Here is a 43,484-nt window from a genome sequence, read left to right as displayed (position 1 = left end):
GGAGCCGGATTTGAACCGACGACCTTCGGGTTATGAGCCCGACGAGCTACCAGACTGCTCCATCCCGCGTCTGTGTGTCGGCATTCTACAGAGGATCGCCGGGCTGTCAACCTTCAATCTCGGTAAAATCTGTTCCTGTTCAATCGCTTAGGTGAAAACAGGGAGTGTGGATCGGGCTGAAACGCAGGCAGAGCAAGGCTTTTGGCTCTATCGGTAGGTGGCTTTCGATTGAGAAAATAAATTCCTTCGGTACTTTTCCTACCGCTTGAAAAGAAGATTCAGACTACTGGTGCTATATACAGGTGTCAGTGAGATACTGCCGGTACGACACGCCGATACTTCATTTCTTCGCCATGAACACCGCTTTTATATGACGCAGCGAAAAATCATCCACGTCGATTGTGACTGCTTCTACGCCGCCATCGAGATGCGTGACGACCCGCGCCTGGCTGGTAAGCCTTTGGCGGTGGGCGGCTCGGCGGATCGGCGTGGGGTGATTGCTACCTGTAACTATGAAGCGCGGGCGTATGGCGTGCGCTCGGCCATGTCTTCCGGACATGCCTTGAAACTGTGTCCGGACCTGACCATCGTCAAGCCGCGCATGGAAGCCTATAGAGAAGCATCGAAGGAAATTCATACGATCTTTCGCGATTACACCGACCTGATCGAGCCGCTGTCCCTGGACGAGGCGTATCTCGACGTGTCGGACAGTGCGCATTTTGGCGGCAGCGCCACGCGAATCGCCCAGGACATTCGTCGCCGGGTGTCCAATCAGTTGCACATCACCGTGTCGGCCGGCGTGGCGCCGAACAAGTTTCTTGCCAAGATCGCCAGCGACTGGAAGAAGCCCAATGGCTTGTTCGTGATCACGCCTGATCAGGTGGAAGACTTTGTCAGCGGCTTGCCGGTGAGCAAGTTGCACGGTGTTGGCAAAGTGACCGCTGACAAACTGGGCAAGCTCGGCATCGTCGATTGCGCGCAATTACGCGAGTGGAACAAATTGGCGTTGGTGCGTGAATTCGGCAGCTTCGGCGAGCGACTCTGGAGCCTGGCCCGTGGGATCGATGAGCGGTTGGTGCACAACGACAGTCGTCGGCAGTCGATCAGCGTTGAAAACACCTATGACGTGGACCTGCCGGATCTGGTGAGTTGCCTGGATAAGTTGCCCGAATTGCTGGAGTCCCTGAATGGCCGCATGGCGCGGATCGACAGCAGTTATCGTCCGGGCAAGCCGTTCGTCAAAGTGAAATTCCACGATTTTACCCAGACTACGTTGGAGCAGGCCGGGGCAGGGCGGGATCTGGGGAGTTATCAGCTGTTGCTGACCCAGGCCTTCAATCGCGGCGGGAAACCGGTGCGGTTGTTGGGGATTGGGGTGAGGCTGGAGGATTTGCGGGGCGGGTTTGAGCAGTTGGAGTTGTTTGAGCGGTAAGATTTAAAAGCAAAAGATCGCAGCCTTCGGCAGCTCCTACGCGCCTGTGGGCGCCGCCGAAGGCTGCGATCTTTTAATGGGGCTTAATTCGCCCCCGGATCCGCCACCAGTCGCCCGGCATCCTTGGTCAGTGACTTGAGGAACTCAGCCTGCAACTCGGGATCGTTGCGGGTCAGTTCGATCAGGCTCTGTTCCAGTTCGCTGGCTTCTTCTTCCAGGCCCAGTTCCGACAGACGTTTGACCCGGTGCACCCACTGGCTCACTTCGTCGTCTTCGAGGTCGTCGTAAATCAGCTCATGGGCTTCGAGCAGCTTGCCGCGCAAGTTGTTGCTGATCGCCAGGGACGAGTCGGTGTGCACATCGTCCTTGTTGTCCTCGACACTGATCTGCAGCTTGCCCAGATGATTGAGGTCATGTTCGGCGAACGGGCTGTCCAGCAGGTTCAGGCGCAACACACCGTTGCGGTCGGTGTTCAGCTCGAACGTGTCCTTGCCGGCCTTGACCTGCACCGGACGCTCGCTCCAGGGCAGGCTCGAGTATTCCGTGCGCTTGTCACGCTGGACTTCATCGATGCCCGCCAGGTTCTGCTGCGCGCGACCGTGAGACTGCACGTTCATGAACGGGTTGAGCCCGGCAAAACCATAGCTGAGCCAATCCTTCGTCACGCTGTCCGGCAGATTACCGAGGGCGAACACGTTGACCACGTTCGCACCGACGCCGGCCACCACGGCAACCGCTCCCAGCGGGATCTCATAGATCTCCCTCCAGGGTTGGTAAGGCGTGTAACGGTCATAGTGGCGTGTGACTTCGAATTCGGTGACTTCGAAGGTCTTCTGCTCGTGGATTTTCACCCGGCGTTGCGGCAGCTCCAGCACTTTGGGTTCGCCGACATCGATCTGCAGGCTGTGATCGAGCAACTTACGCTCGACCCGCTCCTCGTGTTCGCTGCGTTGTGACATGTGATTGGCACAGCCGCTGACCAGCAGGGTGCCGCACAAGGCGGCACCACCGAGGCCTAAGGTGTTTCGCTTGAACATGACGTCTCTATCTGGTGTCAGCGGCGGATACGGGCCTGGAGGAAAGACAGCACGTCAGCAACCGGCAGCGCTTGCGCCTCGGCTTCGGTACGGCTCTTGTATTCCAGATTGCCGTCGGCGAGGCCGCGGTCACTGACCACGATCCGGTGTGGAATGCCGATCAGCTCCATGTCCGCGAACTTGATGCCCGGGCTGGTTTTCTTGTCGCGGTCGTCCAGTAGCACGTCGAAGCCGGCAGCAGTCAGTTCTGCGTAGAGCTTGTCGGTGGCTTCGCGAACCTGTTCGGTTTCGTAGCGCAGCGGCACCAGAGCAACCTGGAACGGGGCCAGAGCGTCGCTCCAGATGATCCCGTTCTCGTCGTTGTTCTGTTCGATGGCGGCGGCCACCACGCGGGATACGCCAATGCCGTAGCAGCCCATTTCCAGGGTCACCGGTTTGCCGTTCTCGCCCAGCACTTCGCACTTCATCGCTTTGCTGTACTTGTTGCCCAGCTGGAAGATGTGCCCGACTTCGATGCCGCGCTTGATTTCCAGGGTGCCTTTGCCGTCAGGGCTCGGGTCGCCAGCGACAACGTTGCGCAGGTCGGCAACGGTCGGAACCGGCAGATCGCGCTCCCAGTTCACGCCAAAGTAGTGCTTGTCGTCGATGTTGGCACCAATGCCGAAGTCGCTCATCAGCTCGACGGAACGGTCGATGATGATCGGCAGCGGCAGGTTCAGCGGGCCGAGGGAACCGGCGCCGGCGCCAATGGCGTCGCGCAGTTCGGCTTCGGAAGCCATGACCAGCGGGCTGGCAACGCCAGGCTGGTTGGCGGCCTTGATTTCATTCAGTTCGTGGTCGCCACGGATGATCAGGGCAATCAGCTTGCCTTTCTCTTCAGCGTGCACCACCAGGGTCTTGATGGTTTTTTCGATCGGCAGGTCGAAGCCTTCGACCAGCTGCGCAATGGTCTTGGCGTTCGGCGTGTCGACCAGGCGCAGCTCTTCGGCAGGCAGCGGACGAGAGGTTTCCCGCGGTACGGCTTCGGCTTTCTCGATGTTCGCGGCGTAGTCGGAACCGTTGCTGAAGACGATGTCGTCTTCGCCGGATTCAGCCAGCACGTGGAACTCGTGGGAACCGGCGCCACCGATGGAGCCGTTGTCGGCTTCAACCGGACGGAATTTCAGGCCCAGGCGGGTGAACACGTTGCAGTACGCCTGGTGCATGCGGTCGTAGGTGACCTGCAGCGATGCCTGGTCGGCGTGGAACGAGTAGGCGTCCTTCATGATGAATTCGCGGCCACGCATCAAACCGAAGCGTGGGCGGATTTCGTCACGGAATTTGGTCTGGATCTGATACAGGTTGATCGGCAGCTGTTTGTAGCTGCTCAACTCGTTGCGCATCAGGTCGGTGATGACCTCTTCGTGAGTCGGGCCGGCGCAGAAGTCGCGACCGTGGCGATCCTTGAAGCGCAGCAATTCAGGGCCGTATTCTTCCCAGCGACCCGATTCCTGCCACAGCTCAGCCGGTTGAGTGCTCGGCATCAACACTTCGAGAGAACCGGCGGCGTTCATTTCTTCACGCACGATGGCTTCGACCTTGCGCATCACTCGCAAGCCCATCGGCAGCCAGGTGTACAGGCCCGAGGCGAGTTTGCGGATCATGCCGGCGCGCAGCATCAGCTGATGGCTGATGACGACCGCGTCGGAAGGCGTTTCTTTCTGTGTGGCGAGCAAAAATTGACTGGTGCGCATGGTTGGCCGTTGTCGGTTGCTGATAACGAGAAGTAATGGGGCATTGTACGGGCGAGATCTGCTGGCGTACAGGCGTGCGGCCGGCTGTGTGGCTGGAGGGCGAGAATCTGCTCGCCCTCTGCGACCTGTATCAAAGAGGCTGCGATTCTTCCGTGACCGGGGTCTGAGCCGGTTCAGGCGTCGGGGTCGGACCGGCACGGCGGTTTTCCTGGAACCAGTGCAAGGCGATCAACAGCAGCGTCGGAACGCCCAGCAGGGCAGTGATCAGGAAGAAGTTGTGGTAGCCGAATTTTTCCACCATGACCCCTGAATAGCCGCCGATCAGGCGCGGCAACAAGAGCATGATCGAGCTGAGCAGGGCGTACTGGGTCGCGGAGAATTTGAGGTTGGTCAGGCTCGACAGGTAAGCGACGAACGCCGAAGTCGCCAGGCCCGAGCTGAAGTTGTCCAGGGAAATGGTGACGATCAGCATCTGCAGATTGGCGCCCATGTCCGTGAGCATCAGGAACAGCAGGTTAGTGGCCGCCGATGCGGCACCGCCGATGAACAGAATGGGCAGAATGCCGAAGCGCACGATGAGCAGGCCGCCCATGCCGGCGCCGACCAGCGTCATGATCAGGCCGAAAATCTTGCTGACGCTGGCGATCTGATCCTTGGTGAACCCTTGGTCGATGTAGAACACGTTGGCCATCACACCCATGACCGTGTCGGACATCCGGTAGGTGGCGATCAGCCCGAGCAGCAACAGGGCTTGCCAGCGGTAACGCAGAATGAAGTCGTTGACCGGTGTCAGCACCGGCGCCAGGCCACGGCGGCCCATGGCCGACAAGCACAGGGCGGTGAGCGTGGTATAGAGGATTGCCCGCAGGAATGCGCGGTCTTCGAGCAACAGGTCGAGCAGGCTGACGCCGTTGAACAGTACGCTGGCGAAGTCAGTGTTGTAGAACTGGGTGAACATGGCCGGTACGGACACCAGCAGCACGATCAGCACGAACACCGACGCCAGCTGGTGCACGAAGCTGTAGCGTCCGGCCTGAAGCTGAGTGCGCAGTGGCACCGGCGGTTCGCGCATGAAGAGGGAGGTCAGTAGCGCCGGGATCATCAAGACGCCGAACAGCAGATAGGTGCCAGTCCACGCCGCATGTTTGTAGTTGAAACCGGTGGAGCCGAAGCCTTCGGCAAAAAACAGCGCGCCCGCCGTTGCCAGCAGGGCCGCGACCCGATAACCGGCCATGTAGCTGGCCGCCAGTGCAGCCTGGCGGGTATCGTCGACGATTTCCAGGCGATAGGCGTCGATGGCGATGTCTTGCGTTGCCGAAGCAAAGGCGACTACCACCGCGATGGCGATCAGCCAGGACAGGTGTTTTTGCGGGTCGCAGAAACCCATGCCGATCAGGCCGAGGATCACCAGTGCCTGGGCCAGCACCAGCCAGGAGCGTCGTCGGCCAAGTTTGCCGAGCAGGGGCAGGCGCCATTGGTCGAGCAGCGGGGACCAGACCCATTTAAAGGCGTAGGCCAGGCCGATCAGGCTTGCATAGCCGATGGTTTCGCGGGCAACACCGGCCTCGCGCAGCCAGACTGAAAGCGTCGAAAACACCAGCATGTAGGGCAGGCCGGCGGCGAAACCAAGCAGCAACAGCACGAGCGTCGAGGGGCTGGCATAGGCGGCGAGCGCGGCGCGCCAGGTTTTACGGGGCATGGGCTGGAGTCTGCCTCAAGAATTACGGAAACAAAGCGCGCACTCTAACCGCTGTGCTCTACCGGGCGCCAGCCATGGCGCTGAATATCCACACGATTGTTCAGAACACTGATGCCTTCCATGCGCAATCGGGCCCGCTGTTCATCTCCCGAAGGGCTGCCTGCGGGCAGACTGATCCGACCACCGGCACCCAGCACACGATGCCAGGGCAATTTAGTGTCACCGGGCAGTTGGCTCAATGTTCGCCCGACCCAGCGGGCGGCGCGACCCAGTCCCGCCAGCTCGGCGAGCTGACCGTAACTCACGACTTTGCCCTCGGGTACTTGTGCCAGGGTCAAGTAGAGCGCCGTGCGTCGGATTTGCGCCGCGCTTTCGGTTTCAGCAGTTGAGTCGGTCACGTCCGGGGTTCCTGAAAAAAATGCGCATTGACCGTCTGTAGAGTAAATCCTTGATTGTCAGTTGAGAAATGAACTCAATAGAAATAGTCGGGTCAGTCCTTGCCAGGGCCTTATTTCCAAGAATAATGCCGACTTTTTTTCGCAAAGTTGAGCCTTTGATTCGCTTATGTTGTCCAGAACCTTGCTGTGCCTCGCTGTCGTCAGTGCTTCCACTCCCTTGCTCGCCGATACGGTCTGGTTGAAGAACGGTGACAAGCTGAGCGGCAAGATCACCCTCTTCGATGGCGGCAAGCTGTTGATCCAGACCGCGTATGCCGGTGCGGTCCCGATTGACTGGAAAGAGGTCAAAACCCTGGAAAGCGATCAGCAATTGCTGGTCAAGCAGGATGCCTACACCGGCGAAAAGGCCAAGTCGCTGCACGCGGCAGAGGACGGCAAGGTCACGCTGGCCAATGGCGAGACGCCCAAGACCGTGGAACTGGCCAGTATTCAGCAGATCCTCAAGCCCAAACCGGTGGTCGAGGATTTGGTGTTTAAAGGTAACGTCGACCTGGCGCTGGATTATCAGCGTGCAGAAAAAGATACCGATGATTACGACGTCGGCTTCAAAACCACCGCGCGTCACGGTCGGTGGCGTCATACGGCGGAAGGTGAGTACAACCGCGAGTTTCAGGATGACGTGGTTACCACTGATAACTGGCGTGCCGAGTATTCTCTCGACCGCTTCCTCACCGAGAAGTGGTTCTGGCAGGGGCGTTTGAATTACAAGCGCGACAAGGTCGAAGAGCTCTCCCGTCAGCGCACCGTCGGTACCGGCCCTGGTTATCAATTCTGGGATGACGAACTGGGTGCCTTCTCCCTGGGCTCGCTCCTCAACCGTACGGACTACGAATTTTCCGATGGCGGAAAGCAAAACTTCTATTCCCTGGCCGTGAAGTGGGACTACAACCGCTACCTGATTGGCAAGAAGGTCGAGTTCTTCACCAAAGGCGAAGTGGGCAAGCCACTGTCGGGTGTCGCCGATTACGCACTCGATACTGAGGCCGGCCTGCGCTACAAAGTCACCGACTGGGCGTCGCTGGACCTGAAGGCCGAGAAAGACATCATCAGTGGTACTGACAATGCGGACCTGAACAAGACCCGATATACCGCAGGGTTTGGCGTGGCCTGGTAACACGCTGGAAGATCAAAAGATCGCAGTCTTTGGCAGCTCCGCACTTGTGGGCGCCGCCGAAGGCTGCGATTTTTTGTTGCCACACAAAACACACAGGCACAAAAAAGCCCCGCTTTTAAGGGCGGGGCCTTTTACTAAAGCAAGTACAAGTTAGATAACTTGAACTTCTTCAGCTTGCATGCCTTTCTGACCGCGGGTAGCGATGAAAGAAACCTGTTGGCCTTCTTTCAGGCTTTTGAAGCCGTCGGATTGGATAGCTTTGAAGTGAACGAACAGGTCGTCACCGGATTGTGGAGTGATGAAGCCGAAGCCTTTTTCATCGTTGAACCACTTAACGGTACCGGTTTGGCGATTAGACATGGTGTAACTCCTTGAACAAAGATAACTGCGACTCAGGAAGAACCCTGGCCGAGACTGAGTGCAAAGAGCAGGAAAAATTCTTGTAGATGGTTGGATCGAAATTCAACATATCGTGTAGAGATTCTCAGTGACACAAGCAGCACAGTGGCGCCACCTTAACCCTTTTTCCGGAACGTGCCAATGGTTCTTGCGAAGGTTTCTCTTTTTTAATGACTGACGGTTAATAACATGGCGGTGAGGCCCCGGAATTCACGGGGAAACGGCGAGAATTGTCTCCCGGACTTTGAACCCGAGCGACTGCCCGGTAAGATGCCGGACAGAATTTTTCCACCTCGCTATTCAGGACTCCCGCCATGAGCATCAAATCGGACAAGTGGATTCGCCGCATGGCGCAAGAGCACGGCATGATCGAGCCCTTCGTGGAGCGTCAGGTGCGCGGCAGTGACGACAGTCGTGTGATCTCCTATGGTGTGTCGAGCTACGGCTACGATGTGCGTTGCACCAATCATTTCAAGGTGTTCACCAACATCAATTCGGCCATCGTCGATCCGAAAAACTTCGACGCTGGCAGCTTCGTCGACATCCACAGCGACGTGTGCATCATCCCGCCAAACTCCTTCGCCCTGGCCAGTACCGTCGAATACTTCCGCATTCCGCGCAACGTATTGACCATCTGTCTGGGCAAGAGCACCTACGCCCGCTGCGGCATCATCGTCAACGTGACCCCGCTCGAGCCCGAGTGGGAAGGCCATGTGACCCTGGAGTTCTCGAACACCACCAACCTGCCGGCGAAGATCTATGCCAACGAAGGCGTGGCGCAGATGCTGTTCCTCGAGTCCGACGAGGAATGTGAAGTGTCCTACAAGGACCGTGGTGGCAAGTATCAGGGCCAGCGTGGCGTGACCCTGCCGCGTACCTGAGTCAACCGTCTGACAAACCGTTGGAATTCCTGGGCGGGCGTACACTCTATGGGGTGTACTGCTCCGATTCGCGCAAGGCGGATCGGGCCATCGCTCAGGAGTGCTTCATGAAGATCGATCCGCGAATAAGTGCCGAACTGGCAAGGCTTGAGCCCAATCAGGTTGGCGTGCTGGCCTGGTCCTTGTTGGCGCATCCGCCAGTCAGCATGGCAGGGGGCATCCCCCATCAGCCTGATCCCGACAGCCCCAATGAAGATCCGACAGAACCTGGAGAGCCCACCCTGCCGGATGAGCCACCTCCCGCGCCCGTGGTGTGATACCCGCTTTTGTGGGAGCGAGCGGTGCTCGCTTCTACGGGAAGGTGGCGTTTTACTTGAGATTGCCGCTCAAGAACTGCTTCAACCGCTCACTCTTCGGATTGCCCAGCACGTCTTCCGGCGCGCCTTCTTCTTCCACCAGCCCCTGATGCAGGAACAGCACCTGGCTCGACACTTTGCGGGCGAAGCTCATTTCATGGGTGACCATGATCATGGTCCGGCCTTCCTCGGCCAGGCCCTGAATTACCCTTAGTACTTCGCCTACCAGTTCCGGGTCGAGTGCCGAGGTTGGTTCGTCGAACAGCATGACTTCAGGTTCCATGGCCAGCGCGCGGGCAATGGCTACCCGTTGTTGCTGACCGCCCGACAGGAACGCCGGGTACTGATCCGCCACACGCGCCGCCAGGCCAACCTTGTCGAGGTAACGTCGGGCTCGGTCCTCGGCTTCTGCCTTGGTGCAACCGAGCACCCGTCGCGGGGCCATGGTGATGTTTTCCAGCACCGTCATGTGGCTCCAAAGGTTGAAGTGCTGGAACACCATGGCCAGGCGGGTGCGGATTCGTTGCAGTTCATCCGGGTCGGCCACATGGATGCCGTGACGGTCCTTGACCATGCGGATGTTCTGGCCGTCCAGGCTCATGGTGCCGTCGTTGGGTTGCTCTAGAAAGTTGATGCAGCGCAAAAAGGTGCTTTTACCCGAGCCGCTGGCGCCGATCAGGCTGATGACGTCGCCGGTTTTGGCCTTGAGCGAAACGCCTTTGAGCACCTGATGATCGCCATAGCTTTTATGCAGGCCTTCGATGGTCAGTTTGTACATGGGGCATGCATCCTCAAGGCGAAAGTAGGTAGCCGCTGCGATAGGCTTCGGTGCCCGCGACGTGGGCGATTACCATGCCGGCAGTGGCCATGCGCCGCAGCGAACGGGCGTACATCAGCCCGGCAACGGTGCAATGAACAGGGGTGACGCGATCATTGATCGGGTCGATGACTTCGGCGATCAGTTGCCCGGCCTCCAGGTATTCCCCGGGCAGGGCCGTAAACACCAGCAGTCCGCCCACGGGTGTCGCGACCGGTTCGACGCCGGCCAGCGGCGTGGCCGGGTAGGGCAGTTCCGGTAAGGGCGCCGGCTCACCGGCAATCGCGCCGAAGTGAATCAGATAATCGATCAGCGCTTGGCAATCGAGGCTGGCCAACGGGTGATTGACGTCGCCCTGGCCGCGTAACTCGACGGTGACCGAAAAGCTGCCCGGCGGAATATCGAAATGCTCGCCGAAGCGTTCTTTCAACTGCCACCAGAGCAGGGTGAAGCATTCATCGAACGACTGGCCACCAGAGTCGGTGGCCAGCAGGCTGGCTTCGGCACCGATGTAACGCGCCAGAGGCTCGACCTGAGGCCAGGCCTCGGGCGTGGTGTAGAGGTGCGCGACGGCTTCGAAATCGCAATGCAGGTCCAGCACCATGTCCGCATCGCAAGCCAGCCGTTGCAGGGTCAGGCGTTGGGATTGCAGTTGCGTGGCAGCGGTCTGGCGCGCCAATACGTCGCGCAGGCTGCTGCGGATCAGTTCGAGGTTGCGTTGTGGATCGTCGCCCAGCAGGCCTTCGATCTCATTGCCGACTTCTTCACTCAAGTCGACGAACCAGCGATTGAAGTTCTGCCCGCTTTCCAGCTCGTAACGGCCCAGTGGAACGTCCATCAATACTTGTTCCAGGCCGACCGGGTTGGCCACGGGCACCAGCACGATTTCGCTGCGCAGCCGGCCGGCGGCTTCCAGCTCCGCCAGACGCTGTTTGAGGTGCCAGGCCACCAGCATGCCGGGCAATTCATCGGCATGCAGGGAGGACTGGATGTAGATCTTGCCTTTGGCCGCCCGGGGGCCGAAGTGGAAGCTGTGGATCTGTCGCACGGTCCCCGGCAGTGGGGCCAGCAGGTCATGAATCTGGTGGCGCATGTACGAATTGTCCTAGTGAGTCGGCCCGAGGAAGGCCAGCCATCGGCGTTCGGCGAGGCGGAACAGGCCGACCAGCGCAAAGGTAACGGTCAGGTAGATCAGCGCGGCGATGCCGAACGACTGGAACGTCAGAAAGGTCGCAGAGTTCGCGTCGCGAGCAACTTTCAGGACATCCGGGATGGTCGCGGTGAACGCCACGGTGGTCGAGTGCAGCATCAGGATCACTTCGTTGCTGTAATAAGGCAACGAGCGACGCAGCGCCGACGGCATGATCACGTAGGCATAGAGCTTCCAGCCTGACAGACCGTAGGCCTTGGCCGCTTCGACTTCACCGTGAGCCAGGCTGCGAATCGCCCCGGCGAAGATTTCCGTGGTGTAGGCGCAGGTGTTCAGGGCGAAGGCCAGGATCGTGCAGTTCATCGCGTCGCGAAAAAACGCATCGAGAACCGGCTGGGCACGCACGGCCGCCAGACTGTAGATGCCGGTGTAGCAAATCAGCAGTTGGATGTAGAGCGGTGTACCCCGGAACAGGTAGACGTAAAACTGCACTGGCCAGCGGATGTAGAACCTGGACGAAACCCTGGCGATGGACAGCGGGATCGACACCAGAAAACCGATGCAGATCGACGCACTGAGCAGCCACATGGTCATGGCCAGGCCGGTGATGTTGTAGCCGTCGGTATAAAGGAAGGGTTTCCAGTATTCCTGCAAGAGTTCGATCATCGTACTGCCTCCCGGGCACCGGCGGCGTAGCGACGTTCGAGCCAGCGCAGGACAACGTTGGAGGCACTGGTGATCAGCAAGTAGATCAATGCGGCCAGCACCAGGAAGTAGAACAGTTGATAGGTGCTTTTACCGGCATCCTGCGCAGCCTTGACCAAGTCGGCGAGGCCGATGATCGAGACCAGCGCGGTGGCCTTGAGCATCACCATCCAATTGTTGCCGATGCCCGGCAGGGCGAAGCGCATCATTTGCGGGAACACCACGAATCGAAAACGCTGGCCGCGTTTGAGGCCATAGGCGGTGGCGGCTTCGACCTGGCCCCGTGGCACGGCAAGGATCGCCCCGCGGAACGTTTCGGTGAAGTACGCGCCATAAATGAAGCCCAGGGTGATGACCCCGGCGCTGAATGGGTTGATCTCGATGTATTCCCATTCCATGAAGTCGGTAAACGAGGTCAGCCAGGTTTGCAGGCTGTAGAAGATCAGCAGCATCAGCACCAGGTCCGGTACCCCGCGAATCAGCGTGGTGTAGCACTGGGCCGGTATCCGCAGCAGTTTGACTTTTGACAGCTTGGCACTGGCGCCCAGCAGGCCGAGCAACACGGCCACCAACAGCGACATCACCGATAATTTGATGGTCATCCAGGTGCCTTCCATCAGCAACGGACCGAAACCCTGAAGGCTGAAGGCAGAGAGCCCCAAGTGTTGTAATAGGTTTTCGAACATAAATCAGCAACCTGATCGGATGAAAAAAGCGCCCACCGCGAGATGGGCGCCGGGCATTATTTGCCGCTGTACAGATTCAGATCGCCAAAGTGTTTCTTCTGAATGGTGGCGTAGGTGCCATCGTCGTGTAACGCTTTGATACCTTTATCCAGAAGTGCTTTCAGCTCTTTGTTACCTTTCGAGATACCGACTGCTGTTTTGGCCGGCAGCAATTCGCTGTCGACGGGCTTGCTGACTTCGTAATCGGCGCCTTTTGGCGATTTGATGAAGCCAAGTTCAGCTTGCAGCATGTCCTGGATCGCGGCGTCGAGACGACCGGAAGTCAGGTCGGAATACACCTGATCCTGGTTGGCGTAGGCCTGGGTTTTCACGCCGGCCTTGTCCAGCACGGCTTTGGCATAGGCTTCCTGAATGGTGCCTTGCTCATAACCGACGGTTTTGCCCTTCAATGAGGCGACGTCTGCGCTCAGGCCGGAGCCTTTCTTGAACACGTAGGCGGTAGGGCCGGAGAACAGCTCGCTGGAGAAGTCGATGACTTTTTCGCGGGCAGGAGTAACGGTCATCGAAGAGATCACACCGTCGAATTTATTGGCTTTGAGGCCCGGAATCATGCCGTCGAAATCGCTTTCGACCCATTTGCACTTGACCTTCAGCTCGGCACAGATTGCATTGCCCAGGTCGATGTCGAAGCCCACCAGGCTGCCGTCGGCTGCTTTGGACTCGAACGGCGCGTAGGAAGGGTCAACGCCAAAACGCAATTCTTTGTATTCCTTTGCCAGCGCGGAGCCGGCAGCCATGCACAACGCCAGTGCAGAAAGGGTCAGCAATGCTTTTTTCATTATTCAATCCCTAAGAACCAATATGAGCGCTTGTGGCGCAGAAGTACTGTTACTGAAAAGCGTAAGACCTATTAAAAGTAGCAATTTCCGAACCAGAGTCCCGAACAAGCGTTTTAAAAGGTGATACAAGAAATGGCAAAGTTCGATTTGTGCACGAAAACGGGCATTGCCAGATTCTTGCGTCTGGATGGTGCGCAGGGAGCTGATACCCGTTAAATCTTGATGCTATTTATGTAGCAGCTGTCGAGCCTGCGAGGCTGCGTTCGGCTGCGCTGCAGTCGAAAAATCAGAACTTGCGGTGAGTCAGGCGGACTGCATCAGCTGGATTCACGACTGCTGCGCAGCCGAACGCAGGCTTCGCCAGCTGCTACAAAGGCAGGGCCACAAGAGTCGGGTCAAGCCAGTAAATCCTGCAACGTCGCCAGGCTGTCAGCTTCTTCCACCGACTTGTCCTGCCGCCAGCGCAATATCCGCGGAAACCGCACCGCAATCCCGCTCGGGTGTCGTTTCGACGGGGCAATGCTCTCGAATCCCAGCTCAAACACCAGGCTCGGTTGCACACGGATCACCGGTCCGGATTTTTCAACCGTGGTCTTGCGTACGATGCTGTCGATCTGGCGGATTTCTTCGTTGGTCAACCCGGAGTAGGCCTTGGCGAAAGGCACCAGTGTCCGCTCGCGGGCATAGGGTGGGCCGTCCCACACGGCGAAAGTGTAATCAGTGTAGAGACTGGCCTGGCGGCCATGACCCTGCTGGGCATGGATCAGCACTGCATCGACACTGAACGGGTCGACTTTCCATTTCCACCACACGCCCGTGTCTTTATTCCGCCCGACGCCATACTGCGCATCGCGGGCCTTGAGCATCATGCCTTCGACCCCCAGTTTGCGAGACGCTTCTCGTTGGCGGGCGAGGTCGAACCAGTCTTCGCCGATCAACATGGGCGAGGCACGTAACACCGGGTTTGCGCAGGCGGTGACGAGGTGTTCCAACTGAGCGCGGCGCACGGCCTGAGTCTGGTTGCGCAAATCCTGGCCCTGCCATTCCAGCAGGTCAAAGGCCTGGAGGACCACGGGCACCTCATGGAGGATTTTCTTGTCCAGCGTGTTACGGCTGCTGCGTTTTTGTAGCAGGGCGAAAGGCGCCACCGCCAGCGATGTTGGCGATTGCCGGTCAGAAGCGTTCCCAGAGCCCGAGGGCGCGGTTTTCCAGGCGACGATTTCACCGTCGAGCACCGTGCCGTCGGGCAAGTCGTGAACCAGGCTGCCCAGTTCGGGGAACCGTTCGGTTACCAGTTCTTCGCCTCGCGACCAGACCCACAAGCACCCATCGCGCTTGACCACCTGGGCGCGGATGCCGTCCCATTTCCACTCCGCTTGCCATTGGCCGGCCGGGCCGAGCAGGACTTCGAACTGCTCAACCGGTTGCGACAACGCATGGGCAAGGAAAAACGGGTAGGGCTGGCCATCCCGTTGGGCGTGTTCATCGGGTGCTTCGGGGGCAATCAGCTTCAGGTAACTGGCGGCGTTCGGGCGGTGCGACGGGGCGGTGTAACCCACCAGCCGCTGGGCCACGTGTTTGCCGTCGAGCCCGGCCATAGCTGCCACGGCGCGGGTGACCAGCGATTTGGAGACACCGACACGGAAACTGCCGGTGATCAGTTTGATGCACAGCATCAGGCCCTGGCGATCCAGTTGCGCCCACAGCGCGGGCAGGCGTTCGGCGAGGACCCGCGGGGGCGCGCTACGCAGCGGCAACAGTTTGTCTTCAATCCACACCGTCAGTCTGTCGGTAGACGTGTGAGGCGTTTCGGGCAGCACCAGCGAAATGGTTTCCGCCAGATCACCCACCGCCTGGTAGCTTTCCTCGAACAACCAGGGCGAGAGCCCGGAACACGCGATTGCCATGTCGCGCAGCACCCGTACCGGCACCCATTGCCGAGACCTCCCGCCGGCCAGCAAATACACCGCCCAGGCGGCATCTTCGGGCGTGGCCTGGGCGAAGTAATGCTGCATCGCCGCCAGTTTGGCGTTGCTTGAGGTGGTGGCATCGAGTTCGGCATACAGCTCGGCGAAGGCTTTCATGCCTGCACCTCGGCGCTCTCGGGTTCGAAGGCTGCATTGTTCTCATCGTCGCCGTATTCGGTGCGCAATCCCATGGCATCGAGGCCCTGTTCACGCAGATGCCGCACCAGCACTCCGATCGATCCATGGGTGACCTTCACCTGCTCGGCTCCGGACTGTTCGATGGCCCAGAGCAGGCCGGGCCAATCGGCGTGATCGGACAGCACGAAACCACGATCCACGCCATGCCGCCGCTGCGTGCCGCGCAAACGCATCCAACCGCTGGCGAGGGCATCGCTGTAGTCGCCGAAGCGCCGTACCCAATTGCTGGTACCCGTTGCAGGCGGCGCGAGGACCAGAGCTTTGCGCATCATCGGATCCTGCTTTTTTACTTCGCTGGCATAAATCGTTGGCGGTAAATGAATGCCGCTCTGACGATAAAACTGATTGATCGGTTCAACCGCGCCATGCACCAGGATCGGACCCAGGCTGGTATCGAGGCCATGAAGAATCCGCTGAGCCTTGCCGAAGGCATGGCAGAGCAGCACGCTGGTTTTATCGACTGCGGCGTTGGCCCGCCACCACTGATTGATCTCGGCAAGGATCTGCGCCTGGGGTTGCCAGCGGTAAATCGGCAGGCCGAACGTCGATTCTGTGATGAAGGTGTGACAGCGCACCGGTTCGAACGGTGTACAGGTGCCGTCGGGCTCTGTTTTGTAATCACCGGAGGCGACCCAGACCTCACCGCCGCATTCCAGCCGCACCTGGGCTGAGCCGAGCATGTGGCCTGCGGGGTGAAAACTCAGTTTTACGCCATGGTGCAGCAATTGCTCGCCATAGGGCAGCGTTTGCAGGTTGATGCGCTGGCCCAGCTGCGCGCGCAGAATGCCCGCACCCGGGGCCGCCGCCAGATAGTGTTGATTGCCACGGCGAGCATGGTCGCTATGAGCGTGGGTGATGACTGAACGCTCGACGGGGCGCCACGGGTCGATATAGAAATCCCCGGGCGGGCAGTACAAACCTTCAGGACGTGCGATAACAAGGTCCATATTGTTACCAGAATGGAGAGGCCTGTTAGCTAGGAGGTTTGCCCGAAACGAGAAGTTCTATTTATTTTTACAGAGATTAAAAACAAAAGATCGCAGCCTGCGGCAGCGCTTACAGATGGGGGCGAATCCCCTGTAGGCGCTGCCGCAGGCTGCGATCTTTGTTACTTGCCAGGCGTCAGCGTCAACCGCGTCTTGCCATACACCTTGTCAAAGTTCTGCGGCTGCATCGGCAAGCTCATGTATTGACCCTTGAGCCATGGATCGACGCTGTCGAGATAGTGCGGGCTGGCCGGGTTGCCGGATTGGCCAGTAGCGTTCTGACCCATCAGCGGTTCGGCCTGGCCGAAATCGACAATAAAGCGCATGGCCGGGGCCTGCGTGGTGTTGAAGTCCTGACCCCAGGCGAACGAGGCGGTGTTGAGCGTGGTGTGATCGCCGCCGGCCGCCAGCGGGCCGCGCACGGTCTGGCCGCTGGCGTTTTTCCACTCGTAGCGGTGCAGTTTGCCCCACTGCCAGGCTTTGTGATCACCGCCCAACTGACTGTCACCCGCGCTGATCGCGGCCGCGAGGCTACGAGCGAGGATCGCCGGTTTGTCTTCTTTCTGCGCAGTGTGCACGTCATCCCAGAACGGACTGTCCTCACGTCCAAGCAGGTGATCGGCCTGAGCCGCGTAGGATAATTTGCCGTTGGCGATAAAGGCTTTCCACGCCGGGCTGCTTTCCGGGCCCAGTTCGTCGAGGAAAATCTGTTTGGTGCTTTCCTGCAGGAACAACTCGTAAATCGCCGCGTCGGCGGAGGTCGGGCTGAGTTTGCCGTCGAAAGCCATCAAGCGGGTATACGCCTCGCGAGCCTTGCCGCGATCGGCCGCCGGCAACGCTTCGATGGCCTGTTTGAGCGGCTGGGACATGCCCGGCGCTTCAAACATCTTCTTCAGTTTGGCGGCGAAAGTGGTGGTCTGATCGTATTGCATGGCGATCAGGCTGCGGGTGTCGTGTTTGCCCACGCCCGCCAGTTCGGCCATGCGTTCGCCACGCTCCGGTGCCGCCCAGGAATTGGACAGCTGCATGCCGTAGCCATGGGGAATGACCCGCTGGTTGGCGGTGCCGAGCCAGCCCTGCGCCGGGTCCTGATCATACGGATGGAGCATCGGGTCGGCGTAACCGTCCCAGTCGTAGCGACCTTCCCAGCCCGGCGACGGCAGCAAGCCTTCGCCTTCGCGACGATTCGGGTAGCGACCGGTGACTTGCCAGCCGATATTGCTGGCATCGGCAAACACCAGATTCAGGGCGATGGCGCGGATTTCACGGCTGGCGTCCGATGCTCTCTCGGTGCTTTGTGCCCGGGACAGGTCGAAAAACGCATCCAGGGTTTTGTCGTCGGTGAAGTCCGGCGCCTGCAGGGCCAGGCCGAAACCATTCGCCAGTGCCGTGCCCTGGGCGCTGTTGAGCAGTGGCCCATGGCGAGTTTCGTACACCGCTTCGCGAATCGGTCGCTGGCCTTTGACGAAATAGGTTTCGTTGCGCACGATCGCCGGCTGCCATTTGCCGCCCACTTCGTAGGAAAGGCCATTGCCCTGGCGTTTGATTTTTTCCAGGAACACGTCTTGGTTGTCGCCCATGACCGTGGTCATGCTCCACGCCACTTTGCCGTTGAAACCAGCGAGCACCATCGGTAACCCGGCAATGGTTACGCCGGAGGCCTGGTATTTCGGTGCGCGAATCTGCACGTAACTGAACAACGAAGGGACGCCCAGCGGTCCATGGCTGTCGCTGGCCAGCAGGCTCTTACCGCTGCGGCTGCGTTGCGGGGCGATCGCCCAGTTGTTCGAGGAGGTAGCGCCCAGCAGATTCAGATCCGACAGTTGACCAGTGGCTTTGCTGATTTCGCTCAGCCCCGGGATTTGCCCGGTGAGTTTGATTCCCTGAAGTTTTTCAGCTTCGGCCACCGGCAGTTTTTCGTCGGGAGCGGACGGGGTCAGCCACGCCAGTTTGTCGGTGCTGACGGTCTGGGCCAGCATCAGCGAGGAAATTTCTTCCGGCAGGTTCGCCGACTGGCTGAAGTTCAGCAGGCAGAACATCAGCGCCGAATCTTCCGGTTTCCAGTACTCAGGCTTGTAGCCGGTGGCCGCGAGGTCCGCCGGCAGCTTGTCGCGGTAGCGGAACAGGTAGGCGTTGACCCCGCGGGCATAGACTTCGAAGAAACGCTTGAGGCGTGGCGACGAGGCCTTATACAGCTCATCCGCGCTTTTCTTCAGGTTGACCGCACGCATGTAGCGGTCGGCATCGAGCAGGTCCGCGCCGGACATCTCCGCCAGACGGCCCTGGGCCAGCAGGCGCAGAGTGACCATTTGGCTGATGCGGTCGCTGGCGTGCACGTAGCCGAGGGTGAACAGCGCATCGTGGAAGCTGTTGCTCTCGATCAGCGGCATGCCCATGGCATTGCGGCGGACCGAAACGTTTTGCGCCAGGCCTTTCAGCGCTTGCACGCCAGAGGTGGGCGGGAGGGTGTCCTGGGCGTTCCAGGTCTGACAACCGGTCAGGCTCAAAACACCGGCCACTGCTGCGGCAACGCCGAACCGGGGAAGAAAATGTGTAAGGGCTGGCGAGGCCATGGCAAAGCTCCTGCGGGGGTAGTGACGCGACAAAGGCGCTACGTTAGTGAGCAGGAGGTGGCCGCGCAAGCGGGGTATGGGGTTATTTCAGAAAATGTCTGATAAACCACAAATCCAAAGGCGATGAGGGCCTTTGTGGCGAGGGAGCTTGCTCCCGCTCGGCTGCGAAGCGGTCGCAAACCAGCCACTCGGTTTCCGATGTGTCGGGGTCGGGAGCGCTGCGCACTCCAGCGGGAGCAAGCTCCCTCGCCACAGGCTTTGTGAATACCTGAGAGTTTGTGTTTGCTCAGGATTTCGGCGGGTTGACCTTGGCCACCAGCGCGTACGCCTTCACCGTCGCCGGGCGGTCCTGGATGTGGTTGAACCAGCGCAGCACGTTAGGGAAGTCTTCCAGGTTCTGGCTTTGCCACTTGTGAGAAACGATCCACGGGTAGATCGCCATGTCGGCAATGCTGTATTCGCTGCCGGCGACAAAGTCATGGTTCGCCAGTTGCTTGTCGAGCACCCCATAGAGGCGGGCGGTTTCGTCGATGTAGCGCTTGATCGCGTAAGGGATTTTCTCCGGCGCGAACCGGCTGAAGTGATGATTCTGCCCGGCCATCGGCCCCAGGCCGCCCATCTGCCAGAACAGCCATTGCAGCGCTTGCTGGCGCCCGCGCAGGTCCTTGGGCAAAAACTTGCCGGTTTTCTCCGCCAGGTACTGAAGAATCGCCCCCGACTCAAACAGCGACAACGGTGCACCGCCATCGGCCGGCTCATGATCGACGATGGCCGGGATTTTGTTGTTTGGCGAGATTTTCAGGAAGTCGGGTTTGAACTGCTCGTTCTGGCTGATATTGATCGGGTAAACGTTGTAGGGCAGGCCGGCTTCTTCCAGGAATAGCGAAATCTTGTGGCCGTTGGGGGTGGTCCAGTAATACAGGTCGATCATGAAGTACTCCAAATCAAGAGACATCGTCAGGTTCGGACAGCGACCGCCGGCATTAGGTCGTCCTGTTTGCGTTTGATGGCTTGCCAGTAGGAGGAGGTGATGCTGAAGTGCGGGAAATTCAATGACCTCGCATGAGAAAAGTCGGCATGGAGCTTAAGACAAACGCGGCGCTGATCATCATCGATCAACAAAAAGGCATCCTGCATCCCAAATTGGGCCGGCGAAACAACCCTCAGGCCGAAGAGCGCATCCTGGAGTTATTGGGGCATTGGCGTCGCACCGGGCGGCCGGTGATTCATGTGCAGCACCTGTCCCGCTCTGTGGATTCGGTGTTCTGGCCGCAGCAATCGGGGGTGGAGTTTCAGGAGCGCTTCCAGCCATCGATCGGTGAGTGGCTGATACAGAAACAAGTGCCGGATGCGTTTTGCTCGACAGGGCTGGAAGCGAGTTTGCGCGGGGCGGGGATCGATCAGTTGATCATCGTTGGCGTGGCGACGCACAACTCGGTGGAATCCACGGCGCGAACGGCTGGGAATCTGGGGTTTGAGGCGTGGGTTGTGGAGGATGCGTGCTTTACCTTCGACAAGGCGGACTTTTTCGGTAATGCCCATTCAGCTGAAGAAGTGCATGCGATGTCGCTGGGGAATCTGCATGGGGAATATGCGACGGTCGTCAGCGCCGCGAACATTCTCATGATCGACTGAAAACTTGTAGGAGCGAGCGGTGCTCGCTCCTACAAGGATTGGCGATTCAACAGGCGAAGAAGTTATCCGCCCGAAGCCTCAAGCCCCGTGGCACTTCTTGAATTTCTTGCCGTTGCCGCAGGGGCAAGGGTCGTTGCGGCCGACGTCTTTTAGAGCGTTGCGCACCGGTTCCTGGTGGGCGTGGCCGCAGTTTGGGCCGTGGACATGGCCATGGTCGTGATCATGGTGGTCGTGATGGTCATGATCGTGGTTGCAGTCAGGGCCATGGACGTGGGGTTGCTGGGTCATCGGGGTCACTCCGGAATTAAATCGGCGGCGATTATCACGCCATTGCGCGCCAGGTGCACGTAGTGCGCGATGAATAAACCGGTTTCAAGCGTTCCTTCCAGACGATAGGGAATCGGTTGCTCGGGTTTTTTCAGCAGTTTCACCACGTCCCGAACCCTGGGCCACAGGTTGGTGCGGATCGGCACCTTGAAGTAGGCGCTGTGCTTGGGGCCGACGGTGAACCAATGTTCGTGCTCGCCTTCGGTCAACAGGATGTCCCCCAGGTGAATGCGATATTCCAGGGCACGCACCGTCAGGTCTTCGTCATTGGGGTTGTCGACGCGAAAATGCAGCAGGAATTTCTGCTCCAGCAACTTGGCCCGGACCACCTCGACCTTGACCAGATGCACTTGTGGGTCTGGCAAGTCGTTGCTGAACCATGAAGCGCAGCCGCTGAGTCCTGAAAACAGAAGCAGCAAGAACAGATAGAGCGCGAGTCGTCCGGTGATCATGGTCGTGTTTCTCCCTTTGTAGCAGCTGCCGAGCCTGCGTTCGCTGTAGCAGCTGTAGCAGCTGTCGAGCCCTGGCGAGGCTGCGTTCGGCGCCGCCGCCGTCGTGAATCCGGCTGACGCGGTGTGCCTGAGGCACCGCAAGTTCTGGTTTGACGACTGCTGCGCAGTCGAACGCAGCCTCGCAGGCTCGACAGCTGCTACGGCCGAACGCAGCTTTTGGCAGCTGCTACAGGGGGCACCTCAAGCGCCGAAATAACTCGCGCAGCACTTCTTGAACTTCTGCCCGCTGGCGCACGGGCACGCATCGTTGCGCCCGGCCTTGAGCGGCACCGTAGGGTCGATGAAGTACCAGTGGCCGGCGTTCTGCACGAATGACGAACGTTCGCGGTGGCTGTGTTCGCCGCTGCCGTCGTGCCAGCGAGCGGTGAAGGTGACGAAGGCGTGCTCCGGCTGGCCGCCGAAGACCTCGGCGCCTTCCACTTCCAGGCCCAGCCAGGTGCTTTGGGCGCTCCAGTCGCTGATCGACTGGCGATCCAGGCCGGCCTGTTGCGCGGGCAGGGTGGTAGCCACCAGATAGTCGACCAGCCCCAGCACATAGGCGCTGTAGCGCGAACGCATCAGGACTTCGGCGCTGGGGGCCGGATGGCCGGCATGGTAATGACCGCAGCAGGCATCGAGCAGCGTGCCGCTGCCGCAAGGGCAAATGGATGTACTCATTGCATTACCACCAGTATTTCCCGAAGTTTTCCGGATTGGCCCAGAAGCGTGAGTTGAGCCAGTCGGGCACCTGTTTGTAGTCAAGCAGATCGTAGGTAAACAACGTCAACACTTGATCGTCGCGCTGGAAGCGTTCGCTGGCTTGCAGGGCCAGGGAGAAAAAATCCGTCTCCTGCCAACCGCTGGCGGGCAAGTCGGCAAGCACCGCAATGCGACTGGCATTGAGGTTGCGGATCCCGCCGAGCAGATTCAGGCCGTCGCGCTTGGGCAAGTGTTCGAGGCAATCGACCACCAGCGCCAGATCAAACCGCTGCGCCGCCAGTTCGGCCGGCAATGCTCCGGGTGCGGCAAAAGCCACGATGCTGTCCGGGTGCGCGAGTTTGAATGCCTCGAGCGCGGGGAACTCACTGGCGCCAATCAGCAACAGACGCGTCGGGGCGTAACGATCAAGCAAAGCGGCCAACGCCTGCTGGGGCGTGCGCGAAGAAATACTTGCAGTCATCGAAGATCCTCAATCAGAACGCCAAGATTAACGTGTCTTGTCGAGCGTGTTTAAGCAAAAAAGCGCCGATCTTCCGTGAACACAAGGCAAAACAGCAATGGCCTATTGCTGGCGGAGATTAAAAGTCCGGTCTTTACTCCTTGAAATCGGTTATTAGCCGATCCCTCAGGAGAAAACTAGATGAGCATAGTTCGGACAGCATTACCTTTGGTTCTGCTAACCAGTGTGTTGACTGGTTGCGCAGGTTTGCAGAAAACCGACTGGCCGACCTGTGCTGCGGTCGGTGGTGTCGTCGGTGCAGGGCTCGGTGCGACAGAGAGCTCTTCATGGGCGGGGTATGGCGCACTGCTGGTCGGCGGCACGGCAGCGGCTTATTGCTGGGTGCATGGCGATGGCGACGAAGACGGCGATGGCGTGCCGGATAGCCGCGACAAGTGCCCGCACACACCGAGAGGCGTGCGAGTCGATGCCGACGGCTGCCCTCCACCCGCGCCTGCGCCGGTGGTCGAAGAGAAGGCGGTGGTCAAGGAAGAAGTCATCGTTATCCGTGATGTTCACTTCCAGTTCGACTCGTCCAAGCTCACCCCTTCCGATAAAGAGGTACTCAACACCGTCGCCACGCGTCTGAAACAGGAATCCGCCAGCGCCCGGTTGACCGTGACCGGTCATACCGACAGCGTCGGCAGCGATAAATACAACCAGAAACTGTCGGACAAACGCGCCCATTCGGTGGTGGAGTACCTGATTTCCCAAGGCGTGCCACGCAGCAGTTTCGTGTCTGTGACCGGTGCAGGTGAAAGCCAGCCTGTGGCCGATAACAAAACCGCTGAAGGCCGTGCGCTGAATCGGCGTACGGAAATCAAAATCGACCGCTAACCCCCTTGTATTCCGCGGCTTGTGCAGTCGCGGATGCGGGTCTTTACTCCTGTGTGACCGGTATGGGCCGGTGACACAGGAGCATTCACAATGAGCGTTCTCACAAGGACCGTCTTGCCGGTTCTACTGCTTGGCAGTCTTCTGACCGGCTGCGCGACTCACAGCGATGGCACCGCCCCCTTGAATCAACGTACCTGGCCGATCTGCAGTGTCATTGGCGGACTGGTTGGCGGCGGTCTGGGCGCGATCGAAAGTGGCGGTTGGGCGGCAGGTGGAGCGGCGCTCGGTATCTTGACCGGTGGCTTGGTCTGTTACGCCCAGGATGGCGACGAGGACGGTGACGGTGTTTTCGATCGGCGCGATCGTTGCCCCGATACGCCTGCCAATACACCTGTCGATCATCGCGGTTGCCCGCTACCGCAATATCCGGCCAGCGTAAAACCTGCTGAACCGCCGGTATCCGAAGTCATCACGCTGAGCAGTAATGTGTTGTTCGCGTACAACAAATCCGACCTGACGCCCGAGGCACGCAGCGAGCTGGATTCGTTGATGCCCAAATTGCAGAGTGCCGATGTGGTGAGCGTCAAGGTCGTCGGCCATACCGACAGTCAGGGTTCGGACGCCTATAACCAGAAACTGTCGGAACGTCGTGCCAGCAGCGTGGCGGCCTACCTGTTGAGCCGGGGGCTGGCGCCGAACAAACTCACCAGCGAAGGACGGGGTGAAACCCAGCCGGTGGCTGACAATGATACGGAAGAAGGGCGGGCAAAAAACCGTCGTGTGGAGTTGCACATCAATCGCTAGGCTCCGTGATCAAGAGGCCCGTGATAGAGCCGTCGGATGATCGTCAAGGTTGATCCGGCGGCCATTCGATGCCTTTCGGAAGAATTTTCCGTTGCCCTCTGGCTTATCCCGCGTGTAAGCCGTTACTGTGCGTGCAAATAATAATTCTCGACGGGGGAGCGTATGAAGGTGTTTTGGGGGCTGGGGAAGTTGTTGACCCTGCTGTTCTGGTTGGTGGTGCTGGTCAATCTGCTCATACCGTTTGTTCGTCCACTGCACCTGTTGGTCGATCTGGCTGGCAGCCTGTTGGCGCTGGCTCATCTTCTGGAGCTGGTGTTCTGCAATCGCAGCCTCAAAGGTCGAGCCCACCCCTGGCGTGATCGCCTGAAAATTGTCTTTTTCGGCGTTTTCCACCTGCAAACCATTCCGGCCCCGGCCACTGCGAAGGCTTCCCATGCGTAAACTCTGTCTGCTCGCCGCACTCATCAGCCCATTGGCCTGCGCTCAGGTGGTGAGTGTTGAAACCAACTCGCTGATGCGTTTGCCCAACACCGCCAGTTCCCTGCAACTGGAACGACTGGAAGTCGCCGATTACGGCACCTTGCTGATTCCCTCGAACGTGACCGAAGTGACGGTCGGCGAGCTGCACCTGGGACGCGAAGCGCGGATCGCCATTGTGCCGAGCGAACAGGCTCTGGCGTTGAAGGTCAGCCGGGCCGAATTGGCTGAAGGCAGCCAGATCACCGCGCGGGGCGCCCCCGGGACTTATCTCAAGGCTGCCCGCTCCGGGCGCAATCTGAATTTGCAGATCAAAGCGCTGAAAGCGCCGCAATTGTTGGTAGACGCTCGCGGTGGCGCGGGTGCCCCGGGTTTTGTCGGCCTCGACGGGGCCAACGGTCAAGCACCGGGTTGCACCTGGGGTCAGGCCGGTCACGGTTTTGATGGCAGTGACGGCAGCGACGGCCAGCCTGGTGCACCGGGGGCGCTGGTTCGGCTGGAAGTGCCGCGTGAGTATCCGGCGGAGCAGATCAAGGTCGAGGTGGCGGGCGGAGTCGGTGGCGCGGCCGGACCGGGTGGCAAACCGGGGGCGGGCGGCAAGGCCAAGGGCTGCATTGTCTATAAAGCCGATGGCGGCAAGAACGGTCGCCCCGGTGTCGACGGCCAGCCAGGGCCTGCTGGAGCGGCAGGTTCGGTGAGCATTCAGCGGTTGTAAGAACGCACAAATTATTCTGTGGTGTTGGAGCTTCTGTGGCGAGGGGGCTTGCCCCCGTTGGGTCGCAAAGCGGCCCCAAAACCAGTTCAAAAATGAACGCAGTGACTGGTTTACGACTGCTTCGCAGCCGAACGGGGGCAAGCCCCCTCGCCACGGACAAGCCATTCTCACAGGCAAGCCCGTCACCACGATTCGCCTTAGAACATCGGCCGAGCCGCAGCAATCGCCACCAGCGCCAACCCGACCATCAGGTTAATCCCCACCAACCGGCGAATCTTGCCCAGCGTCGCCGCGCCCGTCGGCCAATCCTGAGCCGTTACCGCCGTGCGCAGTTCCGGCAGCAGCAACGCCTGAATCCGGATAAACAACGCGGTCATCACCACATACAATCCCATCATCACCTGCACATACCGCGGCGCCGCTTCGAACCCGGCGAACTGCAAATGAATCATGCCCACACCGCTGATCGGCAAAAGCACCACCGCGACCCAGACCCAGCGGAAAAAACCTTGAAACACTTCTACCCACAGCTTCAACCGGGCAGGGCCTTCCAGCGCCTTCATCGCCGCGGGGCGCAGGACCATCCAGGCGAAAAACATGCCGCCGACCCATACCAGGGCGGACAGGACATGCAGGGTATAAACGATGCCAAAAGGTGTCATTGGGGTACTCCGTTCTGCGCGGGATTAATTAGCGGGGTATGATAGCGGCCGATCCCAACTACTGAAAATTTATCCAGCGTTTTTGCGCCCGACAATCCATGATCAGCACCGAACTAAAAACCACGATCCAGGGCGCCTACTCGCGTTTTCTCGAAGCCAAGAGCCTCAAGCCGCGCTACGGCCAACGCCTGATGATCGCCGAAATCGCCAAAGTCCTCGGTGACATCGACACCGACGACGAAGGCCGGCGCAGTGGCGACCCCGCGATTGTCGCGGTGGAAGCCGGCACCGGTACCGGCAAAACCGTGGCCTACAGCCTGGCGGCGATCCCCGCTGCCAAGGCCGCCGGCAAGCGTCTAGTGATCGCCACGGCCACGGTGGCCCTGCAAGAGCAGATCGTCTACAAGGATTTGCCCGACCTGATGCGCAACAGCGGGTTGAATTTCAGCTTCGCCCTGGCCAAGGGCCGGGGGCGCTACATGTGCCTGTCCAAGCTCGACATGTTGCTCCAGGAAGGTCATGCGCAAACCGCCACCGCGCAGCTGTTCGAAGAAGAAGGCTTCAAGATCGAGGTCGATGAGGCCAGTCAGAAGCTGTTCACCAGCATGATCGAGAAGCTCGCCGGCAATAAGTGGGACGGCGACCGCGACAGTTGGTCCACCGCGCTCGAAGACGCCGACTGGGCGCGCCTGACCACTGATCACAGCCAGTGCACCAACCGTCATTGCCCGAACTTCGGCCAGTGTGCCTTCTACAAGGCCCGCGAAGGCATGGGCAAGGTCGATGTGATCGTCACCAACCACGATATGGTCCTGGCCGACCTGGCCCTGGGCGGCGGCGCGGTTCTGCCGGACCCGCGCGATACGATCTACGTGTTCGACGAAGGCCATCACCTGCCGGACAAGGCCATCGGCCACTTCGCCCATTACACACGTCTGCGCTCCACCGCCGACTGGCTGGAGAGCACCGCCAAGAACCTCACCAAATTGCTCGCCCAACACCCGCTGCCGGGGGATCTGGGCAAGTTGATCGAGCAAGTGCCGGAACTGGCCCGGGAGATCAAGACCCAGCAGCAGTTCATGTTCAGTGCCTGTGAGCAGGTTGCCGACTTCAAGCCTGGCGAAGACGTCGAAGGTCGCGAGCGACCGCGTCACCGCTTCGTCGGCGGGGTGATTCCCGAACACATGCGCGAAATGGGCATCGAGCTGAAAAAGGGCTTCTCCCGGCTGACCGATCTGTTCACCCGGCTCACCGAACTGCTCAAGGAAGGCATGGATGGCGAGGTCAACATCGGCATCGCCAGTAACCAGGCCGAAGAGTGGTATCCACTGTTCGGTAGCCTGCTGTCGCGTTCTTCGGGCAACTGGGAGTTGTGGACCGCCTTCACCGTCGAAGACCCGGAAGACAACCCGCCCATGGCCCGTTGGCTGACGCTGGCCGAAAGCGGTTCGCTGTTCGACATCGAGGTCAATGCCAGCCCGATCCTCGCGGCGGAAATGCTCCGGCGCAACTTGTGGAACGTGGCTTACGGGGCGCTGGTGACCTCGGCGACCCTGACCGCTCTTGGCACCTTCGATCGTTTCCGCATGCGCGCCGGCCTGCCGAAAACCGCCGTGACCGCCGTGGTCCCGAGCCCGTTCCATCATGCCGACGCTGGTGTGCTGCGGGTGCCGGACCTGAAAGCCGACCCGCGCGATGCGCCGGCTCACACGGCGGCGATCATTCGCGACTTGCCGGAACTGGTCGAGGGCTCCCGTGGCACCCTGGTGCTGTTCTCCTCGCGCAAACAGATGCAGGATGTGTTCGACGGGCTGGATCGCGACTGGCGCAAGCAAGTGTTCATTCAAGGCAACCTGTCGAAGCAGGAAACCCTGAACAAGCACAAGGCGCGGGTCGATGGCGGGGATTCCAGCGTGCTGTTCGGCCTGGCGAGTTTTGCCGAAGGTGTGGATTTGCCCGGCGCCTACTGCGAACACGTGGTGATCGCCAAGATTCCATTCTCGGTGCCTGACGATCCGGTCGAAGCCGCGCTGGCTGAGTGGATCGAGGCTCGTGGCGGCAATCCGTTCATGGAAATCTCCGTGCCGGATGCCTCGCTGAAACTGGTCCAGGCCTGCGGTCGCCTGCTGCGAACCGAAGAAGACCGCGGCACCATCACCTTGCTTGACCGTCGTTTGGTCACGCAGCGCTACGGCAAAGCTATTCTCAATGCGTTGCCGCCATTTCGTCGTGAAATTTCCTGATGCGCCGGTGGGCAAATTTGCCCACCGCGTTGTCTACCTCACTGCCACTGCCTTTCCACTGGCCCATTGATGGTCGTTAGGGAGAACCACGTTCTTATGATTCGCCGTTCGTTGCCCGCTGTTTTTGCCTTGATGTTCGCAGCCCCTTTGCTGGCGGCCCCTGCCGGCCAGCAGACGCTGTTCAACTTTGTGCGTCCCGCCGACGTGGTTCAGGTGGCGACCCAGGACGCCAGCCTGCCGCAATCCAATGCGGAGCAAACGGCCGAAGGCGAAGTGTTGCGTCGCGTGACCTTCAACCCGACTGCCCAGCCTACCTTGCGCCTGACACCACAGACCGGTGCCTGGGATTGGTCGCAGTCGGGCGTCATGAGCCTGCGGATCCAGAGCGCGATGAACTGGGCCGTGACCTTGTACGTGAAAATCCAGAGTAACGACGGCAAGACGCTGGTCAGCCGTGTCGACCTGCCGGCCGGCCCGGCGCAGACCTTGTTGGTACCGCTGCAGCCGAGTTCACCGCTGAGCCAGGGCATGAAAGCCGGCCCACCGATGCCGATCAATTTCGAAGGGCAGCGTGTATTGCTGGCCAGCAGTACCGGTGAGCTGGACCGCAGCCAGGTGGTGTCGGTGACCTTGTCGATGGATCAGCCGAAAGTTGCGCAAAGCATTCTGCTCGAGCGCTTCGGCGTGCAGGACGGCGAGGCCGTGACCAAAGCCGCTTATGGCGGTCTGGTGGACGCTTACGGTCAATCGATCCGGGCCAAATGGCCGGAGAAGATCAGCAGCGACGAACAACTGAAATCCGCCGCTGGCAAAGAGCAGCAACAACTGAAAACCTGGCTGGCGGAGCGCGAGAAGGCGCCTCTGGACAAGTTCGGCGGCTTGAACAAAGGTCCGGTGTTCAAGGCCAGCGGCTTTTTCCGCACCGAAAAGCGTGATGGTCGCTGGTACCTGGTGACTCCGGAGGGGCATCCGTTCTATTCCCTCGGCGTCAACACCGTGACCCCGAGCGTCAACCAGACTTACGTCGCCGGGCGCGAGTGGATGTTCGAGTCCCTGCCCAAACCCGACGAAGCCTTGGCCAGCCACTATGGCGAAGGCGACAACCGTGGCGGCAATGGTGTTGATCAGGGCCGAGCCTACAACGCCGGTCGTTGGTACGATTTCTATGGCGCCAACCTGCAACGTCTGTATGGCGACCCTTGCGCGCCGGGCAGCGACACCAAGGCCGGTGTTGCCGAAGCAGCCAAGGTCGAGGCGGTTGAGGCGACGGTCGATAAGGCCACTGTCGAACCCTGCAAAGTGACTTTCAACGAACAACGCTGGGCCAGTCATACCCTCGATCGCCTGCAAGCCTGGGGTTTCAACACCCTAGGCAACTGGAGCGCACCGGTGTTGGGTAACGCTGACCGTGTGCCGTACACCTTGCCGCTGTCGATCGTCGGTGATTACGCCAGCATCAGCACTGGCACCGATTGGTGGGGCGGTATGCCCGACCCGTTCGATCCACGTTTCGCCATGGCCACCGAACGCGCCGTGGCCATCGCCGCCCGCGACCATCGCGATGATCCGTGGTTGATCGGTTACTTCGCCGACAACGAACTGGCCTGGGCCGGTCCCGGCGACGACCCGAAGGCCCGCTATGCGCTGGCCTACGGCACCTTGAAAATGACCACCGACGTGCCGGCCAAACGCGCCTTCCTCAAGCAACTGCGCGACAAGTACCGCAACCAGGCGGGGTTGTCGAAAGCCTGGGGCATTGATCTGCCGGCCTGGGAATTGATGGAAGACCCGGGCTTCGTGCCGCCGGAGCCGAACGCCGAACACCCGGAAATCGAAGCCGACTTCAAATACTTCCAGAAGGTCTTCGCCGACACCTACTTCAAGACCGTTTCCGACTCGCTCAAATGGCACGCGCCGAACCAGTTGCTGCTGGGTGGCCGCTTTGCCATCAGCACCCCCGAAGCGGTCGAGTCCTGCGCGCAATACTGCGACGTGTTGAGCTTCAACATGTACACCCTGCAACCCCAGGACGGTTACGACTTCGCCAAACTGCACAGCCTGGACAAACCCGTGCTGATCACCGAATTCAATTTCGGCTCGGCAGATCGCGGCCCGTTCTGGGGCGGCGTGACGCAACTGGCGAAGGAAGAAGATCGTGGCCCGGCTTATGCCCACTTCCTCAAACAGGCGATGAGCGAACCGTCGATTGTCGGGGTGCACTGGTTCCAGTACCTCGATCAACCGGTGACCGGTCGTCTGCTGGATGGCGAGAACGGGCACTTCGGTCTGGTGGGCATTACCGATTTGCCGTTCCAGGGCTTTGTCGACAGTGTGCGTAAAAGCAATGTGCAGATCATCGATCAGCTTGGCAAAGAGGCGGAGAAGGCCAGCGCTGAGGCGGATAAAGCCAGTCACGATGTCGAGGGCGGCAGGAAAGGCGAGGCAGGCAAAGGCCCGGGCAAGGGCGCTGGGCATGCGGGTGGGCATTCTGCTAATGGCCATTGATTCCTGATCGACCTGTGGCGAGGGGGCTTGCCCCCGTTGGGCCGCGAAGCGGCCCCCATGCTTACAGATGCACCGCGAATACAGGTTTTTGCGACCGCTTCGCAGTCGAACGGGGGCAAGCCCCCTCGCCACGGGGATTGCATTGTTGATGTCTGTGGCATTTCCATAACCGGGCGACCACCCGGCCCAACCCTGTTCCCAAATCCCTCAAGGGCTGGAACAATGCGGGCCACTTTGTAGAGCGTTTATCCGGGAGAGTTGCGGGTGCAGATTCAGGGTCATTACGAGCTTAAGTTCGAAGCGGTGCGTGAAGCGTTTGCAGCGCTGTTCGACGATCCTCAGGAACGCGGCGCGGCGTTGTGCATCCGGATCGGTGGTGAAACCGTCCTCGACCTTTGGGCCGGTACCGCCGACAAGGACGGCCATGAGGCCTGGCACAGCGATACCATCGCCAACCTGTTCTCCTGCACCAAAACCTTCACCGCCGTGACGGCGCTGCAATTGGTGGCTGAAGGCAAGCTGCAACTCGATGCCCCGGTCGCCCGCTACTGGCCTGAGTTTGCCGCCGCCGGTAAAGAATCCGTGACGCTGCGCCACTTGCTCTGCCATCAGGCCGGACTGCCGGCCCTGCGCGAGTTGCTGCCCCCCGAAGCGCTTTACGACTGGCAGACCATGGTCGATGCCCTGGCCGCCGAAGCGCCGTGGTGGACGCCGGGCGAAGGTCACGGTTATGCGGCGATCACCTATGGCTGGCTGGTCGGTGAATTGCTGCGTCGTGCCGACGGTCGTGGGCCGGGCGAGTCCATCGTGGCGCGGGTCGCCAAGCCTTTGGGGCTGGATTTCCACGTCGGCCTTGCCGACAAAGAGTTCCATCGTGTGGCGCACATTGCCCGTGGTAAAGGCAACGTCGGCGATGCCGCGGCCCAGCGCTTGCTGCAGGTGACCATGCGCGAACCGACGGCCATGACCACTCGGGCCTTCACCAACCCGCCGTCGATCATGACCAGCACCAACAAGCCGGAATGGCGGCGCATGCAGCAGCCGGCCGCCAATGGCCACGGCAACGCCCGCAGCCTGGCCGGTTTCTACGCCGGACTGCTTGATGGCAGCCTGCTGGAAAGCGAAATGCTCGACGAGCTGACCCGCGAACACAGCGTTGGCGAAGACAAGACTTTATTGACCCGGACCCGCTTCGGCCTGGGTTGCATGCTCGATCAACCGGACGTCCCCAACGCCACCTATGGCCTCGGCCCTCGCGCGTTCGGTCACCCGGGCGCTGGTGGCTCCATCGGTTTTGCTGATCCGGAGCATGATGTGGCCTTCGGCTTTGTGACAAATACCCTGGGGCCGTACGTCTTGATGGATCCACGAGCCCAAAAACTTGTGCGCGTACTGGCCACTTGTCTGTAAATCACGCTTAAGGGGGCCAGGGCCGGAACCCGAAAGCTTTTGTGGTTTCAAAGCGTCAGTTTTGGCCGGGGTCAACCCGGTCTGACTTTTAATTACCTCATTTTGTGGATACCCAATGTCGTCCAATAAAACCCTCGCCCTGGCCCTGTGCTTCGCTATCACCGGTTGTGCACAAACCCCACAAAATGATGCCGCAGGTGGCAGCAGTTGGTGGCCGTTCGGCTCTTCCGACAAGGTCGCGACTAAAGAACCCGCCCCGGCCCCGGCGCCCCTGAAACCTGCTGCCGCAGCACCCGTCGCCAAGGCTGAAGCCGATACCGGTGGCAAATGGTGGTGGCCGTTCGGCGGCAAGGAGCAGAGCACCAGCACCGCCAAAGCAGCCGTGCCGATGCCCGATCCGAAAGTTACCCAAGCCTGGCTCGACGACTACGAACCGCGCCTGCGCGAGGCGGTCAAGGGCAGCAACCTGCAACTCGAGCGCCGTGAAAACGTGCTGGTCGTCACAGCTCCGGTAGAAGGCTCGTTCAACCCTGACCGCCCGGCCATGCTGCTGCCGGTGACCCTCGCTCCGTTCACCCGTGTGGCGAAAATCCTCGAAGCCGATCCAAAGACTGCCGTGCTGGTACTCGGTCACAGTGATACGTCGGGTGCCGCACCGGCCAACGTGAAACTGAGCCAGGAGCGCGCCCAGGCGGTGGCAGCGATTTTCCGTCTCAGCGGTCTGCAGCGTGATCGCCTGATGCTGCGCGGCATGGGCGGTGAGGCACCGCGTGCCGCCAACGACAGTGCTGAAGGTCGTGCCTTGAACCGTCGCGTCGAGCTGTTGTTGACGCCGCAAAACACCATGGCCGCGCTGCTGAGCAAGTACAATATGCCGGCTCCGGCACCGGTAACCAAAGTCGTCGCGCAAGACGTCAAGCCAGTGGCCAAGCCTGTGACCACGGAACCGGCTGCGAAAAAAACGGCTGCCTCGTCGAAGAAAAAGGCACCGGCCAAGAAGGTGGCAGCCAAGGCTCCAGCCAAAAAGGCACCCGCGAAAAAGACCGCGCCAGCCAAAGCCGCTGTCGATTCGAAGAGCGCCACCGCCACCGATGCCACAAAGAAGTGATTCGTTAACCAAAAGGAATGCGCCATGACCCGGCCCTTGGCAGATATGCGTCGCGACTACACCCGAGATGGCCTGACCGAGGCGCAAGCCCCGGCCGAGCCGTTTGCGCTGTTTCATCAGTGGTTCGCCGATGCGGTGAAAACCGAGCAGGTGCCGGTGGAGGCGAATGCCATGACGCTGGCCACCGTCGACCAGGACGGTCGGCCGCATTGCCGCATTCTGCTGCTCAAGGGCCTGGACGAGCAGGGCTTTACGTTCTTCACCAACTACGAGAGCGACAAGGGTCAGCAATTGGCAGCCAATCCATTTGCGGCCATGACGTTCTTCTGGCCGGCCCTGGAGCGCCAGGTGCGCATCGAGGGGCGGGTGGTGAAGGTCACGCCTGAAGAGTCCGACGCCTACTATCAGGTTCGTCCTCTGGGCAGTCGTCTCGGTGCCTGGGCGTCGCCCCAGAGCCGGGTGATCGCCGATCGCGCCGAACTGGAAGCGCTGCTCAAGGACACCGAGCAGCGTTTCAGCGACACTCAGCCTCACTGTCCTGAACACTGGGGCGGTTATCGCTTGCTACCGGAGCGCATCGAATTCTGGCAGGGCCGTCCGAGCCGTCTGCACGATCGCCTCAACTACCGATTGCAGGGCGCCGACTGGGTGCGTGAGCGCCTGGCCCCGTAAACGGTCTACCGATCGGGATACCCTGCCGCAGCGGCCTCAAGCCACTGTGGCAGGTCCCGACGCTTGATCTTCTGCGCTTGAGCGTTCGCCAATTGCTGGAGCATGAAGGCTCTTTTTTGTTGGTCTTTACCCGCCAGTGACAACGCTAGATCGCGGTCCACCCAGCGTTTTATCCGCACGTACAACCACCAATGGAAATACAAACCGGCGATGGTCGTGACGACAATGATGAAGTAATCCATGATAATCCTTGGGTCAGCGGCGCAGATTTTGTAATTTGACGCTACTGTGGTGAGTTCGAAAAGTGCCTGTACCAGGCCTGAATGAAACCAATTTTATCCGGGCGATGCCGTGACAGGCGTCAAGCTGCGGGTTTTAATGGATACCTGTCCTATGGAGTTTGATGCTATGCGTAAGTCTGTTTTGCTGGTTGCTTCCTTTTCCACGATGGCGATGTTGCTCTCCGGTTGCCAATCGAGCCTGACCGGTGACTCCTACTCCCGTGACGAAGCGCGTCGCGTGCAGACGATTCGCATGGGCACCATCGAAGCCTTGCGTCCGGTGAAAATCGAAGGCACAAAAACCCCAATCGGCAGCGCTGCCGGCGCAGTCGTGGGTGGTGTCGGCGGTAGCGCCGTCGGCGGCGGTCGCGGCAGCATCGTTGCAGCGGTCATCGGCGCTGTAGCGGGTGGCCTGGTGGGCTCGGCTGCCGAAGAAGGCCTGACCCGTACTCAAGGCGTTGAAATCACCGTGCGCGAAGACGATGGCAGCATGCGCGCCTACGTGCAGGAAGTTCAGCCAAACGAAGTGTTCCGTGTGGGTGAGCGTGTGCGGATTTCCACTGTGGGTGGGACCAGCCGCGTTTCGCACTAAGCGGGAATGTAGGGTTAAAGAAAACCCCGATCAGGTGAGCTGGTCGGGGTTTTCTTTTTGGCTGTGGAGTTGAACCAGAGCATTTACTTGCTTGCATAACAACCGAGCTGAAAATCGTATTGTGGATCGTAAAATGATCGACCGACTAATGTTTCCAGTTTTGTTATCTGCTGGGAATCAAGGTCATAGCCATAGATTTCTTCTTCAGCCTCAGTCCAACTCATTATCGCCCTCAGCTGTGCAATGCCGTCTGCCGGGACAGGCACTTCGAATATCAGCGCTTCTGTTTCTTTATCAAAAGCATAAATTACGTGGTTCACGGTTCTATCCTTCTTTTCGGATCCGCCGGCTTGTTTTGATTACCTGTTTCAGCGTCAAACTCACCCAGATGGCGACCTCGTTTGTCATACATTTCTACTGCTCCATGCTGATAATCCCATTCTAGAATTCGCCCTTCAGCCGTCCTCCAGCGCATTCGGGTGCCTCTACCTTTGACCCGAGTCTTCTGTTTTGCCGGTGTGGCATCAGGAAAAGCGGTAAGCCCGTTTGGCGCCGGATGATATTTGTGGTCCGCAACACTCACCACAATATAAACCGGCAACACCCCCGAATCCGCCGGAAACACAAGAATGAAATCCTTGTACTCAGGTGGATAAACCGGGTTCACGATGATGCTGTCAGCTGCCTTCGTCGGCGGGTAAACCCAGATGTGCGGCGCTTGTGGCGCAGCTTCCAAAGCGGGGATGCCGAGGGTGCTTGAGCCGTCCTCGGCCGGCGTCCAGATCAGCTCAACGCCGTCCCCGAGATCAGCCACTTGCTGACTGCCGCGCAAGCTGAATTGCACGACATCAACCATTTCCCAATCGCGGTTTTTGCCAGTGTAAAAACCGTATCCCTTGAGACTGCCATCAGCCTGTTGCTCGACCCGCAGACGCACGCGAGTGCGGGCCTGTTTGAGGGATCGCAGTTGTTCTTCGGTGTAGAGCGAGCTGTCGCCAAGGCTTGACGGTATGACCAGGGCCACCAGGCCTGCCAAGGTAGCCGCAGCGGTGCTGGCGGCGACGGTGGGTAATGCGGCGAACGCTGAGCCACCCAGGGCGAAGCTGCCGAAACCTGCAGGGATGGCGGTGCCACTGATTTTCTTCAGCGGCACCACACCGGTTTCATCGGCCTCACGAGCGCCGAGTAGAATCAGTTCGCCGTAGTCTTTCAGGCTGTCGGTCGGAACAACGCCGGAGGTGTTCGTGTAGTCGATGATTGCATCGGGCAGTTTGCAGGACTTGGCGAACACGCATCCCGCGCGGACAACGTTGTCCTTTCTCGCTGCGACTTGAAGGTTGTCTTCGAAGGCTTGCTGCCTTGCGAGCATGGCGTCGTAGGCGGTTTGTCTGGCATCACGCTCGGCCAGTTCGGTGGCCGTCATGAATCGGTGAGTGACGTGATGCCCGTCACCTGACGGTGGGTTTTGCACCCGTGGGATGTCCTTGTTGCCAGCCACTGATTGTCCTTTTGCTCGTCCATCGGCAACCCCTGATAGAGGGGCTGCACGACGTTAACGAACGCGACTAATCGTGGCTGTAGGACGAATCCTGAAGATTACAGGGATTGTTCTCTGGGTTTCAGGGCCGGCAGTGCAGCGCTCTTGCGACTCGCCGCCGCCGTCACTGCATAACCGATCAATGCCGCCAGGATCGAGCCGGTCAGAATACCCATGCGGTCCATCCCGGCATATTCACTGGCGCCGGGCACGAAGGCCAGGGAGCCGACAAACAAACTCATGGTGAAGCCGATACCGCAGAGGATCGCCACCCCCATGATCTGGCCCCAGTTGGCGCCTTGGGGCAGGGCGGCGATGCCGATTTTTACCGCCAGCCAGGTCAGGCCGAAAACACCGACCGTCTTGCCCAGCAGCAGGCCGACGGCGATGCCCATCGGCACATGGTGGGTGAAGCTTTCGACGGTCACACCGCTCAGGGACAAGCCAGCGTTGGCGAAGGCGAACAGCGGCAGGATGCCGTAGGCCACCCACGGATGCAGGGCATGCTCCAGGGTCAGCAGCGGCGAAGGCTCGGCGTTTTTCGTGCGCAGTGGAATGCAGAAGGCCAGGGTCACACCCGCCAGCGTCGCATGCACGCCGCTCTTGAGTACGCAGACCCAAAGGATCAGCCCGATGATCATGTACGGCCCGAGTTTCACCACACCAAGTCGGTTCATTCCGATCAAGGCCGCGATGCAGGCCGCGGCCAGCGCCAGGGACAGGGTCGACAGAGCGCCGGAATAGAAGATCGCAATGATGATGATTGCGCCAAGGTCATCGATGATCGCCAGGGTCATCAGGAACAGTTTCAGCGACACCGGCACGCGTTTACCCAGCAGGGCCAGTACGCCGAGGGCGAAGGCAATGTCGGTGGCCGTCGGGATGGCCCAGCCACTCAGTGCGGTCGGGTTGTCGCGGTTGAGGAACCAGTAGATCAGCGCCGGCACCACCATGCCGCCAATCGCCGCTGCGCCCGGCAGGACGATTTGCGAGGGTTTCGACAGTTGGCCGTCGAGGACTTCGCGCTTCACTTCCAGGCCGATCAACAGGAAGAACAGGGCCATCAGGCCGTCGTTGATCCACAGCAGCAGCGGCTTGGCGATCTTCAGCGCGCCGATCTGCGCCACCACGGGGGTGTCCAGCAGACCGCTATAGAGCCACGACAGCGATGAGTTGTTGATGATCAGGGCGAGGACAGCCGCGGCGATCAATAACAGACCGCTGGCAGCTTCCAACTGAAAGAAACGCGTGAACGTGCTACGCAGAGGCAAGGTCGCTCTCCATCGATGAATTCAAAAGGTGACACACCCTAACCCGTACTGTTAGTTGTTAAAACAAAAGTTATATTCTTTTTTGTTATATGTCGTTACAACGTGGGCGGTCAGCAAAGGCCTGAGCCTAGCAGTTGCCGGACGTATTGGACCTCAGCTGTATCTGTGCGTGGTGTAGGTTTTTTCCTAAGCTTGTGGGCTGAGCCTTGCGACAAGGCCAACTCTTGCCTGATTCAACGAGAAAACCACCATGAGCGACAACCGACAGTGGTCCCGCGAAGCCATCCGGATCATCGAAGCCGACTTCCAGCGCAGCGCCGACACCCACCTGATCCCCTTGCAGCTGCCGGGGTTGCCGGGCATCGAGTTGTACTTCAAGGATGAGTCGAGTCATCCCACCGGCAGCCTGAAACATCGGCTGGCGCGCTCGTTGTTCCTCTATGCGCTGTGTAATGGCTGGCTCAAACCCGGTGCGCCGGTGATCGAAGCCTCCAGCGGTTCGACGGCTATTTCCGAGGCGTACTTCGCCCGTTTGCTGGGTTTGCCGTTCATTGCGGTGATGCCTGCGAGCACGTCCAAGGAAAAGATCGCGCAAATCGCTTTCTACGGTGGCAAGAGCCATCTGGTGGACGATCCGACGCAGATTTACGCTGAGTCCGAACGCCTGGCTCACGAACACGATGGGCATTTCATCGACCAGTTCACCTACGCCGAACGCGCCACCGACTGGCGAGCGAACAACAACATCGCCGAATCGATCTTCCATCAGATGCGCTTCGAGCAGCACCCGGAGCCGAGCTGGCTGATTTCCAGCCCTGGCACCGGCGGCACCACCGCGACGCTGGGCCGTTACGTGCGCTATCGCCAGCATTGCACCCGTGTGCTGTGCGCCGATGCCGAGCGTTCGGTATTTTTCGATTACTACAAGACCGGCGACGCCAGTCTGCGCCTCGATCATGGTTCACGGATTGAAGGCATTGGCCGGCCGCGGGTGGAAGCGTCGTTCTTGCCCAAAGTCATCGATGCAATGGTCAAGGTGCCGGACGCGTTGTCGCTGGCGGCCATGCATTATCTGGCGCAACGTTTGGGGCGACGGGTTGGCGGATCGAGCGGGACCAACCTGATCGGCGCCTTGATGGCGGCCCAGCAGATGGCGACGGCGGGGGAGTCTGGGTCGATCGTGGCGATTCTGTGCGATGGCGGCGAGCGCTATGCCGACACCTATTACGATCAGGCCTGGCTCAAGGCCCAGGGGTATGAGTTGAGTGATTTGATGGATGCCGTGGCGGCCAGCGTTGAGCGCGGAGAGCCGCTGCCGGCCAGCGTGTTGCGCGACAATATCTGAGGAAAGCTAAAAGATCGCAGCCTTCGGCAGCTCCTACGTGGGATGGTGAACTCCCTGTAGGAGCTGCCGAAGGCTGCGATCTTTTGATGTTAAGGCTTAAGCCTCAAGCCCAAGAATGTCTCGGGCCACTGCTTCGGCAATCCGAATACCATCGACGCCCGCCGACAGAATCCCGCCCGCATAACCCGCGCCTTCACCCGCCGGGAACAAACCCTTCACGTTAAGGCTCTGCATCGACTCGTTACGGGTAATCCGCAGCGGCGAAGAGGTGCGCGTTTCGATCCCGGTCAACACGGCGTCGTGCAACGAGTAGCCACGAATCTGCTTCTCGAACGCCGGCAAGGCTTCGCGAATCGCTTCGATGGCGAACGCCGGCAGGGCCAGGGCCAAATCGCCCAAGGCAACGCCCGGTTTGTAAGACGGCTCGACGCTGCCCAATTCGGTGGAGGGCTTGCCGGCAATGAAGTCGCCGACCAGTTGCGCTGGTGCTTCGTAGTTGCTGCCGCCCAGCACAAAGGCGTGGGATTCCAGGCGTTCCTGCAACTCGATGCCGGCCAGCGGGCCGCCCGGATAATCGACTTCCGGGGTGATGCCGACGACGATCCCGGAGTTGGCGTTGCGTTCGTTACGCGAGTATTGGCTCATGCCATTGGTGACCACGCGATTCGGCTCGGAGGTCGCTGCCACCACGGTGCCGCCCGGGCACATGCAGAAGCTGTAGACCGAACGACCGTTCTTGGCGTGGTGCACCAGTTTGTAATCGGCAGCGCCGAGTTTCGGGTGGCCGGCGTATTTGCCCAGGCGCGCGCGGTCGATCAGCGACTGCGGGTGCTCAATGCGGAAACCCACCGAGAACGGCTTGGCTTCCATGTACACGCCACGGCCGTGAAGCATGCGGAAGGTGTCCCGGGCGCTGTGGCCGAGGGCCAGAATCACGTGCTTCGAATGGATCTGTTCGCCGCCATGGAGTTCGACGCCCACCAGTTGGCCGTCGTCGATCAGCACATCGGTAACCCGCTGCTGGAAGCGCACTTCGCCACCCAGGGCGCGAATCTGCTCACGCATGTTTTCCACCACACCGGTCAGACGGAACGTCCCGATGTGCGGCTTGCTGACATAGAGGATTTCTTCCGGAGCGCCAGCCTTGACGAACTCGTGCAGCACCTTGCGACCGAGGAATTTCGGGTCCTTGATCTGGCTGTAGAGCTTGCCGTCGGAGAACGTCCCCGCGCCGCCTTCACCGAATTGCACATTGGATTCGGGGTTGAGCACACTTTTGCGCCACAGGCCCCAAGTGTCCTTGGTGCGCTGGCGCACTTCGGTGCCGCGTTCGAGGATGATCGGCTTGAAACCCATCTGCGCCAGCACCAGGCCGGCGAAGATCCCGCACGGGCCGAAGCCGACCACGATCGGACGCTGGCTCAGGTCCGCCGGCGCCTGGCCGACCACTTTGTAGCTGACATCCGGTGCCACGTTGACGTTACGGTCATCGGCGAATGTACGCAGCACCGCCGCCTCATCGCGAACGTTGAGGTCGATGGTGTAGATGAAGCACAGTTCGGAGGACTTTTTGCGCGCATCGTAGCTGCGCTTGAACAAGGTGAAATCGAGCAGGTCATCACTGGCGATGCCCAGGCGCTGCACGATGGCAGGGCGCAGGTCTTCTTCGGGATGGTCGATCGGCAACTTGAGTTCGGTGATTCGTAACATGGCGGGATCCGGTTCGCGGGGCGCACAACTGCGCCAAGGCGTTTGAAGCCCGCGATTATAAGCCTCAAAGGATGATTCCCGTGAGGCTAAAACGATCAGTCGTTACGCGATCCGCCGAAATACCCGCAGCCGCGTTGCACCTGGCCGTCGATACGCAACTCGGCGCTCATGTGCTGCACGCTGCCGGTGCTGCTGTCGACGCAACGTTGCGGCGCGACCCAGAGCTCGATGCGCTGATTATTGGCTTCGGTGCTGAGGTTGAAGCGGCCATCGCCCAGTTGTTCTTCAACGTACGGCAGGGCCAGGGGCGGCTGACCAGCGCGGTCGATGATCATGCCCTTGCCACTGACCTTGACGTTCCACTCCGGGCCGTGGCCGGCGGCGCGCAGGATCAGCTGCTTGAAATTGGGATCGTCGCACGCCGTGCCCGAGCGCTCGACGCGGTACAGCTGCGTAAGGTCGAGTTGGCTGTCAGCACCACTGGCAACGATCCGGCCGCGCACATCGGCGAACAGCTTGCCCTGATCATCGGCCAGGGTCGCGGCCTCTTGCAGGATGCTGGTGCCACCGATGTCATTGACCACGAAACTGCGCTGCTCATTACACGGCTGGAACAGCAGCTTGCCGTCGGCCGCCGTCAATTGGCCCTGCATGCGGGTCTGGCCCACATGGGAAGCGCTTTGCCGTGGGCCATCGAGCAATTGGCAAGCGGCGAACAACGGAAGCAGGGCAACAAGTACCAGGGAACGGGCAACACGCATCTTTGAGTCTCCAGACAAGTGTCGCCACGTTACTCAGCCTGACCGTTCATCACAACCCTGCGTTGTTCTCGCTTTCCTGTGGGCGAGTCTGGTTTACCCGACGCGGTAGGTCTGGCCGGTCTGCAGGCCTTCCACGCTTTTGGCGTAGGCCAATGCCACGTCGGCGGCGGGAACCGGTTTGAAACCACGGAAGTACGGCGCATAGCTGCCCATGGCTTCGACCAGCACGTTCGGGCTGACCGAGTTGATGCGCAGACCGCGTGGCAGTTCGATCGCCGCCGCACGAACAAAGGCGTCGAGGGCACCGTTGACCAGGGACGCGGAGCTGCCGGTACGAATCGGATCGTGGCTGAGGATGCCGGTGGTGAAGGTGAATGACGCACCGTCATTGGCGAATTCCCGGCCGATCAGCAGCAGGTTGACCTGGCCCATCAGCTTGTCGCGCAAGCCGAGTTCGAAGTCTTGTTCGGTCATGGTGGCCAGCGGCACGAAGTTGACACTGCCGGCAGCGCAGATCAGCGCATCGAAGTTGCCGGTCTGTTCGAACAGTTTGCGGATCGAGGCGCTGTCACTGATGTCGACCTGGAAATCACCGCTTTTACGGCCGATACGAATGATTTTGTGGCGCTGGGACAGTTCATGGTCAATGGCCGAACCGACGGTGCCAGAGGCGCCAATCAACAGAATTTTCATCGTGCTGTTCCTTAAATGGGTTGGATTTAAAGTTAAGTCTAGTGTGGTTTTTTTTATTAATAAGCGTGCTAATGGGCAACCTTTGGTTTTCAAAAGGAAACAATTCATGAGCGAAATGGATGACCTGGCGGCGTTCGCGGTATTGATTGAGGCGGGCAGTTTCACCCTGGCCGCCCAGCAACTGGGTTGCAGCAAAGGGCAACTTTCCAAGCGCATCAGCCTGTTGGAAACACGCTTTGGCGTGGTGTTGCTGCAACGAACCACTCGCCGCTTGAGCCTGACGGCGGCGGGTGCGGCGCTATTGCCGCAAGCCCAGGCACTGGTGGTGCAAGTGGAGCGTGCGCGTCAGGCCTTGGCGCGGCTGAAAGACGACATGGCTGGCCCTGTGCGGATGACGGTGCCGGTTTCATTGGGGGAAACGTTCTTTGACGGCGCACTGCTGGAATTTTCCCGGCAGTACCCCGAAGTGCAGATCGAGCTGGAGCTCAACAACCACTACCGCGACTTGTCCCGGGACGGGTTTGACTTGGCGATCCGCTCGGAAGTGGCCAACGACGAACGCCTGGTCGCCCGACCGCTGCTGGCCTGGCACGAAATGACCTGTGCCAGCCCCGCGTATCTTGAGCGATTCGGTGAGCCGCTGACGCCTCAGGCACTGGCCGAACACCGCTGCCTGCTCAACAGCCATTACAGCGGTCGCGAAGAATGGCTCTACCACCAACAGCACGAATTAACGCGGGTGCGAGTGTCGGGTCCGTTCGCCAGCAACCATTACAACCTCTTGAAGAAAGCTGCACTGACCGGTGCGGGCATTGCGCGTTTGCCGTCCTATCTGTTGCAAGAGGAATTGGCTGATGGACGTTTACGCTGGCTCCTGCGTGATTATCAAACCCGCAGCATGCCGATGTATCTGGTGCATCCGTATCAGGGCGGTTTGCCCAAGCGCACCCAAGTATTGGCCGATTATTTGATCGGTTGGTTCAAGCGCAGTGGGGAGGCATTGGATCGGTTGTAGGGTTAACCGTGATTGGTGCAATTGGCTTGGCTGACGGTAATCGGCGTAGGGGCATGCCCCCGGCGGGGGAATTTTTTTATTTTTTTTTAACGGGCCCCCAAAAAACAAAAAAAAAAAAAAAACCCCAAAGGCCCCACCAACAAA

At 59.9% G+C, this 43,484-nt stretch carries 43 protein-coding genes; 17 read left to right on the top strand and 26 right to left on the bottom strand.

Going from position 1 to position 43,484, the window contains the following annotated elements:
• Positions 1-370: 370 nt before the first annotated feature.
• On the top strand, positions 371-1,432 hold the full coding sequence (dinB, locus tag ACCC96_RS26000) for a DNA polymerase IV (RefSeq protein WP_413697302.1): 1,062 nt from the start codon (positions 371-373) through the stop codon (positions 1,430-1,432).
• Positions 1,433-1,515: 83 nt separating this feature from the next.
• On the opposite strand, the gene ACCC96_RS25995 is transcribed toward dinB, so the two are convergent.
• From ACCC96_RS25995 to ACCC96_RS25980, 4 genes are all read right to left on the bottom strand, one after another.
• Positions 1,516-2,469: a hypothetical protein gene (locus ACCC96_RS25995; protein ID WP_019647858.1), complete on the bottom strand. Its 954-nt coding sequence runs from the start codon at positions 2,467-2,469 to the stop codon at positions 1,516-1,518.
• Between the two features lie 17 nt (positions 2,470-2,486).
• Positions 2,487-4,202, bottom strand: a complete 1,716-nt coding sequence (locus ACCC96_RS25990) for a proline--tRNA ligase (protein WP_019647859.1) — start codon at positions 4,200-4,202, stop codon at positions 2,487-2,489.
• A gap of 130 nt (positions 4,203-4,332) precedes the next feature.
• Entirely contained in the window at positions 4,333-5,901 is a 1,569-nt protein-coding gene (locus ACCC96_RS25985) for an AmpG family muropeptide MFS transporter (protein WP_019647860.1), read from the bottom strand.
• Between the two features lie 44 nt (positions 5,902-5,945).
• Positions 5,946-6,299, bottom strand: coding sequence for an MGMT family protein (locus tag ACCC96_RS25980; protein ID WP_018926938.1), 354 nt, complete (start codon positions 6,297-6,299; stop codon positions 5,946-5,948).
• 166 nt (positions 6,300-6,465) lie between these two features.
• On the opposite strand from ACCC96_RS25980, the gene ACCC96_RS25975 reads away from it, so the two are divergent.
• Positions 6,466-7,473, top strand: coding sequence for a DUF481 domain-containing protein (locus tag ACCC96_RS25975; protein WP_413697301.1), 1,008 nt, complete (start codon positions 6,466-6,468; stop codon positions 7,471-7,473).
• 150 nt (positions 7,474-7,623) lie between these two features.
• Here ACCC96_RS25975 and ACCC96_RS25970 read toward each other — a convergent pair whose 3' ends face one another.
• A complete protein-coding gene (locus ACCC96_RS25970; RefSeq protein ID WP_002554837.1) occupies positions 7,624-7,833 on the bottom strand; it encodes a cold-shock protein in 210 nt (69 codons plus the stop codon).
• A gap of 353 nt (positions 7,834-8,186) precedes the next feature.
• Here ACCC96_RS25970 and dcd point away from each other — a divergent pair, with 353 nt between their 5' ends.
• The gene (gene dcd, locus ACCC96_RS25965; RefSeq protein WP_007904652.1) at positions 8,187-8,753 is read left to right on the top strand and encodes a dCTP deaminase; all 567 of its coding nucleotides are present in this window, start codon (positions 8,187-8,189) and stop codon (positions 8,751-8,753) included.
• A 107-nt stretch (positions 8,754-8,860) separates the two neighbouring features.
• Complete coding sequence (locus tag ACCC96_RS25960; RefSeq protein ID WP_019647862.1) at positions 8,861-9,070, top strand: hypothetical protein; 210 nt, start codon at positions 8,861-8,863, stop codon at positions 9,068-9,070.
• Positions 9,071-9,122: 52 nt separating this feature from the next.
• On the opposite strand, the gene ACCC96_RS25955 is transcribed toward ACCC96_RS25960, so the two are convergent.
• The 9 genes from ACCC96_RS25955 to ACCC96_RS25915 form a co-directional block, all read right to left on the bottom strand.
• Positions 9,123-9,887, bottom strand: a complete 765-nt coding sequence (locus tag ACCC96_RS25955; RefSeq protein ID WP_413697300.1) for an ABC transporter ATP-binding protein — start codon at positions 9,885-9,887, stop codon at positions 9,123-9,125.
• 13 nt (positions 9,888-9,900) lie between these two features.
• Positions 9,901-11,019, bottom strand: a complete 1,119-nt coding sequence (locus tag ACCC96_RS25950; RefSeq protein ID WP_413697299.1) for a succinylglutamate desuccinylase/aspartoacylase family protein — start codon at positions 11,017-11,019, stop codon at positions 9,901-9,903.
• Positions 11,020-11,031: 12 nt separating this feature from the next.
• Positions 11,032-11,742 (bottom strand): ABC transporter permease, encoded by a 711-nt coding sequence (locus tag ACCC96_RS25945; RefSeq protein WP_258671012.1) that lies wholly within the window; start codon positions 11,740-11,742, stop codon positions 11,032-11,034.
• On the bottom strand, positions 11,739-12,467 hold the full coding sequence (locus tag ACCC96_RS25940; RefSeq protein ID WP_019647866.1) for an ABC transporter permease: 729 nt from the start codon (positions 12,465-12,467) through the stop codon (positions 11,739-11,741). Before ACCC96_RS25940 ends, ACCC96_RS25945 begins: the two co-directional genes overlap by 4 nt.
• 56 nt (positions 12,468-12,523) lie before the next feature.
• Entirely contained in the window at positions 12,524-13,306 is a 783-nt protein-coding gene (locus tag ACCC96_RS25935; RefSeq protein WP_019580963.1) for a transporter substrate-binding domain-containing protein, read from the bottom strand.
• 395 nt (positions 13,307-13,701) lie between these two features.
• Positions 13,702-15,390 carry an ATP-dependent DNA ligase gene (locus ACCC96_RS25930; protein ID WP_413697298.1) on the bottom strand — a complete coding sequence of 563 codons (1,689 nt, stop codon included), beginning with the start codon at positions 15,388-15,390 and terminating at the stop codon, positions 13,702-13,704.
• Complete coding sequence (locus tag ACCC96_RS25925) at positions 15,387-16,418, bottom strand: ligase-associated DNA damage response exonuclease (RefSeq protein WP_413697297.1); 1,032 nt, start codon at positions 16,416-16,418, stop codon at positions 15,387-15,389. The genes ACCC96_RS25930 and ACCC96_RS25925 overlap by 4 nt, the downstream gene beginning before the upstream one ends.
• 161 nt (positions 16,419-16,579) lie before the next feature.
• Complete coding sequence (locus ACCC96_RS25920; protein WP_413697296.1) at positions 16,580-19,030, bottom strand: penicillin acylase family protein; 2,451 nt, start codon at positions 19,028-19,030, stop codon at positions 16,580-16,582.
• Between the two features lie 286 nt (positions 19,031-19,316).
• Entirely contained in the window at positions 19,317-19,961 is a 645-nt protein-coding gene (locus ACCC96_RS25915) for a glutathione S-transferase N-terminal domain-containing protein (RefSeq protein WP_413697303.1), read from the bottom strand.
• A gap of 146 nt (positions 19,962-20,107) precedes the next feature.
• Between ACCC96_RS25915 and ACCC96_RS25910 the strand changes: the two genes are divergently transcribed.
• On the top strand, positions 20,108-20,665 hold the full coding sequence (locus ACCC96_RS25910; protein WP_413697295.1) for a cysteine hydrolase family protein: 558 nt from the start codon (positions 20,108-20,110) through the stop codon (positions 20,663-20,665).
• A gap of 78 nt (positions 20,666-20,743) precedes the next feature.
• Here the strand turns inward: ACCC96_RS25910 and ACCC96_RS25905 are convergent, their stop codons facing one another.
• The 4 genes from ACCC96_RS25905 to ACCC96_RS25890 all read right to left on the bottom strand — a co-directional run bounded on the left by ACCC96_RS25905 (position 20,744) and on the right by ACCC96_RS25890 (position 22,663).
• Positions 20,744-20,953 (bottom strand): SEC-C metal-binding domain-containing protein, encoded by a 210-nt coding sequence (locus tag ACCC96_RS25905; protein ID WP_007906737.1) that lies wholly within the window; start codon positions 20,951-20,953, stop codon positions 20,744-20,746.
• Positions 20,954-20,958: 5 nt separating this feature from the next.
• Positions 20,959-21,444 (bottom strand): LEA type 2 family protein, encoded by a 486-nt coding sequence (locus tag ACCC96_RS25900; protein WP_413697294.1) that lies wholly within the window; start codon positions 21,442-21,444, stop codon positions 20,959-20,961.
• A 240-nt stretch (positions 21,445-21,684) separates the two neighbouring features.
• Positions 21,685-22,161, bottom strand: coding sequence for a YchJ family protein (locus ACCC96_RS25895; protein ID WP_413697293.1), 477 nt, complete (start codon positions 22,159-22,161; stop codon positions 21,685-21,687).
• A 4-nt stretch (positions 22,162-22,165) separates the two neighbouring features.
• Positions 22,166-22,663, bottom strand: coding sequence for a DUF6231 family protein (locus ACCC96_RS25890; RefSeq protein WP_018926922.1), 498 nt, complete (start codon positions 22,661-22,663; stop codon positions 22,166-22,168).
• Positions 22,664-22,843: 180 nt separating this feature from the next.
• Between ACCC96_RS25890 and ACCC96_RS25885 the strand changes: the two genes are divergently transcribed.
• The 4 genes from ACCC96_RS25885 (at position 22,844) to ACCC96_RS25870 (ending at position 25,535) form a co-directional block, all read left to right on the top strand.
• The gene (locus tag ACCC96_RS25885; RefSeq protein WP_258671004.1) at positions 22,844-23,539 is read left to right on the top strand and encodes an OmpA family protein; all 696 of its coding nucleotides are present in this window, start codon (positions 22,844-22,846) and stop codon (positions 23,537-23,539) included.
• A gap of 90 nt (positions 23,540-23,629) precedes the next feature.
• Positions 23,630-24,343, top strand: a complete 714-nt coding sequence (locus ACCC96_RS25880) for an OmpA family protein (RefSeq protein ID WP_258671003.1) — start codon at positions 23,630-23,632, stop codon at positions 24,341-24,343.
• 162 nt (positions 24,344-24,505) lie between these two features.
• The gene (locus ACCC96_RS25875; protein WP_018926919.1) at positions 24,506-24,784 is read left to right on the top strand and encodes a DUF1145 domain-containing protein; all 279 of its coding nucleotides are present in this window, start codon (positions 24,506-24,508) and stop codon (positions 24,782-24,784) included.
• On the top strand, positions 24,777-25,535 hold the full coding sequence (locus tag ACCC96_RS25870) for a collagen-like protein (protein ID WP_413697292.1): 759 nt from the start codon (positions 24,777-24,779) through the stop codon (positions 25,533-25,535). The genes ACCC96_RS25875 and ACCC96_RS25870 overlap by 8 nt, the downstream gene beginning before the upstream one ends.
• A 197-nt stretch (positions 25,536-25,732) precedes the next feature.
• On the opposite strand, the gene ACCC96_RS25865 is transcribed toward ACCC96_RS25870, so the two are convergent.
• Positions 25,733-26,197 (bottom strand): CopD family protein, encoded by a 465-nt coding sequence (locus ACCC96_RS25865; RefSeq protein ID WP_258671000.1) that lies wholly within the window; start codon positions 26,195-26,197, stop codon positions 25,733-25,735.
• A gap of 98 nt (positions 26,198-26,295) precedes the next feature.
• Here ACCC96_RS25865 and dinG point away from each other — a divergent pair, with 98 nt between their 5' ends.
• The 5 genes from dinG (at position 26,296) to pdxH (ending at position 34,135) form a co-directional block, all read left to right on the top strand.
• Positions 26,296-28,440, top strand: a complete 2,145-nt coding sequence (gene dinG, locus ACCC96_RS25860) for an ATP-dependent DNA helicase DinG (protein WP_413697291.1) — start codon at positions 26,296-26,298, stop codon at positions 28,438-28,440.
• A gap of 96 nt (positions 28,441-28,536) precedes the next feature.
• Complete coding sequence (locus ACCC96_RS25855; RefSeq protein ID WP_413697290.1) at positions 28,537-30,945, top strand: beta-galactosidase; 2,409 nt, start codon at positions 28,537-28,539, stop codon at positions 30,943-30,945.
• A 264-nt stretch (positions 30,946-31,209) separates the two neighbouring features.
• Entirely contained in the window at positions 31,210-32,355 is a 1,146-nt protein-coding gene (locus ACCC96_RS25850) for a serine hydrolase domain-containing protein (RefSeq protein ID WP_258670995.1), read from the top strand.
• A 115-nt stretch (positions 32,356-32,470) separates the two neighbouring features.
• Positions 32,471-33,463 (top strand): OmpA family protein, encoded by a 993-nt coding sequence (locus ACCC96_RS25845; protein WP_413697289.1) that lies wholly within the window; start codon positions 32,471-32,473, stop codon positions 33,461-33,463.
• A 24-nt stretch (positions 33,464-33,487) separates the two neighbouring features.
• A complete protein-coding gene (gene pdxH, locus ACCC96_RS25840; protein ID WP_007935906.1) occupies positions 33,488-34,135 on the top strand; it encodes a pyridoxamine 5'-phosphate oxidase in 648 nt (215 codons plus the stop codon).
• A gap of 5 nt (positions 34,136-34,140) precedes the next feature.
• Here the strand turns inward: pdxH and ACCC96_RS25835 are convergent, their stop codons facing one another.
• The gene (locus ACCC96_RS25835; protein WP_258670989.1) at positions 34,141-34,377 is read right to left on the bottom strand and encodes a hypothetical protein; all 237 of its coding nucleotides are present in this window, start codon (positions 34,375-34,377) and stop codon (positions 34,141-34,143) included.
• A gap of 166 nt (positions 34,378-34,543) precedes the next feature.
• On the opposite strand from ACCC96_RS25835, the gene ACCC96_RS25830 reads away from it, so the two are divergent.
• On the top strand, positions 34,544-35,008 hold the full coding sequence (locus ACCC96_RS25830; protein ID WP_019647884.1) for a glycine zipper 2TM domain-containing protein: 465 nt from the start codon (positions 34,544-34,546) through the stop codon (positions 35,006-35,008).
• Between the two features lie 83 nt (positions 35,009-35,091).
• On the opposite strand, the gene ACCC96_RS25825 is transcribed toward ACCC96_RS25830, so the two are convergent.
• From ACCC96_RS25825 to nhaA, 3 genes are all read right to left on the bottom strand, one after another.
• Positions 35,092-35,328, bottom strand: a complete 237-nt coding sequence (locus ACCC96_RS25825; RefSeq protein WP_413697288.1) for a hypothetical protein — start codon at positions 35,326-35,328, stop codon at positions 35,092-35,094.
• A complete protein-coding gene (locus tag ACCC96_RS25820; RefSeq protein ID WP_413697287.1) occupies positions 35,325-36,506 on the bottom strand; it encodes an S-type pyocin domain-containing protein in 1,182 nt (393 codons plus the stop codon). The genes ACCC96_RS25825 and ACCC96_RS25820 overlap by 4 nt, the downstream gene beginning before the upstream one ends.
• Before the next feature lie 98 nt (positions 36,507-36,604).
• On the bottom strand, positions 36,605-37,816 hold the full coding sequence (gene nhaA / locus ACCC96_RS25815) for a Na+/H+ antiporter NhaA (protein WP_413697286.1): 1,212 nt from the start codon (positions 37,814-37,816) through the stop codon (positions 36,605-36,607).
• A gap of 250 nt (positions 37,817-38,066) precedes the next feature.
• On the opposite strand from nhaA, the gene ACCC96_RS25810 reads away from it, so the two are divergent.
• Positions 38,067-39,161, top strand: a complete 1,095-nt coding sequence (locus ACCC96_RS25810) for a PLP-dependent cysteine synthase family protein (protein ID WP_413697285.1) — start codon at positions 38,067-38,069, stop codon at positions 39,159-39,161.
• A gap of 96 nt (positions 39,162-39,257) precedes the next feature.
• On the opposite strand, the gene ACCC96_RS25805 is transcribed toward ACCC96_RS25810, so the two are convergent.
• The 3 genes from ACCC96_RS25805 to ACCC96_RS25795 form a co-directional block, all read right to left on the bottom strand.
• Entirely contained in the window at positions 39,258-40,871 is a 1,614-nt protein-coding gene (locus tag ACCC96_RS25805) for an NAD(P)/FAD-dependent oxidoreductase (protein WP_018926906.1), read from the bottom strand.
• A gap of 95 nt (positions 40,872-40,966) precedes the next feature.
• The gene (locus ACCC96_RS25800) at positions 40,967-41,632 is read right to left on the bottom strand and encodes a COG3650 family protein (RefSeq protein ID WP_096479626.1); all 666 of its coding nucleotides are present in this window, start codon (positions 41,630-41,632) and stop codon (positions 40,967-40,969) included.
• Positions 41,633-41,725: 93 nt separating this feature from the next.
• Positions 41,726-42,325 (bottom strand): short chain dehydrogenase, encoded by a 600-nt coding sequence (locus tag ACCC96_RS25795; RefSeq protein WP_258670973.1) that lies wholly within the window; start codon positions 42,323-42,325, stop codon positions 41,726-41,728.
• Positions 42,326-42,431: 106 nt separating this feature from the next.
• Between ACCC96_RS25795 and ACCC96_RS25790 the strand changes: the two genes are divergently transcribed.
• Positions 42,432-43,340, top strand: a complete 909-nt coding sequence (locus ACCC96_RS25790) for a LysR family transcriptional regulator (RefSeq protein WP_019647889.1) — start codon at positions 42,432-42,434, stop codon at positions 43,338-43,340.
• Positions 43,341-43,484 lie beyond the last annotated feature (144 nt).

It is taken from the genome of Pseudomonas sp. Pseusp11 (genome assembly GCF_047304405.1).
In the GTDB taxonomy this organism is placed as follows: Bacteria; Pseudomonadota; Gammaproteobacteria; order Pseudomonadales; family Pseudomonadaceae; genus Aquipseudomonas.
The sequence above is the reverse complement of the archived record's forward strand: the minus strand, read 5'-3'. Positions and strand labels throughout refer to the sequence as shown.

Bases quoted from the DNA above. Each gene is read 5' to 3' on its own strand.
- dinB (WP_413697302.1), top strand. From the start codon at position 371: ATGACGCAGCGAAAAATCATCCACGTCGATTGTGACTGCTTCTACGCC.
- ACCC96_RS25995 (WP_019647858.1), bottom strand. From the start codon at position 2,469: ATGTTCAAGCGAAACACCTTAGGCCTCGGTGGTGCCGCCTTGTGCGGC.
- ACCC96_RS25990 (WP_019647859.1), bottom strand. From the start codon at position 4,202: ATGCGCACCAGTCAATTTTTGCTCGCCACACAGAAAGAAACGCCTTCC.
- ACCC96_RS25985 (WP_019647860.1), bottom strand. From the start codon at position 5,901: ATGCCCCGTAAAACCTGGCGCGCCGCGCTCGCCGCCTATGCCAGCCCC.
- ACCC96_RS25975 (WP_413697301.1), top strand. From the start codon at position 6,466: ATGTTGTCCAGAACCTTGCTGTGCCTCGCTGTCGTCAGTGCTTCCACT.
- ACCC96_RS25970 (WP_002554837.1), bottom strand. From the start codon at position 7,833: ATGTCTAATCGCCAAACCGGTACCGTTAAGTGGTTCAACGATGAAAAA.
- dcd (WP_007904652.1), top strand. From the start codon at position 8,187: ATGAGCATCAAATCGGACAAGTGGATTCGCCGCATGGCGCAAGAGCAC.
- ACCC96_RS25960 (WP_019647862.1), top strand. From the start codon at position 8,861: ATGAAGATCGATCCGCGAATAAGTGCCGAACTGGCAAGGCTTGAGCCC.
- ACCC96_RS25955 (WP_413697300.1), bottom strand. From the start codon at position 9,887: ATGTACAAACTGACCATCGAAGGCCTGCATAAAAGCTATGGCGATCAT.
- ACCC96_RS25950 (WP_413697299.1), bottom strand. From the start codon at position 11,019: ATGCGCCACCAGATTCATGACCTGCTGGCCCCACTGCCGGGGACCGTG.
- ACCC96_RS25945 (WP_258671012.1), bottom strand. From the start codon at position 11,742: ATGATCGAACTCTTGCAGGAATACTGGAAACCCTTCCTTTATACCGAC.
- ACCC96_RS25940 (WP_019647866.1), bottom strand. From the start codon at position 12,467: ATGTTCGAAAACCTATTACAACACTTGGGGCTCTCTGCCTTCAGCCTT.
- ACCC96_RS25935 (WP_019580963.1), bottom strand. From the start codon at position 13,306: ATGAAAAAAGCATTGCTGACCCTTTCTGCACTGGCGTTGTGCATGGCT.
- ACCC96_RS25930 (WP_413697298.1), bottom strand. From the start codon at position 15,390: ATGAAAGCCTTCGCCGAGCTGTATGCCGAACTCGATGCCACCACCTCA.
- ACCC96_RS25925 (WP_413697297.1), bottom strand. From the start codon at position 16,418: ATGGACCTTGTTATCGCACGTCCTGAAGGTTTGTACTGCCCGCCCGGG.
- ACCC96_RS25920 (WP_413697296.1), bottom strand. From the start codon at position 19,030: ATGGCCTCGCCAGCCCTTACACATTTTCTTCCCCGGTTCGGCGTTGCC.
- ACCC96_RS25915 (WP_413697303.1), bottom strand. From the start codon at position 19,961: ATGATCGACCTGTATTACTGGACCACCCCCAACGGCCACAAGATTTCG.
- ACCC96_RS25910 (WP_413697295.1), top strand. From the start codon at position 20,108: ATGGAGCTTAAGACAAACGCGGCGCTGATCATCATCGATCAACAAAAA.
- ACCC96_RS25905 (WP_007906737.1), bottom strand. From the start codon at position 20,953: ATGACCCAGCAACCCCACGTCCATGGCCCTGACTGCAACCACGATCAT.
- ACCC96_RS25900 (WP_413697294.1), bottom strand. From the start codon at position 21,444: ATGATCACCGGACGACTCGCGCTCTATCTGTTCTTGCTGCTTCTGTTT.
- ACCC96_RS25895 (WP_413697293.1), bottom strand. From the start codon at position 22,161: ATGAGTACATCCATTTGCCCTTGCGGCAGCGGCACGCTGCTCGATGCC.
- ACCC96_RS25890 (WP_018926922.1), bottom strand. From the start codon at position 22,663: ATGACTGCAAGTATTTCTTCGCGCACGCCCCAGCAGGCGTTGGCCGCT.
- ACCC96_RS25885 (WP_258671004.1), top strand. From the start codon at position 22,844: ATGAGCATAGTTCGGACAGCATTACCTTTGGTTCTGCTAACCAGTGTG.
- ACCC96_RS25880 (WP_258671003.1), top strand. From the start codon at position 23,630: ATGAGCGTTCTCACAAGGACCGTCTTGCCGGTTCTACTGCTTGGCAGT.
- ACCC96_RS25875 (WP_018926919.1), top strand. From the start codon at position 24,506: ATGAAGGTGTTTTGGGGGCTGGGGAAGTTGTTGACCCTGCTGTTCTGG.
- ACCC96_RS25870 (WP_413697292.1), top strand. From the start codon at position 24,777: ATGCGTAAACTCTGTCTGCTCGCCGCACTCATCAGCCCATTGGCCTGC.
- ACCC96_RS25865 (WP_258671000.1), bottom strand. From the start codon at position 26,197: ATGACACCTTTTGGCATCGTTTATACCCTGCATGTCCTGTCCGCCCTG.
- dinG (WP_413697291.1), top strand. From the start codon at position 26,296: ATGATCAGCACCGAACTAAAAACCACGATCCAGGGCGCCTACTCGCGT.
- ACCC96_RS25855 (WP_413697290.1), top strand. From the start codon at position 28,537: ATGATTCGCCGTTCGTTGCCCGCTGTTTTTGCCTTGATGTTCGCAGCC.
- ACCC96_RS25845 (WP_413697289.1), top strand. From the start codon at position 32,471: ATGTCGTCCAATAAAACCCTCGCCCTGGCCCTGTGCTTCGCTATCACC.
- pdxH (WP_007935906.1), top strand. From the start codon at position 33,488: ATGACCCGGCCCTTGGCAGATATGCGTCGCGACTACACCCGAGATGGC.
- ACCC96_RS25835 (WP_258670989.1), bottom strand. From the start codon at position 34,377: ATGGATTACTTCATCATTGTCGTCACGACCATCGCCGGTTTGTATTTC.
- ACCC96_RS25830 (WP_019647884.1), top strand. From the start codon at position 34,544: ATGCGTAAGTCTGTTTTGCTGGTTGCTTCCTTTTCCACGATGGCGATG.
- ACCC96_RS25810 (WP_413697285.1), top strand. From the start codon at position 38,067: ATGAGCGACAACCGACAGTGGTCCCGCGAAGCCATCCGGATCATCGAA.
- ACCC96_RS25805 (WP_018926906.1), bottom strand. From the start codon at position 40,871: ATGTTACGAATCACCGAACTCAAGTTGCCGATCGACCATCCCGAAGAA.
- ACCC96_RS25800 (WP_096479626.1), bottom strand. From the start codon at position 41,632: ATGCGTGTTGCCCGTTCCCTGGTACTTGTTGCCCTGCTTCCGTTGTTC.
- ACCC96_RS25795 (WP_258670973.1), bottom strand. From the start codon at position 42,325: ATGAAAATTCTGTTGATTGGCGCCTCTGGCACCGTCGGTTCGGCCATT.
- ACCC96_RS25790 (WP_019647889.1), top strand. From the start codon at position 42,432: ATGAGCGAAATGGATGACCTGGCGGCGTTCGCGGTATTGATTGAGGCG.